Origin of the sequence: Limnothrix sp. PR1529 (genome assembly GCF_002742025.1) — a bacterium.
Taxonomy (GTDB): domain Bacteria; phylum Cyanobacteriota; class Cyanobacteriia; order CACIAM-69d; family CACIAM-69d; genus CACIAM-69d.
Map to the genome: position 1 here is coordinate 1 of NZ_LIRO01000062.1, position 57,671 is coordinate 57,671.

48 protein-coding genes, 1 other RNA gene and 1 pseudogene (1 of these 50 running past the window's edge) are annotated in these 57,671 nt (G+C 54.9%); 23 read left to right on the top strand and 27 right to left on the bottom strand.

Features of this window, described 5'->3' with window-relative positions:
• The 3 genes from AMR42_RS09470 to AMR42_RS09480 all read left to right on the top strand — a co-directional run.
• Positions 1–379 (top strand): transposase (locus AMR42_RS09470; RefSeq protein ID WP_234406922.1); only part of this gene is annotated, 379 nt, incomplete at its 5' end.
• Between the two features lie 888 nt (positions 380–1,267).
• Positions 1,268–2,065 (top strand): S-layer family protein, encoded by a 798-nt coding sequence (locus AMR42_RS09475; RefSeq protein ID WP_143473011.1) that lies wholly within the window; start codon positions 1,268–1,270, stop codon positions 2,063–2,065.
• A complete protein-coding gene (locus AMR42_RS09480) occupies positions 2,062–4,665 on the top strand; it encodes a CHAT domain-containing protein (RefSeq protein WP_099533210.1) in 2,604 nt (867 codons plus the stop codon). The genes AMR42_RS09475 and AMR42_RS09480 overlap by 4 nt, the downstream gene beginning before the upstream one ends.
• Here the strand turns inward: AMR42_RS09480 and AMR42_RS09485 are convergent.
• The 4 genes from AMR42_RS09485 to menA form a co-directional block, all read right to left on the bottom strand.
• Entirely contained in the window at positions 4,645–5,424 is a 780-nt protein-coding gene (locus AMR42_RS09485; protein ID WP_099533211.1) for a DUF928 domain-containing protein, read from the bottom strand. The two genes, AMR42_RS09480 and AMR42_RS09485, sit on opposite strands and share 21 nt — an antisense overlap.
• Before the next feature lie 76 nt (positions 5,425–5,500).
• Positions 5,501–6,976: an AMP-binding protein gene (locus tag AMR42_RS09490; protein ID WP_099533212.1), complete on the bottom strand. Its 1,476-nt coding sequence runs from the start codon at positions 6,974–6,976 to the stop codon at positions 5,501–5,503.
• Positions 6,958–7,935, bottom strand: coding sequence for an o-succinylbenzoate synthase (locus tag AMR42_RS09495; protein ID WP_234406923.1), 978 nt, complete (start codon positions 7,933–7,935; stop codon positions 6,958–6,960). Before AMR42_RS09495 ends, AMR42_RS09490 begins: the two co-directional genes overlap by 19 nt.
• A 36-nt stretch (positions 7,936–7,971) precedes the next feature.
• Complete coding sequence (gene menA, locus AMR42_RS09500) at positions 7,972–8,910, bottom strand: 2-carboxy-1,4-naphthoquinone phytyltransferase (protein ID WP_099533213.1); 939 nt, start codon at positions 8,908–8,910, stop codon at positions 7,972–7,974.
• Positions 8,911–9,199: 289 nt separating this feature from the next.
• Here menA and AMR42_RS09505 point away from each other — a divergent pair, with 289 nt between their 5' ends.
• The gene (locus tag AMR42_RS09505; RefSeq protein WP_099533214.1) at positions 9,200–10,669 is read left to right on the top strand and encodes an isochorismate synthase MenF; all 1,470 of its coding nucleotides are present in this window, start codon (positions 9,200–9,202) and stop codon (positions 10,667–10,669) included.
• 517 nt (positions 10,670–11,186) lie between these two features.
• Positions 11,187–11,471, top strand: a complete 285-nt coding sequence (locus AMR42_RS09515; RefSeq protein ID WP_099533216.1) for a DUF1816 domain-containing protein — start codon at positions 11,187–11,189, stop codon at positions 11,469–11,471.
• A 422-nt stretch (positions 11,472–11,893) separates the two neighbouring features.
• Here AMR42_RS09515 and AMR42_RS09520 read toward each other — a convergent pair whose 3' ends face one another.
• On the bottom strand, positions 11,894–14,503 hold the full coding sequence (locus tag AMR42_RS09520) for a CHAT domain-containing protein (RefSeq protein WP_099533217.1): 2,610 nt from the start codon (positions 14,501–14,503) through the stop codon (positions 11,894–11,896).
• A gap of 215 nt (positions 14,504–14,718) precedes the next feature.
• Here AMR42_RS09520 and AMR42_RS09525 point away from each other — a divergent pair, with 215 nt between their 5' ends.
• Together AMR42_RS09525 and AMR42_RS09530 are read left to right on the top strand one after the other, a co-directional pair.
• Positions 14,719–15,309, top strand: coding sequence for a thioredoxin family protein (locus tag AMR42_RS09525; protein WP_099533218.1), 591 nt, complete (start codon positions 14,719–14,721; stop codon positions 15,307–15,309).
• Between the two features lie 275 nt (positions 15,310–15,584).
• Positions 15,585–16,436, top strand: coding sequence for a DUF2927 domain-containing protein (locus tag AMR42_RS09530; protein ID WP_158234429.1), 852 nt, complete (start codon positions 15,585–15,587; stop codon positions 16,434–16,436).
• 46 nt (positions 16,437–16,482) lie between these two features.
• Here AMR42_RS09530 and AMR42_RS09535 read toward each other — a convergent pair whose 3' ends face one another.
• On the bottom strand, positions 16,483–20,166 hold the full coding sequence (locus AMR42_RS09535; protein WP_099533220.1) for an AAA-like domain-containing protein: 3,684 nt from the start codon (positions 20,164–20,166) through the stop codon (positions 16,483–16,485).
• Position 20,167: 1 nt separating this feature from the next.
• A complete protein-coding gene (locus AMR42_RS09540; RefSeq protein ID WP_234406924.1) occupies positions 20,168–21,469 on the bottom strand; it encodes an AAA-like domain-containing protein in 1,302 nt (433 codons plus the stop codon).
• A gap of 829 nt (positions 21,470–22,298) precedes the next feature.
• On the opposite strand from AMR42_RS09540, the gene AMR42_RS09545 reads away from it, so the two are divergent.
• Positions 22,299–24,506 (top strand): ATP-binding protein, encoded by a 2,208-nt coding sequence (locus AMR42_RS09545; RefSeq protein ID WP_099533222.1) that lies wholly within the window; start codon positions 22,299–22,301, stop codon positions 24,504–24,506.
• A 95-nt stretch (positions 24,507–24,601) separates the two neighbouring features.
• Here the strand turns inward: AMR42_RS09545 and AMR42_RS09550 are convergent, their stop codons facing one another.
• The 6 genes from AMR42_RS09550 to AMR42_RS09570 all read right to left on the bottom strand — a co-directional run bounded on the left by AMR42_RS09550 (position 24,602) and on the right by AMR42_RS09570 (position 31,403).
• On the bottom strand, positions 24,602–26,218 hold the full coding sequence (locus AMR42_RS09550; RefSeq protein WP_199858137.1) for an ATP-binding protein: 1,617 nt from the start codon (positions 26,216–26,218) through the stop codon (positions 24,602–24,604).
• Positions 26,219–26,251: 33 nt separating this feature from the next.
• Positions 26,252–26,383, bottom strand: coding sequence for a hypothetical protein (locus AMR42_RS21395; RefSeq protein WP_255407541.1), 132 nt, complete (start codon positions 26,381–26,383; stop codon positions 26,252–26,254).
• Between the two features lie 441 nt (positions 26,384–26,824).
• A complete protein-coding gene (gene dnaG, locus AMR42_RS09555; RefSeq protein ID WP_234406925.1) occupies positions 26,825–28,933 on the bottom strand; it encodes a DNA primase in 2,109 nt (702 codons plus the stop codon).
• A gap of 186 nt (positions 28,934–29,119) precedes the next feature.
• Positions 29,120–29,620 (bottom strand): GNAT family N-acetyltransferase, encoded by a 501-nt coding sequence (locus tag AMR42_RS09560; RefSeq protein ID WP_099533280.1) that lies wholly within the window; start codon positions 29,618–29,620, stop codon positions 29,120–29,122.
• A 75-nt stretch (positions 29,621–29,695) separates the two neighbouring features.
• Positions 29,696–29,947: a UPF0175 family protein gene (locus tag AMR42_RS09565; RefSeq protein WP_099533223.1), complete on the bottom strand. Its 252-nt coding sequence runs from the start codon at positions 29,945–29,947 to the stop codon at positions 29,696–29,698.
• Between the two features lie 223 nt (positions 29,948–30,170).
• On the bottom strand, positions 30,171–31,403 hold the full coding sequence (locus AMR42_RS09570; protein WP_234406926.1) for an NYN domain-containing protein: 1,233 nt from the start codon (positions 31,401–31,403) through the stop codon (positions 30,171–30,173).
• A gap of 513 nt (positions 31,404–31,916) precedes the next feature.
• On the opposite strand from AMR42_RS09570, the gene AMR42_RS09575 reads away from it, so the two are divergent.
• Positions 31,917–32,951, top strand: coding sequence for an Npun_R2821/Npun_R2822 family protein (locus AMR42_RS09575; protein ID WP_099533224.1), 1,035 nt, complete (start codon positions 31,917–31,919; stop codon positions 32,949–32,951).
• Between the two features lie 9 nt (positions 32,952–32,960).
• Here AMR42_RS09575 and rnc read toward each other — a convergent pair whose 3' ends face one another.
• Positions 32,961–33,809, bottom strand: coding sequence for a ribonuclease III (rnc, locus tag AMR42_RS09580; protein WP_099533225.1), 849 nt, complete (start codon positions 33,807–33,809; stop codon positions 32,961–32,963).
• A 24-nt stretch (positions 33,810–33,833) separates the two neighbouring features.
• Positions 33,834–34,358: RNase P RNA component class A (gene rnpB, locus AMR42_RS09585), an RNA gene on the bottom strand.
• 261 nt (positions 34,359–34,619) lie between these two features.
• Between rnpB and AMR42_RS09590 the strand changes: the two are divergent.
• The 4 genes and pseudogenes from AMR42_RS09590 to AMR42_RS09605 form a co-directional block, all read left to right on the top strand.
• Positions 34,620–35,444, top strand: a pseudogene (locus tag AMR42_RS09590) (Npun_R2479 family HD domain-containing metalloprotein); the annotation flags it as partial.
• A 394-nt stretch (positions 35,445–35,838) separates the two neighbouring features.
• Positions 35,839–36,084, top strand: coding sequence for a hypothetical protein (locus tag AMR42_RS09595; RefSeq protein ID WP_143473012.1), 246 nt, complete (start codon positions 35,839–35,841; stop codon positions 36,082–36,084).
• 17 nt (positions 36,085–36,101) lie between these two features.
• A complete protein-coding gene (gene ruvA / locus AMR42_RS09600; protein ID WP_099533227.1) occupies positions 36,102–36,731 on the top strand; it encodes a Holliday junction branch migration protein RuvA in 630 nt (209 codons plus the stop codon).
• A gap of 170 nt (positions 36,732–36,901) precedes the next feature.
• Positions 36,902–38,329, top strand: a complete 1,428-nt coding sequence (locus AMR42_RS09605) for a WGR domain-containing protein (protein ID WP_099533228.1) — start codon at positions 36,902–36,904, stop codon at positions 38,327–38,329.
• 206 nt (positions 38,330–38,535) lie between these two features.
• Here AMR42_RS09605 and rpmA read toward each other — a convergent pair whose 3' ends face one another.
• Positions 38,536–38,808, bottom strand: a complete 273-nt coding sequence (rpmA, locus tag AMR42_RS09610) for a 50S ribosomal protein L27 (protein WP_099533229.1) — start codon at positions 38,806–38,808, stop codon at positions 38,536–38,538.
• A gap of 124 nt (positions 38,809–38,932) precedes the next feature.
• Positions 38,933–39,271, bottom strand: a complete 339-nt coding sequence (gene rplU / locus AMR42_RS09615; protein ID WP_099533282.1) for a 50S ribosomal protein L21 — start codon at positions 39,269–39,271, stop codon at positions 38,933–38,935.
• Between the two features lie 561 nt (positions 39,272–39,832).
• On the opposite strand from rplU, the gene AMR42_RS21120 reads away from it, so the two are divergent.
• Entirely contained in the window at positions 39,833–41,545 is a 1,713-nt protein-coding gene (locus AMR42_RS21120) for an adenylate/guanylate cyclase domain-containing protein (protein ID WP_099533230.1), read from the top strand.
• Positions 41,542–43,095, top strand: a complete 1,554-nt coding sequence (locus AMR42_RS09625) for a serine/threonine-protein kinase (protein WP_099533231.1) — start codon at positions 41,542–41,544, stop codon at positions 43,093–43,095. Before AMR42_RS21120 ends, AMR42_RS09625 begins: the two co-directional genes overlap by 4 nt.
• Positions 43,096–43,240: 145 nt before the next feature.
• On the opposite strand, the gene AMR42_RS09630 is transcribed toward AMR42_RS09625, so the two are convergent.
• Both AMR42_RS09630 and AMR42_RS09635 read right to left on the bottom strand, forming a co-directional pair.
• Entirely contained in the window at positions 43,241–43,702 is a 462-nt protein-coding gene (locus AMR42_RS09630; RefSeq protein WP_099533232.1) for a DM13 domain-containing protein, read from the bottom strand.
• 293 nt (positions 43,703–43,995) lie between these two features.
• On the bottom strand, positions 43,996–45,174 hold the full coding sequence (locus AMR42_RS09635) for an acyltransferase family protein (RefSeq protein ID WP_099533233.1): 1,179 nt from the start codon (positions 45,172–45,174) through the stop codon (positions 43,996–43,998).
• A 315-nt stretch (positions 45,175–45,489) separates the two neighbouring features.
• On the opposite strand from AMR42_RS09635, the gene sipA reads away from it, so the two are divergent.
• The 3 genes from sipA (at position 45,490) to AMR42_RS09650 (ending at position 46,977) form a co-directional block, all read left to right on the top strand.
• Positions 45,490–45,735, top strand: coding sequence for a regulatory protein SipA (gene sipA, locus AMR42_RS09640; protein ID WP_099533234.1), 246 nt, complete (start codon positions 45,490–45,492; stop codon positions 45,733–45,735).
• Between the two features lie 79 nt (positions 45,736–45,814).
• Positions 45,815–46,324: a pantetheine-phosphate adenylyltransferase gene (gene coaD, locus AMR42_RS09645; RefSeq protein WP_099533235.1), complete on the top strand. Its 510-nt coding sequence runs from the start codon at positions 45,815–45,817 to the stop codon at positions 46,322–46,324.
• Entirely contained in the window at positions 46,282–46,977 is a 696-nt protein-coding gene (locus tag AMR42_RS09650; protein WP_234406927.1) for a hypothetical protein, read from the top strand. Before coaD ends, AMR42_RS09650 begins: the two co-directional genes overlap by 43 nt.
• Before the next feature lie 62 nt (positions 46,978–47,039).
• On the opposite strand, the gene AMR42_RS09655 is transcribed toward AMR42_RS09650, so the two are convergent.
• Both AMR42_RS09655 and AMR42_RS09660 read right to left on the bottom strand, forming a co-directional pair.
• Positions 47,040–47,681, bottom strand: coding sequence for an ABC transporter ATP-binding protein (locus AMR42_RS09655; protein WP_368670732.1), 642 nt, complete (start codon positions 47,679–47,681; stop codon positions 47,040–47,042).
• A gap of 965 nt (positions 47,682–48,646) precedes the next feature.
• The gene (locus tag AMR42_RS09660; RefSeq protein ID WP_099533237.1) at positions 48,647–49,888 is read right to left on the bottom strand and encodes an FtsX-like permease family protein; all 1,242 of its coding nucleotides are present in this window, start codon (positions 49,886–49,888) and stop codon (positions 48,647–48,649) included.
• 151 nt (positions 49,889–50,039) lie between these two features.
• Here AMR42_RS09660 and AMR42_RS09665 point away from each other — a divergent pair, with 151 nt between their 5' ends.
• Positions 50,040–50,555, top strand: a complete 516-nt coding sequence (locus AMR42_RS09665; protein WP_099533238.1) for a hypothetical protein — start codon at positions 50,040–50,042, stop codon at positions 50,553–50,555.
• 69 nt (positions 50,556–50,624) lie between these two features.
• On the opposite strand, the gene AMR42_RS09670 is transcribed toward AMR42_RS09665, so the two are convergent.
• Positions 50,625–50,996: a hypothetical protein gene (locus AMR42_RS09670; protein ID WP_099533239.1), complete on the bottom strand. Its 372-nt coding sequence runs from the start codon at positions 50,994–50,996 to the stop codon at positions 50,625–50,627.
• 438 nt (positions 50,997–51,434) lie between these two features.
• Here AMR42_RS09670 and AMR42_RS09675 point away from each other — a divergent pair, with 438 nt between their 5' ends.
• Together AMR42_RS09675 and ruvX are read left to right on the top strand one after the other, a co-directional pair.
• Positions 51,435–52,211: a hypothetical protein gene (locus AMR42_RS09675; protein WP_099533240.1), complete on the top strand. Its 777-nt coding sequence runs from the start codon at positions 51,435–51,437 to the stop codon at positions 52,209–52,211.
• Between the two features lie 42 nt (positions 52,212–52,253).
• Positions 52,254–52,727 carry a Holliday junction resolvase RuvX gene (ruvX, locus tag AMR42_RS09680; protein WP_099533241.1) on the top strand — a complete coding sequence of 158 codons (474 nt, stop codon included), beginning with the start codon at positions 52,254–52,256 and terminating at the stop codon, positions 52,725–52,727.
• 78 nt (positions 52,728–52,805) lie between these two features.
• Here the strand turns inward: ruvX and AMR42_RS09685 are convergent, their stop codons facing one another.
• The 3 genes from AMR42_RS09685 to AMR42_RS09695 all read right to left on the bottom strand — a co-directional run bounded on the left by AMR42_RS09685 (position 52,806) and on the right by AMR42_RS09695 (position 55,666).
• Complete coding sequence (locus AMR42_RS09685; RefSeq protein ID WP_099533242.1) at positions 52,806–53,852, bottom strand: hypothetical protein; 1,047 nt, start codon at positions 53,850–53,852, stop codon at positions 52,806–52,808.
• Complete coding sequence (locus AMR42_RS09690; protein WP_199858138.1) at positions 53,830–54,801, bottom strand: 2OG-Fe(II) oxygenase; 972 nt, start codon at positions 54,799–54,801, stop codon at positions 53,830–53,832. Before AMR42_RS09690 ends, AMR42_RS09685 begins: the two co-directional genes overlap by 23 nt.
• A 220-nt stretch (positions 54,802–55,021) precedes the next feature.
• Positions 55,022–55,666 carry a histidine phosphatase family protein gene (locus AMR42_RS09695; protein ID WP_099533244.1) on the bottom strand — a complete coding sequence of 215 codons (645 nt, stop codon included), beginning with the start codon at positions 55,664–55,666 and terminating at the stop codon, positions 55,022–55,024.
• Positions 55,667–55,844: 178 nt separating this feature from the next.
• On the opposite strand from AMR42_RS09695, the gene AMR42_RS09700 reads away from it, so the two are divergent.
• Positions 55,845–56,216 (top strand): DUF1818 family protein, encoded by a 372-nt coding sequence (locus AMR42_RS09700; RefSeq protein WP_099533245.1) that lies wholly within the window; start codon positions 55,845–55,847, stop codon positions 56,214–56,216.
• A 79-nt stretch (positions 56,217–56,295) separates the two neighbouring features.
• Here AMR42_RS09700 and AMR42_RS09705 read toward each other — a convergent pair whose 3' ends face one another.
• Together AMR42_RS09705 and AMR42_RS09710 are read right to left on the bottom strand one after the other, a co-directional pair.
• On the bottom strand, positions 56,296–56,751 hold the full coding sequence (locus AMR42_RS09705; RefSeq protein WP_099533246.1) for a VOC family protein: 456 nt from the start codon (positions 56,749–56,751) through the stop codon (positions 56,296–56,298).
• Between the two features lie 25 nt (positions 56,752–56,776).
• A complete protein-coding gene (locus tag AMR42_RS09710; RefSeq protein ID WP_099533247.1) occupies positions 56,777–57,283 on the bottom strand; it encodes a TIGR02652 family protein in 507 nt (168 codons plus the stop codon).
• Between the two features lie 139 nt (positions 57,284–57,422).
• Between AMR42_RS09710 and AMR42_RS09715 the strand changes: the two genes are divergently transcribed.
• Positions 57,423–57,671: the 5' portion of a gamma carbonic anhydrase family protein gene (locus AMR42_RS09715; protein WP_099533284.1), read on the top strand. Its footprint extends 306 nt past the window's final position; only the first 249 of its 555 coding nucleotides appear in the window; it begins with the start codon at positions 57,423–57,425; the stop codon falls past the right edge of the window.

Genomic DNA, 57,671 nt, shown 5'->3' on the forward strand with positions numbered 1-57,671 from the left:
GAATCATGACCGCTATCGAGTAGTCACCTTTTGCGATCTAGAAAGTCGATGTGAATTTCGTTTAGCAACGAATTTAGTAGACTTTTCAAATGAAGAGATTGGAGAACTGTATCGAAAGCGCTGGCAGATTGAGTTGCTATGGAAGTTCTTAAAGATGCATTTAAAATTAGATCAGCTCATTACGAAAAATCAAAATGGCGTAGCAATACAGATCTACATGGTCTTAATTGCTTATGCCATCTTGCAGTTAATAGAATTGCCGCAGTTCTATAGTCAGACGCTACTAGATAAATTGCGATATTTGCAAGTTGTACTCGGTCGCTATGGCTCAATCAGTCATTGGAGCTATGATTTACTGCCAGAAACTCTTGTTGCCTAGAATATGAAGTTTTGTGTTTAGATTCAACACTTCTGCTCAGGGGTAATTGCTTCGTTAGCTCTATCCAGCGGTTCAGCGGGGGATATTGACCTCAGTGCAACAGACTCAATCACAATGATCGGTGGTGAGACAATTCCATTAAAGATAGGCAATTATCCAACCAAAATCGATTCTGGCATTGTTGCATCCTCTTACTTCAACATAGCTGACGCAGGTAATATTGAGCTGAAAAGTTCTTCAATCATGCTAAATAATGGTGCTGGAGTTATCTCAAGCAATTTGTTTTCTGACACTCAATTTGGCAATCCTGGACAAATTGTGATCAGAGCGAATCAACTATTTGTGAGAAATGGGACATCGATTGAAACCGGTCGAATAGTCCAACCATTAATTCCTGATCTCAACAACTCTGCCAGAAATGGAAGAATTATCATTGAAGTCACGAATCTAGTTGAAGTAGACGGAAATTACACTAATCCACCGTCTAGGATAGCTTCCAGTATAGATTCTTTTCTATTGGATGATATTAATCAAAGTCAGGAAATTAATCCTGATACCTTCTTTGAGGCTGGCACAATTGAAGTCTATACAAAAGTGTTTCGAGTGATTAGAGGAGCACAAATTCAAAGTGCTGCCTTTAGCTTAATTGATCTCGAAACTGGTCAAATAGTGGTCTCTGGCAATGGTAATGATATGACTGTTATTGCCAGTGAGAGAATTGAAATAGACCATCTATCTCCTTATCAACTCACTGATTCACAAGGATCAACAGGACTTTTTACTAGTACAAATCTTTTTACGGTCGATAATGTATCAATTGCTGATCCTGTTACTCCTTTTCCATCAGGGCGTGCGGGAAATATTCGCATCGTCACTCCCGAGCTGATTGTGCGAAATGGAGCGCGAATTACTGCTACTAGCTTGGGCACAGGTGGCGCAGGCAATATTGATATTCAGGCGAACCGAATTCGGGTGATTGGTGAAAACAGCGTGATTCGATCGCTCTCTGGTGCGGGTGATGCAGGAAACATTCGCATTCAAGCCAATGAAATCGAACTGCGTGATGGCGGCGCAATCACTACTGATGCTCGATTTACCTCAACCGGCGGCAACATCGATATCGATACCGACACCCTGGTGGCCCTTGGCAATAGCGACATTTCCGCCAATGCCGTCACCAACTTTGGCGGGCGGGTGAACTTGCGGGCCCAAGGGGTGTTTGGGACGGCTTTTCGGGAAGCGTTGACCGATCGCAGTGATATTACGGCTAGCTCGGCGCGGGGGCCAGAATTTAGCGGCACGGTGCAACTGGAGGTGCTGAATCCCGACCCGGCCCGAGGGGCGATCGCCCTGCCGACGGCGGTTGGTGTGCCCCCCAAACCCACCAGCCCCTGTGGCCCCCGATCGGATCCGAGGGCGATCGAGTTTTTTGCCTTGGGACGAGCCGGCCAAGCACCAAACCCGATCGAGGCGGCCACCCTGGAAGCCATGCCCTTTACGGCGGATTTGCGCCCGATCGCCCCAACGACCACCGCCAGAGCCGAAGCCACCCCTCCGCTGCGGGAGCCGATCTTGGAAGCCACCCATTGGCAAAGGACAGAAGCCGGACAAATTCAGTTGATGGCCGGTGCTCCGGTGCAATGGGCGGGGGGTGAATCGAGTTGCCGTTGGGGAGCTGAACCATGAATCGATCCTGGTCTCGGCGATCGCTGTTGGGTTTGTTGGGTTGGGGCGGGGCGATCGCCCTGTCGGGTCTCGGAGAACGGGCCCAAGCTCAAGCGCTGGATGATTTGCTCGAAGCGGGCCGGCAAGCCTATCACGAGGGGCGCTACCGGGAAGCGATCGCCCTTTGGCAATCGGTACTGGAGCCAGCAACACAACGGAGCGATCGGGAAACCCTGGGGCTGGTGGCGAGCTATCTGGCTTGGGCCCACTTGCAATTCAGTGAAACCACGGCGGCCCAAGCTTGGATCGATCGGGGGCGATCGGCCCTTGCGGGGGGTCTGTCGGCGGCCGTGGCCGCTCGGCTGTGGGGAGCGGCCGGAGCCACCGCCGCCCTCCAACAGCAGTGGAGTGTGGCGGAACAGGCTTTTCAAATGGCCGCCCAGCAATACCAAGCGGCCGGCGACCCCGTGGGAACCCTGAACAGCCAAATTGACGAGGCCGCCGTTTGGCAGGGGGCTGGCAACCAGCGCCGGGCCTTGGTGCGGCTGTGGGATTTGCAGCACCACTGGCAACAGGAGCCACCCCGGGAACCGGAGGCGATCGCCGTTCGGGCCCGGGGGCTACATCGTTTGGCCCTGGCGTTGCTGTTGGCGGAGGATTTTGAACAGGCTTGGCAGGCGGCGATCGAGGCGAAACCGGTTTTGGGCGCGGCGGCGGAATTGACTTTGGCCCAAATCGCTAGTCGGCGGGCGACCATGGGCGAATCCGCCACCGAGCAGGCCACTTGGGCTGAAACCGCGATCGAGCACTATCACGCGGTGATTTTGGGGCCCGATCCAACCCTGTGGCGATCGGCTATGGTTGGGCGATTGGAATTGGCCACAGAACGCGGGCGGCCAGAGTCGTCGGAGTGGGCGGAACAATTGCGACTGGCGGCCCAGCGCTGGACAGGGGGACGATCGGCGGTGGCATTGCAGTTGGCAGCGGCCCGGGCCTTAAGCCAATTAAACCAACCGATGCCCATGGCGCAGGTGTTGTCCCTGGTGCAACGGGCCCAACAACAGGCGACATTCTTGGGCGATCGGGCCCTGTTGGGCTGGGCTTGGCAATTGCGCGGTCAGGTGTTGGCGCAAGGGGGCGATCGGGCAGGGGCAGCCCAAGCGGCCCGATCGGCCCTTGAGCAATGGGAACCGCTCGATCGGCCCGAATGGAACTATGAGGCCCTGTGGCTGTTGGGGCGGATGGCTCACCATTTGGGCCAAGCCCGCGAGGCCTTGGCTGCTTACCGCTTGGCCGCTGAAGCTGCCCAAGCGGCCCGCTCCAGTTTGGCGGGCCTGAGTGTGCGGCTGCCGGGACTGCATACGGAAGGGGTGCAAGGCTGGCTCGATCGCGCCGAGCCGCTCTATCGCCAAAAAATGGGACTGCTGTTTGCTTCGGCTGAAACCAGCGATCGGATTGAAGCCAGCCAACAGCTCCAAAATCTGCAACTGCAACGGATTGAGAATTTTCTGCAATGTCGCCTCGACAATCCCGCCCCATCGGACTTGCTCCAGTTGGCTGACTCAACTACCGATGAACGGGCGGCGGTGGTGGTGGTGGCCATCACGGAATTGCCGCCGGATTTGGCCTCGGGATCGGCCAACCGGTCGATCGATACCCTGGTGCGTTGGAAGGATCCCCAAACGGGCCAAGAACGCCAAAACCTGCACCGCCAGCCAATCAACCAATCTGACTTGGACAAGCTCCTTCAGCGCCTCAACCGCAACTTCAGAAAAATGGGCAGGGGCCGCGCCTTACAACCGGATAGCCAACAGCTCTATCGCTGGATTTTGGAACCCCATCGCCCTATCCTGACGGCGGCGGGCATTAACCTGTTGGTTTGTGTGTTGGATCCTTCCCTGCGGAACTTGCCGATCGATGCCTTGTTTGATGGGGAGCGCTATTTGGTGGAATCCTTTGCCTTGTCGATCGCCCCTGATGTGAAGCTGGATCCAGCCTCCGATCGGGGACGACGCGGCCCGGCCCTGTGGGCTGGCTTGTCCGAATCTCGCGAGGACTTGCCGGCCCTGGCTCCCGTGCCCCAACAGCTTGCCCAGTTGGGAAAACTGCTGAAGGGGCAAATTTTGCTCAATCAGGAATTTACGCCCACGGCCTTGACCCAAGCCTTGGTCAGCCAACCGATCACCGTGTTGCACTTGGCCACCCATGGGCGATTCAGTTCCCAGCGCGATAACACTTTCTTGCTGACCTGGGAAGGCAAGCTCAACATGGAGGATTTGGATCAGTTACTGAAAGAGCGCCGGGCCAAACGGTCGGAACCACTGGATTTGCTCACCCTGTCCGCTTGCCAAACGGCCACGGGCGATCGCTACGAAACCTTGGGTTTAGCAGGATTGGCAGTGCGATCGGGTGCGCGCAGTCTGGTGTCTTCCCTGTGGAATATTCCCGCCGATGATGCGGCCAATCGGCTTTTTAGCGAGTTTTACAGGGGGTGGCTGGCTGGACTGTCCAAAGCCCGCGCCCTCCAGCAAGCCAAGTTGAAGCTGCTGAATAATCAAGGCGACCTCGCCGCCGATCCCCACTATTGGGCTGCCTTTGTCCTAATTGGTGACTGGCGCTAGCTGGGGCGGCGCGGCCAAGGGGGCCTCGCGTAAATCGCTAAAGCCCTCCTGATCCAAGAGTTCTATCAATTGGGGCGATCGCCCTTGGCCGCCGGGACTCAAGAGCCGATCGAGCTGATCCAACCAATATTCCGTTTTGGCATTGGCCGCATGGATGATCGTGCCCGCCACAAAGTCCACCGATTCCTCGGGCCGATTGGCACAGTTCACCCGCAAATACCAAGAATAGAAACGATTAGGCGCAAGGCCCGGGCCGTTGGGCGATCGGGGCAATCGCAACAGCCCCGCTTGGGAACCCATCACCAGGCGCTGCTGATCCAGGGCATAACCGTCTGCATCTTGCAATTCCCATTCCAACACCGTGCCCGCTGGATAGCCCACATAAAACCACAACCCAGGCTGAGCATGGCGGGTTTCGCCCAAAACCACTGTTTCCCCATTTTCCCAAACAACCTGTGGAACCAGCGCCACCAGCAGCTTGGCCGGATCCGCCGCCCCCTCCATGGTGCAACCGCTATAGCTCCCGGCCCCACGCCCGCGGCCATTGATCGGTCGATCGCCCCGCACGGGGGGTCTGGTTTGTTTGGGTTGCCGCTGGGTTTGGTTCAGGGTGGGATTGGCCCGGCGGGCGATCGGCTGAAGCGGCTCGATCGCCCAGCCCGGCAAAGCTCCGAGCGTCACCCCTGCCAACAAACCACCCAAAACAAGACCCATGTGGGTTAGGCCAAACCCAGCACAACGAGACTGAACATGAATCATGACCAGGAGAAGGGGAAGATTAAGTGCTCATTAATCATCTTCCTCGAAATTTCTCTGATTCGCCTGAATCCCGTGGTTATCCTTGGCTGTGGCGAGCAGGCGAGTCCACCGGCTTGGTTGAACCGAATGGGCGAAACTGTGCGGCTAAGGCCAGCCGATCGACCTTGCCTTGGGCGTTGCGGGGAATTTGGGTTAGGGGTAGCCAGCGTTTGGGAATTTTGTAGCGACTGAGCCGATCGCCCAAGGCCGATCGCAGTTGGTCGGGCGTGATCATGGCGCTCACCGGCACATAGGCCGCCCCGATCGCCTGTCCCCATTCCCGATCGGGCAACCCCAACACCACCACATCAACCACCCATCCCGTCTCCCAAAGGGCCGCTTCCACCTCGGCGGGATAGACATTTTCGCCCCCGGTGATAATTTTGTGGCTGGCGCGGCCCACCAAATGCAGCCGTTGGGCCCCGTCAAAATAGCCCAGATCATCCGTCAGGAATTGCCCCGTGGCAGTGGTGTCCAGAGGGGTAAACCCTGGGGCGCTCAGATAGCCGGCCGCCAAGGAATTCCCCGCGATCGCCACTCGGCCAAGGGTTGAGCTGTTCCCAAGGGAATCGTGGGCCCAGTCTGACTCGATCGCCACCGTCGCGTGGGGCAACACCTGTCCCGCCCCTCGGGCCCCGGCCAGAAATTCAGCGGGCCGCAGGGTGGCCACCTGGGAGGCGGTTTCCGTGGAGCCATAGGTGGGAGCCAGCCGCACCCCCACCGCTTGGGCTTGATCCAACAGGGCCGGCCAGGCGGGCGCGCCCCCCAACAGAATCACGCGAAATTGCTGGAGCCACGGGGTTTCTGGCCCCAGCAGCCGCAGGAGCTGGGTGGGAACCAGGGACAAAAACCCGATCGACCCCAAGCGCAATCCTTGGGCGATCGGGGCCAGGGCTAACCGGCCGCCGCCCCAAAAGCAACGCAAGACCTGCATTAACCCGCTGGCATGGCACAGGGGCAAGGTGCAAAGGGTGCTGTGGGTTTGGGGGCCGGGCCAATCTTCCGCAAAATAAGTGCAAAAGCCAGCCACGGAAGCGGCCAGCGATCGGGGTTGGTGCAGTGCAAAGCGGATTTGGCCCGATGTGCCGCCCGTGGGTAGCCCAATCCAAGGTTCCGCCGTCGGGGGCAAGGAAGCACGATCGCCCGGGGGCTGATCTAGGATGGTTTCGCCCTGGTTTTCCCAGAGTCGATCGGGCTGCAACCAAGTCAGCACTTGGGTTCGTTCAGCGGCGCTCCATTGGGCATTACCTAAAAAAACGGAGCAGCCTTGGGCAACGGCCGCGAAAAATCCCGCCAAAAAGGGCAATGGCTCCGATTCCAACAGCAAAATTCGCCGTTGGGTTCCCCCGCAGCCCGATCGCGCCAGGGCCGCCGCTCGTTCCTCCGTGGCCCGCAGCAGCGCCTCGGCCTCAATGCCCCACAGCCAGCCGGCCGCTGTTCGATCGCGCAATGTGGCCAACCAGAGATCGGGCGCGGCCCAGGCCAAATCGGGCGTTAGGATCGCCGGTTCCATAGGCCTTCCAACCAGCGAGGGGGCAAGGGATCAAGCCAACTGCCCACCCCAAAGCCCAAGGCCCTTGCGCCCCCAGGCCGCGCCCCCACTTCCGCCAACCGCAGCGCAGCCCCTTGGCCCACAAAACTTTCAAACACCGAAGAAAACACGCAATCGAGGCCGCGGGTTTGAATGGTGGCCTGGAGGCGGCTGGGAAATCCGGCAATGCTGGGTTTCAGAACAAACAAACCGCGCCAGCCCCCTTGGACGGCGGCTTGCAGGTGTTTGAACTGGGTCACCGATTCATCAAGGGCGATCGGGGTGCGGAAATGGGGAGCGATCGCCTGCATGGGAGCCACCTGGGCCAGGGGCTGTTCTAAAAATTCCACCCGATCGCCCGCTCCGTCGCACCGTTCCAGCCAGCCGCGACAGGCGGCCTCCGTGAGTGCCCCGTTGGCATCCAGTCGCAACCGGCCCTCCGGCGGCAGGTTTCCCAACAATTGCGCAAACCAGCCCCATTCCAATTCACTGGCAAAAACGCCAATTTTCCACTTGAAGGTGCGATGGCCGGCTGTCCAGGGAGTTTGCCAACTGCTCAACACCCGTTCACCGGCCGGTAACAGGGCCGCCAAGCGATCGGGCGGGAGGGTAAAGGGGGCCAGTTCCCGATCGTTGGCCAGGCTTTTGAAGGCCGATTCCAGGGCAAATTGACAACAGGGCAAAGTGTCTGGAATTTGCCACAGTTGAGCCGGTGAAATTTCCCCATCCAGCGATCGTAAAAAGGCGATCGCCTGCTCCAGGGTTTCAGTGCCAAACCAAGGCAAGGGTGCGATTTCTCCCCAACCGAATCGATCGGCTTCATCTCGCAGCCGCACCACAATTCCTTCGCGCTTGGCCCAACTGCCATAGCTGGTTTGTAACGGACGCACAAAGTTGCGTTCGTAATATCGAAATTGCACATTCAAGCGATTCGATCGCACCAGTTTCCTCCTGATTTTAGGCCGGGGGGTTGGCCACTACTGTAACCAAGCCCCCAACAGAAAACCGCCACTGAGGGCTAAACCGCTCCAAAAATGAAATTTGACGGCGATGAATTTGCTGTTGCTGACCCGATCGGGCTGGTCGTGGTGTTGCCCCACATGCCGACACAAATGCAGGGCGATCGGCAGGCTCAAACCCGTGAGCAACGTCCAAAGGGGGAAAGCCCCCCACAGGACTCCCGCCACCACTACTCCAAAGGCTGTGCCACAAAACCAGGGCAGCAGGGCGGCCGATCGAGCCGTGCCCAACCGGGCCACGGGCGATCGTTTGCCCGCCCGCAAATCATCCGCCACCTGATGGAAATGGGAACAGAACAAAATGAGGCTGGTGGTGATGCCCATAAAGACGGACGCGCCCCAATTCAACAGCGACCAACTTTGGGTTTGGCTATAGTAAGCAGCGGCCAGGGCCATGGGCCCAAAGGTGACAAAACAGATGGGTTCTCCCAACCCTAAATAGCCAAAGCGAAAGGGTGGCCCTTGATAGCTATAGCCCAAAACACAACTGGCTAAAATGATTGCCAAAACCGTCCAATCCTGTTGGAGCCAAGCGATCGCCCCAATGGATGCAATTCCAGCCACTAAAAATAGATTAGCGATCGCAAAAACCAGCGATCGGTTACCGGTTAAATTCACCACGGAATGGGCTTTATTCACATCAATGCCCGTATCAGAATCAAACACATCATTGGTTAGATTCAACCAAGCAATAATGGCAATGGCCGCCCCTAAAAACAGGGCCAAAATTCCCCCATTCAGCCGTTTGGTTTCAAAGGCGGCGATGGCGGATCCCAACAGAATCGGCATCACTGCCACGGTATACATGGGCAGTTTAATCGCCGCCTTCCAAAGTTGACGGCGGGAGGGCGCTTCGGGTGGGCTGTTGGGTGGGGCAGAAAGACTGGGAGCAGTCATAGGGCGATCACGACAGTCAACGGTGGTAGATGGTGGCTTGGGCAGCCGACAGGCCCAGAGCGGCCTCACCAATGCCCAAGGGGGTTCAGGCAGGATTCAGGCGTGGTTCAGGCAGGGCGATCGGGCAGAGCGATCGGGTGACTGCTGAATCATGCCAAATTTACCAGATGCGCCTTAGGGGGCGGGTATTATTGAGGAAACTCGATTAAGATAACCAGTAGTCGAAGCATTGCGGCAGTTCGGACGATAATTAATTTTTTTTACAGCCTTTAATCAAATCTGAATTCTAATGTTAAGCGCACTGGGTCAGCAAACAGATTTGCTCTCACCAACGCGCCTCTATTGCATACTTGAGGCAGCTCGGGACGAGTTCTTGCGATCGTTTCGATCGCAAATTGTGCGTTTAACTTTTGAAATTCCGGCGCTCGATCCCCTGGAAGTTTTTGCTGAGTTTTCCCAGGCGGATTGCCTCAGTTTTTATTTTGAAAAACCCGATCGTCGATCGGCAATTGCTGCCTTTGATCGCACGGTGGCCTTGGCGGTGGCCGGGAGCGATCGGTTCACAAAAACCAAGGCCTTTGCTCGAAAGATTCACGGCCTGTTGCGTGCGAGCGAACGGGCCTATGGCATGGCCGAGGGCGATCGCCCGGCCTCGACCCGATCGATTCCCTCGCTGCTTTGTGCATTTCCCTTCCTTGACGAACCGCGCGACCTGGGCAGTCCCTTTGGGGAGGCGTTGATTTTTTTACCCCGCTGGCAAGTGGTTCGCCGCACCACCGCCCAGGGCCCCATCACCACATTCACGGCCAATGCCTGGGTGGATGGTTGCACCGATTTGGATCAGCTCTGTGGGGAACTGTGGCAACCGCTCGATCGACTGTTGCAGTGGCGCAGCAGCAGCACCAGCTTGACTGCCAGGACAGCCCGTTACCAGTCCGGTGGGTGGGAGCTGGCCGCGCCGGATGATCCGGCCTTTTTGGCGGCGGCTCGATCGGCCCTGAAAGATATTGCCGATCGGCAGTTTTGCAAGGTGGTGTTGGCCCGGGCGATCGACTGGCAAGCCCCGGAACCCTTGGATCCGGCCCTGTTGCTCCATAATCTGCGCCACCGTCACCCCGGTTGCTACACCTTTGCGGTGGGGAACGATCGGGGGCAAACTTTCTTGGGAGCCAGCCCTGAATGCTTGGTGGCCATTGATCACGGCCGGATTGCCACGGAAGCCCTGGCCGGGTCGGCTCCGCGCGGCACCACGCCGGAACTCGATCGAGCCTGGGGCGATCGCCTGCTCAACAACCCCAAGGAACTGCACGAACACCGGTTGGTGGCGGACTTCATTGCTGATCGCCTCGCCCAGTTGGGGGCCCATCCCAAGGTGGCCGTCAAGCCTGGCCTGCGCAAATTGAGCAATATTCAACACCTGCAAACGCCAATCTGTGGCCGGCTGCCGCGCAATGTGGATCCATTGGATGTGGTGGCGGCCTTGCACCCCACCCCGGCCGTGGCGGGTTTGTCCCGATCGGCCGCCATTGCCGCCATCGATCGCTACGAACCCTTTGAGCGATCGCTCTATACCGGGGCGATCGGTTGGCTCGATCCAATGGGGAATGCGGAATTTGCGGTGGGGATTCGATCGGCCCTAATCCAGGGCGATCGGGCCCGGCTGTTTGCGGGCGCGGGCATCGTGGCCGGATCCGACCCCGAGCGCGAGCTAGCCGAAATTCAACTCAAGCTCCAAGCCCTCTGGGCCGCCTTAATTTAACCATTGGCCAAGCTAAGAGGTTGCAAGTTTGTGGATCCAATTACCCAGCGCCACCGGACATCCGGGCGATCGCCCCCCATGGATCCCACTTCAACCCAGCCTCTAACTCAGCCTTTAACCCAATCAAGAAGGACGAAGCGCCAAACCCAGTTTTTGATCAGTACCAAAAATCTTTGCTACGCTGCAGGGACTCAACAACCGGAGTCATCACCGGATCAGCCGGGATCGCCCTCCAGTCTTTACTGATCCCCATTTCCTTGACGAATCGCCATAACTTTCCTTCGGACAGTGCTTGGAAAAATGGGCTAAGCAGAGTATAACGAAGTGTAAAGATCTCGATCGAGAGACCAACCGTTTCGATGTGACTGCCCCCATCGAGCGTGATTCTGTATCCTATTGCGCTTTCCTCAAAGCCACATTCCTCCACACTGACCGGAGTGTCGTCTGTTGCAGTCCGCGTCTTTCCCGTATATCCATAGCAATTGACTTTGAATAGCGCCCGCAAGCCACAGCGCCTATGAAAGACTTCTCTGCCCGTTTAATGAATGCCCTGGGCCTGGCCTATTGGGTCGAAATCACGACCCAGGTTCCTCGGTGTACCTACTACTTTGGTCCCTTTAGCTTGGAGTCCACAGCCAAAGCATCGGTGGCCGGTTATGTGGAAGATTTGGAAATCGAAGGAGCACAGGGCATTGCGGTGAAGGTAGCCCGCTGCAAACCCACGGATTTGACCATTTTCGATGAAGCAGAGGAGGCGGCCCCGAGCGATCGCCCTTTCTCGATGGTCAGTAGCCAGGCTTAGGGCCCCTGCGATTCTCGGAAAACTCCTCGCGCGATCGCCCGGCAGCCCTCGGTGATGGGGATGATCCCAACGGGCGATCGGGAGGTGAAGAATCGAGCGACCTGGCTACTCAATTTGACTCTGAATTGAGGGATGACGTTAACATCCTTCCCGCCATCAATGGGCGGAATTTCGGCTCTAGGCAAACAGCTTCGGTTGTTTGCCTGGGCCATGGGTTAGGAGTTCATTTTCAATTTCAATCCCCTTCAATTTCAATCCCCAGCAACCTGGATCCATAGACTAGTGCGATGACGAGTTTTTGCCCAGAAGACCGTTAAGCCCGTCAGCTTGCTGCTCCGTTAACTTGCCTTGTGGTCTGCCTTGCAGCCCTAAGTTTCAGCCCTAAGTTTCTCGTTCCATTCAGTTTGTTTTGCCAATCTGGCTTACCAAGGACTGCCGATCGCCACGAAGGCAGCCCAGTAGTAGGGATGGGCCAGGGATCCGGAATTGTCGGGCAGCGACGGCAACGGGATCGGCCCCCGGGCGCTGGATGTGAGGCCGCTCCCTTCAACGCGGACTCGTCCTTCAATCATGGCCATTTGGGCCTGGCGCAGGGCTTGGGACTTCGTGGGGGCGATCGAGAGTTGCCGATAAAACTCGCTCATGAGGGCCAGGGTTCCTTCATCGCTCACATACCAAAGACTGGCGAGGGCAGATTTTACCCCCGCCTGTACGGCTAGCCCTGCAAACCCCAACTCCGCATTCGCATCACCCACAGCCGTGCGACAGGCACTCAGCACCAGCAACTCCACGGGGGGATTGTTCAAACTCAGTTCCCGCAGTCGATCGAGCGTCAGACGCTCCTGATTCCAGAACTGAATGTAGGAATTCACCGGTTGGCCGGGTTTGAATTCGCCGTGGGTGGCCAGGTGCAAAATGGGGGCCGGTTGCCGTTGGCGCTGGGTTTGCAGGTTGGCGATCGTGAAGGCTTCGTTCAAGAAGGTGGTGGTTTGGGCCCGTTCCTGGGCAATGGTTTGCAGTTCCATGGGGACGGCAGGCAGGGGATTTAACCCCGCTGGAAATTCAGAAGCTCCCATGGCCAAAATGGGCGCATTTCGAAGGCTGACGTAGCGGGCATCGGTTAGGTTAACGCTGGGGGTCATGCCCAAGGCAAACCGCTGCACCAAAAATTGCTGACCATCATGCAGGGCGGCCCAGGGGAGCGATCGCAGGCCCACATCGGGAGAGATCAGCAGGGTATCGATCTTTTGGGCGGCCAGTTCTGGGGCGATTGGGGCGATCAGCCAGCGATCGAGCTGTTCTGCTGCCGTGCGGTAGGCGTTGCCCCGGCGCAACACAGGATTGGTGATCGCTTGGCGCAGGCGATCGGCGGCAGCCAACACTTCGGCCCGGCCCACGCCCGATCGTCGGTAGATCGGTTCCCCGCTGCTGGTAATCACCACCAGATCCGTTTGTTGTTCCTGCAACATCACGTAGATCAAGGCAGTTTGGCTGTTGGTCTGTTGTCGAATGTCGCTCAACAGTTCCCGTAAAGAGGCACTGCTGACGGGGTTATTGGAAATTGAACTACCCAAATAGGTCTCAATTTGCTGCGTCCAGGTGTTTTCCAGTTGATCCAAGCCCAGGTCAAAATTTCCCTGAACGAAGGTGTCGCCTAGGCTGGCATCCAGGGCTAAATCACTGGCCTCAATGTCAGCCAGCATGGCGAGACTTTCGGGGCCCAGTTTGCTGGGGTCAAATTTGCCATCGGGCCCCAACTCTCCAGGTTCTGGGCCAAATTCTCCATCGGGTCCCAGAGGGAAATCGGGGCCGAATTCCCCCGGATCAAAGGCTAGATTCCCCTCTCCCCAAGGGCCACCGGGGCCAAAGTCAGGATCGCCAAACTCCCCTCTCAGGCCGGGCGGGTCAAACTTTCCGGCTTCAAAGGCGTTGTCAAGAAAGGTGATAAAGGCGTTGGCAATATCTTGGGCGTTGTTAGGGGGTAGCCGATCGCCCAGTTCATCGAGAGATCCGGGACGATTGGGAACGCTTGGCAGCACAGAGAACGGTGATTGATCGCGCAACACTTGCAAACCCGCGCCCCCCTCTTGGCCATTAACCGGCCCCGTCACCAAGGCCGCGCCCGGCTCCAGAGTCACCGTTGCGCCAGTGCGGGTGAGTTGCACGGTTCCATCGTCCCCCACAGCAATGCTGGTGGCGACGTTTTCAGCGGGGCCGCTCAGCAGCTCTGGTAGGGTGAGGGGCGCAAAGAATCCCGTATCAGCGGGCCGAATGGGGCTGTTGTTGGGGCTGCTGAGGCCAGGGATGCCAGTGTCGAAGCTGAGGATGTTGCCGATCGCTTGGATGCGCACCACCCGATCGCCCTCTACGGCGGCCACCGTGACGGCGTTGGCCCCTGAGGCGATCGATCCCGTAGAAAGCACGGTTCCCCCCAGGAGGGCCACCTGTTGATTCGCTTGAATGGTTCCATCATGAACGATCGACCCGGCCAGGAACGGCGAAAAGGCAAAGGCCGTGGGCGTGCCGTTCAATCCCCGCAAGTCATTGCTCTCAAAGACATTGAACCACTGGAGACCAAATTGCATAGCGTTGGCGCTGGTGGCATAAAAGCTGCCGGGTACGTTCACTTGGGCCGTGCTGCCAAAGACGATGCCCGCCGGGTTCAAAAGATAAAGATTGGCGGAACCGCCGCTCATTTGCACCAGACCATCAATCACCGAGGGATCGCCACTGGTAATGCGGCCAAAGATGTTCTGGATGCTGGGATCGATGATGAAGGTGGCTCTGTCGCCCGGTTCCAGGTCAAATTGCTCAAACCCATGGAAGAGGTTGGTTCCACTGCTCGATCGACTGCCACCCGTGATGTTGAACTGTTGATCATTGGGGCGATCCACAAGGGTTCCCAATCCGTCATCAGCCGGAACCACGTCGGCCAGCGCTGGGCCGCTGATCCAGACTGAGCCGAGGGCAATCGTGAATCCCAACCAAACTCTCAACCAGGGCCAAACTTGCGAGAGCACGCGAAAGGACATGAGGCGATCCTGAGGTAGGGGAGTGGAAATGATGGTTGGCGATCGGGCAATTTCTCGGGACTGGATGAAGCGCCTATTATTCTAGGCTTCGTCCCCTCTTCGTTCGCTGGTTGACCAAAGCCGGTTAACCCAAGCCGGTTAACTCAAGCTGGTTAACCCAAGCTGGTTAGCCCAAGCTGGTTAATCAATTGCCTATTTCAGGAGACTAAGCCGTTATGGTGCTAACCGCTTCAATGATGTTGGAATTGGGTACTCTGGCTCCAGATTTTGCCCTGCCGGAGGTGACCACGGGCGAGACCATTTCCCTGGCAACGGTGGCCGATCGCCCGTTGCTGTTGGTGATGTTTCTTTGCCGCCATTGTCCCTATGTCAAGCATATTCAGGCGGAGTTGGCCCGGTTGGGTCAAGATTGGGGCGATCGCGCCGGGATCATTGCCATCAGCGCTAACGATGCGGTGGCCTATCCCGATGATGCGCCCGATCGGCTGGCGGACTGGGCCCGGGACTGCGGATTCAACTTCCCCCTGTGCTATGACGAAACTCAGGCGGTGGCCCAGGCCTACTCGGCCGCCTGCACCCCAGATTTCTTTGTGTTTAATCGCGATCGCGCTTTGGTCTATCGTGGCCAGCTCGATCGCAGCCGTCCCGGCAACCCAGAACCCAATGATGGGGCAGATTTGCGGGCTGCGTTGGCGGCCGTTTGGGCGGGGGAACCGGTTCCGGAACCCCAAATTCCCAGCTTGGGTTGCAACATCAAGTGGAAACCCGGCAATGAGCCGACCTATTTTGGTCTCAGTGTAGTCTAGGGGGCAGTTTTGGGGGCGGTTTAGGGGATTGCCGGTTGGTCGGATGCTGCCGCCGCCATGCGTTTGGGTCTCGGTCTGGGTTTCGGCCTGGGTTTCAATCTAGGTCTCAATAAATGGGCACAAGAAGTTAGCCAACAGCTATGAGCGATCGTCCCCGTTCTCGAAAGAGTCAATCCAAGAGTGGATCCAAGAGTGGATCCAAGATTCAACTCAAGCGTCGATCAACGAGTCGATCAATCCCCCGAAATACCCTATGGGGGGCGATCGGGTTGGCGATGTTGCTGTGGGGGGTGGGTTCTTGGGGCCGCACAACCGTTGATCCGGTTTCGGGGCGATCGGCCTTGGCGAGTAATCAGCTCATTGGTAATCCGCTTGATGACCAGTTTGCTGATCAGTTTGTTGGCCGATTTATTGGCCGATTGGGCGATCAAATTAATGATCAACCCAATCATCAACCCAACAATCAGCAATATCTCAAGAATCAACCCCATCAACCGCTTGCTCAGTGGCTGATGAGCACGCGCCGATCGAGCGATCGGCGCTATTCTCGGGCCGCTTTGGACTACTTCATGGAAGTGGCGTTTGGAAACGAATTTTCCAATAATCCTGATACAAACTACATTCGCAAGTGGGCGAGCGATTTGCGGTTGGCGGTGCGAGGTGGGCCGACGGCGGCCGATCGGGAAACGCTCGATCGAATTGTGGGTGATCTCAATCAATTATTGGGTGGCGCAATTCGGATTCGCTTCACCACCCAAAATCCCAATGTCGTCATTTACTTTGTGCCGGAAGCGGATTTTCCGAAATATGACCCCCACTATGTGCCCCGAAATTTGGGATTTTTTCGAGTTTGGTGGACGGGCAATTTAGAAATTCAACGGGCCCAAATTTTAATTAGCACCACGGGGGTGACTCAACGGGAGCGATCGCACCTGATTCGCGAAGAACTGACCCAATCTTTGGGTTTGATGAACGATGCGGAAACCTATCGCGACAGTACGTTTTATCAAGGTTGGACGGAAACACAGGATTTTTCACCGCTCGATCGGGATTTAATTCAAATGCTTTATGATCGCCGGGTGCGCAGTGGTCAAACCCGTGAACAAATTCGCCAACTTTTCCGCTAGAGGCGATCTAGTTGATTTTTTGTGTTTGCTTTCTTGTGTTTGCTTCTCATTTTTCTATGTCGAGATAAGGCCGACATAGGGGTAAATCAAAATCCTGTGCCCCATGTTGCAAGCGATCGGCAACCCATCGACAGCCATATTCCACAAAATTGAGCGATCGCACTTGGGACAAATTCCAAAGAGCCGCCGTTCGATCTTCGCTGCCGGAAGCGAGCTGTTGCCCATCGGGACTAAAAGACACACTGCTGACGATCGAGCTATGGCCGCTGAGGGTGGTGATCAGCTTGCCTTCGGGCGATCGCAGTTCGATCGCGCTGTTGTTTTTCGCGATCGCCAGCAACTGCCCATCGGGACTCCAAGCAACCCGCGTCAGACCACTATCACCTTGGGTGGGAATTTGGCGCAGCAGCTCGCCCCGTCGGTTCCAAATCCGCACCTCTTGGTTGCGGCTGGCGGCGGCGATTTGTTCACTGTCGGCCCGAATCGCCAAGCCCCAAATGCCGCTGCCCGTGCCCTTCAGCACTTGGGCCGGTTGTTCCTGAAGTCGGCTGCGAGCGCGATCAGCCCAAGTCCAAAGCTTCACGGTGCTATCGGTGCTGGAGGTGGCCACATAGGAACCATCGGGACTGAAAGCCACATCCCAAATGCGGGCTTTGTGGGCCGGGAACCGTTGCAACTGCACATAGCGCCCATTGTTCTCATGCCGCCAAAGGTTGAAGTGCAAATCGTCGCCCACCGCTGCCAAATAGCGCCCATCGGGACTGAAGGCCACGCCATGGATCGGCGACTGGCTGCCGGTCATGGATTGGCGGCGATCGGTGGTCACATCCACCCAGGTCAGCTTGCCGTTGGCATCCCCCGCCACAAACTGCGGCTGAGTGGGGTGCAGGGCCAGGCTGTATAGCTCTCCCTCGCTGAGATTGGTGAACTCCCGCACCGGCCGCCCGTTCCGTTGCCAAAAACGCACATCGCTGGCGGTGATGGTGGTCATTTGTGGCCACAGGGGAGAAGACTTGGCGGCATAATTCACCCGCCAAACGGTGGTGGGGTGATCTTGCAATTGCTCAAAAAAGGCGTTTTCGGTGGCCCAAAACCGCAAAAAGCCATCTTCGCTGACGGAGGCCAGGGTTTTGCCGTCCCTGTTGAAGGAAAGGCCGCGGATGGTGGCCGCATGGCCCGGATAGATCCGCAGCAAGCGACCGGTGGCCGTTTCCCACAGGCGCACGGTGCGATCGGCCGAAGCGGAGGCAAACCGTTGACCATCGGCGCTGAATGCCACATTAATCACCGCTGCCTCATGGCGCAAAATGGTGCGTACCGGTGTGCCATCGGCCCGCCACAGCCGTAATTGATTGTCTGCGTGGGCCGAGAGGATCAAGTTGCCATCGGGGCTGAAAATGGCATCCCAAACGGCGCTGGCTCCGGCGTTGAATTGGCGTTGGCGTTGCCCTGCGATCGACCAAAGGATCATTTGCCCATCAATGCCGGTGGAGATTACCCGTTGGCTGTTGGGGTGAAAGGCCACGGACCAAACGGTGGATTTGTGGCCCCGCAAGGTGGTTTTCAGGTTGCCTGTGGTGGCTGACCAAATTTTGGCGGTCAGGTCGCTGCTGCCGGAAACGATCCATTGCCCATCTTGGCTCCAGTCCACGGACCAGATTCCCCCTTGATGGGCGGTGAATTTCTTGAGCAACCGGCCGGAGTTGCGATCCCAAATGTGCAAATTGCCGTCAAGGGAGGCGGTCAGCAGCTTTTGATTGTCGGGGCTGAAGGTGGCATCGTAAACCAAGGAACTGTGCTCCAAGGTATGAACCAACGAGCCGTTTGAGCGCCACACCTTGGCGGTGCGATCGGTGCCAGTGGTCACGATCGATTGGCCATCGGGGCTAAATTCCGCGGCCAATGCGCCGCCGGGGTGAGCAAAGCGCTGATTTTTCTCGTTTTCGCCATAAACCGCCTGCTCCAAAACGCTTTGGGTGCGTTGCTTCAGTTCTTGGCGAGTTGGGGCCGGCACAAGGCGCAATTGTTGGAAGCGATCGCGTGCTTGCAAAGCTTGCAACAGGGCATCTAGTCGTTGATCGGAGGCAAAACTCCCTCGGGAGGCGGCAATGGTCGATCGCACGTCGCTGATGGCGGCCTGCTGGTAGGCGTACAGGGTAATGCCACCGGAAACCAAGGAAGCGGCGAGGGTAATGCTCAGGGCCACGAGCAGTTGGCGTTGGCGCTGGACGCTGCGTTGCTCAATTTCCAAACGGGCTTCGGCCTCCCGCAGGCGATCAAGTTCCAGTTGTCGCTGAATTTCCAGTTGCTCCAGTTCCTGGCTAGCGGCCAAGTAGCGATAGTCCAAATCATCAAGACTGCGCTTTTGCATCCAATCCAAGGCTTCCCGCAACGGATTGCCCCGCAACAGATAGGACACATCGCGGTAGTTGGATTCCACCCAAGCATTCAGCCAAATGGCATAGGGGCGCAGGTCGTCTAACTGTCGATCGACCCAGGCCAGGTTAAAGACTTCCCGGTAAATGCGACATTTAACCCGCAGGTAGCCATCCCGTTTTTCCACAATTCCCGCCAACAGCAATTCCGTTTGGGCCGCGGACCCATCCGACTGCACCAGGGGCACGGTGGCTTGGCCCGGTGGGTGGGGCGGTGGATCGGCGCTCAGTTCGGCGCGGCAAATTTGGCGATAGAGCATCAGCCGTCGCCCGGCCGATCGCTCGTCATACAGCAGTCGATCGCGGATGGTTTTCAAGTGCTCCGGTTCATCGGAGGCTTCCCAATGGTTCAGGATTTGGCTTTGAATCAGCCGATCGACAAAGGCCCTGGGCGAAAACTGGGCAGACGGATTGGCTTCGGCGGATGGGTCAGCCACGCGATCATCCGTGCGATCGGCCGCGCGATCGGTAGTTTGGTCAACCGCTGCGGTGGGCATGGCCGCTGATAATTGGCGCGATCGCAACACCAACGCACAAATTTTTTGCACCAGAAATGGTTGCCCATTGGTCCAACGCAGAATTTCCCAAAGTACCCGCTCTGGCTGCGGAACCACATTCACCAACCCCGCCGCCAAACTGCTAACTTCTGAGTGCTGAAACCCTGTTAATTGAATTGCTTGGCCAATGTTGAAGGGTGTTCGACTTTTATCAGAAATTAGCTCGCCGGGGGTGGTGACTCCAAACAGGGCAAAGGTTAATCCTTGATAAAGATCCAACTCCGCACGACGGTTGTAGCAGGTGCGAATTAGGGCAAAAAAATCATCCGTGGGAAATTTTAAATTCAGAATCGTATCAATTTCATCAATTAAAATAACTAGGCGGTTTGTAATGCCCGATCGCAAAATTGCGTCAATAAATTCCCCCAAACGAGCCGCCGGAGGTAAATAGGCATATTCCTTCCACCAAGACCGCAAATCAAAGGGCAACGGCAGGGGTTTACTCAGCATGGCTGCGATCGCCGCGTACCACTGTTCAATTTCAATTTTTTGCGACCCGATCGCCGTCAGGTCGATCGCCGCGCAGCTAATGCCCTGTTGTTGCAGTTGCATCATGGTGCGCAACCGCAGGCTCGACTTGCCCATCTGCCGCGCATTGAACACATAGCAAAACTCGCCCGCCAGCAGGGCTTGCAAGAGGTAGTCGTCCGCTTGGCGCTTCACGTAAGCCTGCGATCGGGGCGGTACACTGCCCCCCACCTGATAGACAAAATCCGAAGGAGAGGCAGGGTTGATCATGTCATGAAAGAGTTAGGAAAAACTGTCGAAACAGTTCACAACTGGGAAACGCCAAGCGCTGATCAAAAGTAACCAACCCTAATCCCTGGAGTCGAAAGGCCTGCGTGTGGGGCAGTTCTAACCCCTTGGGCGATCGCACCACCTGCTGCATGGTTGCTAGGAGTTCCTGTTGTTCAAGGAGCTTCAGCAAGCGGCGTAAGTAACTACTAAAAACGCTATCGGGATTCGTTGCCTGTTGCGGCAAATCCGCCAGGGAAAGTTTTTGATGCGCCAAATAAAATAAGCCAATTTGAGATAGGAAAGGATTCCCCCCTAAAAACGTGAAAATGGCATGGCCATATTCTTTGGCCGCTGTTAGTTGATATTGTTGGGCAAGGGTCACCACCTGTTCACAAGTAAATGCGGGCAGTTCCAACAACAGTCCCACATTAAACGGCGATTGATTGAGACTTAAGGGCAACCAAACTTCCGTAGAATGAATAATAGCAATGTGTAATTTATGCCAAATAGTTCGATTTTCCAAACCATAGCGCCCCTGCTCATACCAAGATCGCAATAAACCGAAAAAATCCGTCGCTAATTCGGGATACCCAAAGAGCCGATCTAGCTCGTCTAAAACTAGGAGTAATGGCGCATCCGATTCCGCCAATAGATAGTTTTCAAAATATTCTGAGCAAGCATAACTCACCCCAAACATCGGATCCCACTGATCCGCCAGGCGATCGGCTAGCCCCAAGCTTTTGGCTGCACTGGCGCAAAACCACTTTAAAAACCAGTCTAAGTCTCCTAAAACTTGCCGATCGGCTCCCTGTAAATTCACAACTGCTGTCCGAAATCCTCGCTGCTGAACTTCGCTCAGGGTACGTGCTATTAGGGATGTTTTGCCATATTGCCGAGGAGCCTTGATTCGCACCAGTGATCCCGGCTGAACCACCTCTTCAATACAAAGACTTTCGAGGGGGGGTCGATGAATATAAAACGGAGAGTCGATCGGTAACTGCCCCCGGGGTGGAGCCACTTGCATTGCCCAATCAGTTGATTTTTTGGTGCGTTCAAGATTGCGAACTTGCATAGAAGTTAAATAGTCTCCCTCGCTGAGATCTAAACCAAAAGCCTGAAAATAGAGAAGGAGTGATTGAAAATCCACTAATTTTTCGCGACGGCGCACCTTCGTTAAGGTATTAGGACTCAATTGAGTGAAGCAACTGAGCTGTTCTAAGGTGTAGGGCTTTCCCTGATTTTGTTGGGTTGCAGAAATTTGCTCTGCGGACTGCAAGCGTTGCCAACCTTGAGGACTTAACATAACGCCGCGATATCGTTTACAGACTTTTGGAATTTCGGCCATTCAGCCCCCAAACCTTACAACTAACTTCGGGGAATTCTGCTGCGATCGCTGCCTTAAAACAGAGCGATCGCCTGTGAAAATAGATGATCTCAATGGATACTTAAGTCGAAAATACTATAGAATTTGTCCATTTCAGCTCTTTCGAGCTTAAGTTGTGACCTTAAGTTGCGATGTTTAGATGTCAAGCAAGCTGAACTTGTCTAGAATTAATTCTGATCACAAATATCCAATCTTGCAAATGATTGAATTTGTTTTTGAACAGTTCTCATTTGTTTTAATCACTTGATTTTAACGAACGACGATGCACAAAATTGTGTTTTTAGAGGATGTCTGAGCAGTGAATTGAAGCGCTAACTAAGCAGTAACAGGCATGGGATCAAGAAACTTAGACTCCTGATCTTTGCTGCTTGGGAAGACCCACAATGTATCAATTTTGACTTCCCAGACATCCTCTTAAAATCATGAAGACGCTTTGCAGGATTCACCATAACAAATCACCATGGCAAAGGCCAACCTAGGTTTTGGCTGCCCATGATTTTGACGCTTTGCATATTTTGATACAGCATGGGTTTTTGGTAATCTTGACCTTGCTCCCGTTATTCCTCTCATTTTCTGAGGATTGAGCTAAGATGGGGGGCTAACAAGCAATGAGCTAATAATTATTTAAACTTCATTTTTTGTTAGGATGCTTAAATGGATCAAGCAGCTCAAGTGTTGCTAATTCTCGAAACCAGAAACTTCATCTCCTGCTCATAGTGACCATCTCCCGCTACAGCGAGTACCTTCAATGGATTTGCAAAAAATCAAGGAAATTTTTGAAGCGATCGTTTTGGGCAGCCAATCTTATATGCCCCATGGTCATTGTTATTTGTGGCAAACGCCCTTAGTGGGGCTGCATGTGGTTAGTGATTCACTAATTGCGATCGCCTATTTCTCGATTCCCGCCATGCTGATGTACTTTGCCTATCAGCGTCGGAAATTTTTGCCTATCAGTATTTTTCTGATGTTCGGGGCATTTATTATCCTATGTGGCTTAGGTCATTTGCTGGAAGTTTGGACCCTGTGGTATGGGGCCTATTGGCTAGCGGGAATTGAAAAAGCTTTAACAGCTTTAATTTCTTGTTACACGGCCGTTTCCCTGGTGAATTTATTGCCTCAGTTTTTGTCATTGCGCAGTCCGGACGAACTGGAGCGAATTAATCAACAATTGCAGCAGGAGGTTAGCAGTCGGGAGCTTATTGCCCAAGAATTAGCCCAAATTAATCAGAATTTGGAGGCCCGAATTGCCGATCGCACCGTGGAGTTACAAACCAAAAATACTCAACTGATGCGAGAGATTCAGGAACGTCAATCGATTGAGCAGTCCTTGGCGCGGCGGTTGGCCTGTGAACAAATTTTTTCTAAAACCTTGCAGCGTGTTTGGACAACGGCGGATTTTGAACCCCTGTTTCAAACCCTAGTGCAAGATGTTCGCGAATTTTTGCAGGTCGATCGGGTGCTGATTTTTCAGCTCAATGGGGACTTCAGCGGTGCAATTTCAACGGAATCTGTTTCGGATCCCAGCTTGAGCCTGTTGGGACAATCCTTCACAGATCCTTGTTTTCAAGAAAAACATGCTCCTCTGTACCAAGCAGGACGCATTTGCATGATTGAAGACATTGAAGCCAGTCCCTTGCAAGAATGTCATCGAGAATTTTTGCGTAGTTTGCGAGTGCGCAGCAACTTAGTAATTCCAATTTTATGGAAATCAGAATCTAGTGATTTAGATTGGCAGGAAAACCTTGATGATCAAGCAATTACTCCGGCTCATTTTTATCTTTGGGGATTATTGATTGCCCAATCCTGTCAGGGGGCACGATCTTGGGACAATTTGGAAGTGGAAGCATTGCAACAGTTGAGTTTGCAATTGGGAATTGCCCTGCGTCAAAGTAAGTTGATGAACCGCTTGCAGGAAGAATTACAAGAAAAACAACAAACTGCTTTGGCCCTGCAAGCTTCTGAACAAGAAGCACGACAGCAGGCCGCATCATTAGCCACAACATTAAATCAACTGCAAGCAACCCAAGCTCAGTTGGTGCAGTCCGAAAAGTTGGCTTCTTTGGGCAAAATGGTTGGCGGCATTGCCCATGAAATTAATAATCCCTTGAGCTTTATTTATGGTAACTTAACCCACGCCCGAGAATATAGTCATCAAGTATTTCAAGGACTTGACCTCTATCAACAGCATTATCCTAATCCAGTAGACCCGATCACCCAGTGGCTCTCGGAAGTGGAATTTGAATTTCTAAAAACTGATTTTCCTAAGCTTCTGACCTCTATGAAAAACGGAGCCGATCGAATTCGTGAAATTGTGTTGTTGTTGCGCAATTTTTCGCGATTGGATGAATCGGAACTCAAATCCGTTGACATTCACGACGGAATTAATAGCACACTCAGCATTTTAACTGAGCGATTTCTAGAGTCCACTTGTGGTCAAGTGATCCAGTCCCATTGCGCCTACGATCGCGATATTCCCACGGTGGAATGCTATCCCGGTTTGCTGAATCAAGCGCTGTTTAATCTGTTTAGCAATGCGCTGGATGCCATTGAGGAACGCTGTCGATTGCAAGAAATGTTTGTGCCCATGGTGAAGGTGGAAACACGCCTGATTTGTCAGCAACATGCCAATGGTTTGACCTTGCAACGGTTTGCACAAATTCAAATTACTGACAATGGTTCAGGGATTGACCCAGCGTTGGCAGATAAGATTTTTGATCCCTTTTTCACCACCAAACCGATCGGGCAGGGAACTGGAATGGGCTTGGCGAATGCCTACCAAATCATTGTGAAACGACATCACGGGGAACTTTGGTATCAGGTGAATGAGCAGGGACAAACCCAATTTGTGGTGAAAATCCCGATCGAGCAATATTTTTCCAGTCCTGCTGCCACCGAGCGATCGGTTTCACCGGCCATGACGATCGACTCCTTGAGCAATTTTGCACCCCGGATCTAGGAGTTAAGGCTCAAGCACTCGAACCCCAGAATATTTCTAGAAAAATTTGTCTAAAATGATCAAATGATTGGCAAAAAAGCAGCTAGCTTGAAGTTTTAGGACTCTGATTCACGAGCCGGAAACGATCGATAAATTTCCATAATGAAGGCTGTTCCCTTGCCTGGCTCCGACAAGCAGGACAACATTCCTCCGTGCAAGTTCACAATAATTTGATGGCTAATGGCTAGCCCCATACCGATTCCTTTACCCACTGATTTTGTGGTGTAAAACGGGTCAAAAGCTTGGCGGCGTAATTCGTCACTCATCCCCAAGCCATTGTCTGAAATCGCAATTCGCACGCGGTCTGGCTCAACGGTTTCAGTGCGCACGGTGATGGTTGGCAGGGTATCCGGTGGGTAGCTGTCGCCCACACCCTGATCCAACGCTTCGATCGCGTTTAAAAGCACTTGCATGAAGCATTGGTTTAACTGCCCGATCGCACAATCAACCAAGGGCAAATCCCCATAATCGCGCACCACTTGAATGGATGGGCGTTTGCCATTTCCGGCTAAGTGAACCCCCATCAGACTAATAGTCGCGTCAAGGTTTTCATGCAAATCAGTAAACTTAATCGTTGACTCATCCAAGCGCGAAAACATGCGCAAGAGATTCACGACAGTTTTAATGCGGTTAGCTCCCACGAACATAGAGCTAAAAAGGGGCGAAAAATCTTCAGTAATATATTCCAAATCCAACTCCGCAAGGACTGTGGTAATGTCCTCGTGGGGATTGGGATAATGTTTTTTATAGAGGCTCACTAAGTTTAATAGTTCCTCTAGATAGGTTTGGCAGTGATGAAGATTGCCGTGAATAAAGTTAATGGGATTATTAATTTCATGGGCCACGCCCGCCACTAAACGCCCTAAGGCTGACATTTTTTCTGCATGAACTAAGGTAATTTGCGCCTTTTGTAAATTCTCAAGGGCTTGGGCTAGTTTTTTACTTTTTTCAGTGGCGACTTGGGCAATTTCCTGGCGACGCTTCACCTCCGCTTCCAGTTGAATTGCTTTTCGCCGCAGCTCCAATTGGGCAATGACCTGACGACCCAGCGCATCTAGGGCTTCCATTTGCTGGGTTGTTAGCTGTCGGGGCATTTTGTCAATCACGCACAATGTCCCGATCGCATGGCCATTGGTCGTAACCAAAGGTGTACCGGCATAGAATCGAATTTTTGGCTCGTTCAGCACTAGGGGATTATTGGCAAAACGTCCATCCTCCAGGGCATCTTCCACAATCAAAACTTCATCGGGCTGGCAAATCGCATGGGCACAAAAAGCCTGGCTGCGTGGAGTTTGTGTGGCATCAATTCCATGACGAGACTTAAACCATTGCCGCTCGCCATCCAGCAAGCTAATGAGCGAAATGGGAGTGCCGCAAATTTGGGCTGCAATCTTGGTCAAATCATCGTATTGACGCTCGGGAACCGTGTCCAAAATTTGATAGTCGAGCAGGTCTTGTAATCGTTCCTCTTCATCAGTGGGAAGGGGAAACAGCCCATGACCATCATGGGCTACGTCACTGGCTGGCAAATCCATATCCAACTCCGGGGATGGAACGCGATCGGGATTGAGATTGTGATCAGCGTGATCAGATGAATTCAGCTTCAAAGTTGGTTGCTTAGGAGTGGTGTGGATCAGGTCAGGATAGCTGGCAAAGGCGGAGTTTTCTGACAAAGGAGAACCCAACAGAGCGGTCGATCGCGCGGCCTAGGTTTCTGGAGCCATGGAGGTTGAATCATAGCCCAAAACTGCCTTAGCCTGGGCGATCACGCCCGATTGACGCTTAAAGAGCAAGCGGCGCTGAAGCCACTGAAACCACGCTTTGAAGATGCGCATCATCGGGCGTTTGATTGACCTGCTGATTGGCCTGCTAGGTTCACTGACCTACTGACTGTCGATCGCGGAGGTGTCTTCCCAGGTTACTCTAACGTCGCAAGATGGTAAAACTCGGGAAGAGATGATGTACTGACATCACAATTTAGCAGAGCCAGGAACACAACTTAACCCCCTGAAATGTTTCCTGAATTCATTGAATATTCAATCAATGTTCATGCCAGAGGGGCTGGTTTCAGGAAACCCAATCGGTCAGGATCTTTAAGCAGCAGCTTGAGAAGATTACCAAAGCGCCAATTGTTATAGGGTCAAGGGTCTGAATTCCCTTATTTTTACTCGCTTGTCTCTGTTGATCGCTTGGGCTAGCCGTGCATTGGTTTTGGCGATTCAGACATTTTTTAGGATATAGCTTTCACTCGGGATTTTCTAAAATTGCTTGATTTCCACTCAAAACAATTGATTAAGTGGCGAAATTGACCCATCACTAGGATTTTGCGCCAAATCTTCAAAGGTGGTGAATCGTTCCTGTTGCAATTGTTGTAAGTAGCGGCGTTCTTGATAGTAAAGATCGTGGAAGGTTTGTTGCTGTTCGTAGGCGCGATTGAGGTTTTCTTCAAGGCGTTCCAGGTCGATCGGGTCGGGAGCCAGGGCCAAATTGCCGGCCACGCCACCGCCGCCGCCGCCACCGCCGCCACTCCGCAGACTAATCACCTTATCGTTTCCGGAGCCGATCGGGGGCTCACCGGCAAAGACCCGCCGCAACGCTTCGGCAGCCACTTCCGCTTGCAGGTAATGGGAGAGCCAAGCATCCAGCAAGTGGCGGCAACGCTTGGCACATTGCAGGCTTTCGAGGGTGGCGATCGCGGCGCGGATGGTCAGGCCGGGGCGATCGAGATCCAAAAGGGTACGTTCATCTAAACTCAAAAGCCGATCGACCATGGCCAAATCCTCATGGGAAAGGTCTGGATTCGATCGCAACTCGATCGCCAATTCAGTCGCCTCCTGACCCCATTGATCCTGGAGCTGCAAAATCTGCCGCCACAAAAAACGATGGTGTGACAGGCCAAACTCCAACTCCCGCTCCTCCAAAATGGCCAAGATTTGCTGGCGACGATCGGGACGGTGCAAATAAATCCGCAAGAGTTGTCCCTCCGCCGACTCCCGCAGGCTGCTATCGCCCAATCGTTGCCACTTGGCCGATCGCCCGTGCCAGCGCTGGCCCTGCACCTGCGATCGCAAGTCCTGCTCCAATTGCAGCGTGAAGTAGCTGTCCTTTTGGCCCAGCAGGTCGGCACAGCGGCGGATGTAGTGGCTGCGGGTGGCGGGATTGGGCAGTTGGCTCAGGAGCTTCACCGCATCGCCCACGGCCGCCTGGAATTGGTCGGCTAAGCGCAAATCCCGGGAACCGATCGCCCGATCGAGCTGCCAATCCAGCCAGAGGGGCGCATCGGCGATCAGGGTGCGGTAATGATCCGGGCTGTAGGTTTTCAGGAACTCATCGGCATCCTTGCCCCCCGGCAAATTCAACACCCGCAGTTGAATTTCGCCCCGGTAAGCCAGCCCTTCCACCTCCCCGATCGCCCGCTCCGTGGCCTTTTGGCCCGCCGAGTCCGCATCGAAGTTCAGGATAATTTGCTTCGATTCCGTGAACCGCGTCAGCAGCTTCACCTGGGCCAAGCTCAGGGCCGTGCCCAAAGCTGCCACAGCGTTTTCAATGCCCGCCGCATGGAGCGCAATCACATCGAAATAGCCTTCCACGACGATCGCCGCGTCGGTTTTGGCGATCGTCGTTTTGGCCTGGTCTAGCCCAAAAAGCGTCTTGCCCTTGTCAAATAGCTCCGTTTCCGGCGAGTTCAGATACTTTGGCTCATCGCCGTTCAGCGTCCGCCCCCCAAAGCCGATCGTCCGGCCCTGGGGATCGCGAATGGGCACCATCAGCCGATCGCGGAATCGATCGTAATAGCCACCGCCCGCCTTCCGGGGCACAATCAACCCCGCCTTTTCCACCAGCGAAACGGCATAGCGTTTTTGATCCACCAAGTACCGATACAGGGCATCCCAGCCGGCCGGCGAATAGCCCAAATTAAACGCCTGAATCGTGTCCTGGCGCAGTTGCCGTTCTTCCAGCAAGTAATCCATGGCCCGCGCCCCCACAGGTTGGGTCAGGGCATGGGCATAGAACCCGGCCGCCACGGCCAGGACTTCATAGAGCTGTTCGCGCTCGGTGATTTGCCGCTGAATTTCCTGGCGTTGTTCCGGTTCTAGGGTTTGCACGGGCACTTGGTAGCGCCGCGCCAAATCCAACACCACGTCACCAAACGATCGCTTGTCCAGCTCCATCAAAAACTTGATGGCGTTGCCCCCAGCCCCACAGGAGAAGCAGTAATAGAACCCTTTGGTGGCGCTGACGGTGAAGCTGGGGGATTTGTCGTCGTGGAAGGGACAGAGGCCTTTGAAGTCTTTGCCGTTTTTTTTCAGCACGACCCGTTCCGAGACCACATCTACGATGTCGGCTCGTTGTTTGACGGTTTCTACGGTGTCGGGATGAAGACGCACGATCGGGCGGGGCAAGTCGAACGGCTATTGTCCTATTATCGCGACCCGATCGGGCGATGGACATGGCCAAGGGCGATCGCGAAAGCTGAATTTTTGTGGATCTCACCTATAGTCGATCAGGTTAACGACCAGTAGTTGCGAGGCGATCAGCCAAGGGTTCAATACAGCAGTCAGGGAAGGTTTGAATTAGGCTGCATAGCCCCTGTGAAACACTAAGTCTCCGAAGTCATAGCTATACAGCGGGTTGCTGGGCAGCTCGACAAGGATATAGCCACACCGTTGCAGCAGTCTTTGTGAGCGCACATTGGCTTCGGTGGTTGTCGCCCAAAATTCTGCGACCCCGTATGACTGATACAACTCTTGATGTAGCCATTGAAGTCCAGCAGTCGCAAACCCACGGCCCCAATGAGCCGAGGACAATAAGAATGCAACTTCGGCAAAGCCGTGATGAATCGTTGCCTCCAACCTTCCAACCATGGCCCCTGATGAATCGCGAATGAGATAGTTCAGCCAACGCTCATCAGTTGCCCCAGACCCAGCGATCGCCCGCTCCAAACCAAGCTTGAAGTCTTGAACCGAAGGAAGTGAATCTTCAATGTGTTCGTAGACTGCTGGGTGGAGCAAAACCTTAGCAAGCTCATCGAGGTGTCTGGACTCTAATGGTTCAAAGTAAAGAGAGTCATGCATGTGTCGCTCTAGCAACCAGAAATCATTGATGAGGGCAAGATTGGACAGGAAGGGTCAAAGTATCGCTAACAATAATCATAACCAGCCCCGATCGCGCAGGCGCTGAACATCTTGCTCAAGGTCTTCTACGTCGTAATGAACGCAAATGCCGCGATTTGCCAGCAGCTTTTGAAAGCTCATGATTTCTATTCCGGCAATTTTGCTGGCGCGGCCGAGGGAAATGCGCTCTTGTTGAAACAGAGCAATGGCAATTTCTCGAAGCCAGTCGCTCTGGTTAAAGGTTTCTGCCTGACTAAGGCTATCAGGTAGATTCAGGGTAATTTGCATCGAATTCTCCTCATGGATCATCTATGATCTGATTTACTTTTGTATGCTAGCCTAAGCCGTCTTTAGTCTGTAGAGTAAGTATTGTTTACCTACACCTAATAGTCAATCACCAAAGCAATTTGATCGCATTGTGACAAGCCGAGATCATTGTCTTGAGCATGGATACTACTTGTCTAGATAGTGGTAATTATTGCCAACCTTACTTGCTTTATTGCAAAGTATTTTAATAGCTTTGGGCATTATCAATCAGAGTCTTAAGTTGTTCCTTGCTGTATGAGGTGCTTAAAAGTGGAATTAGACGATCAGGATCAAAGTATACATTGTGGGATTTGCATACATGAACGAGGCGATTAACCATTACAGCGTCTACCTTCTCTGACATTACTTGCTCAGATTCGGGTAAAACAGCAATTAGTATAGGCTCATCGTCTTGTTGCTGTAGTTGTTTCTGGCACACAAAACCCGCCTTATAAAGGATGTAGGTAACTGCTCGTAACTCTCCACGAGTCCTATTATGACCAAACAACTCAATTAAATATTCAAACTCTTCACTCCTTGTAAAACCATCTGGAAAGCGTATTTTTAGCTGATTTAAAGAGTTCCACAAGAAAGATGGCTCACACGGTCTCCAACCACTTTTACGTAGGAAGCGTCTATAAAGGTCAGTTGAAGGCTCTGCTAGAGTAGATTCTTTTCTATTATGATCAGATGGGTTTTCGCTTTGCTCTTTTCCTGCTTCTACTGCTTTTGCATACCAAACTTGTTTGACTTGATCTTGATACACTGTAACTATTTCAGGCGTACTCTGGAGGAATTTCATAAATCCAGAAAATCCTAGATTTTGCTCATCGAATGCTGAATCAAGTTCAAGCATTTCATTCTTTAATGCTGAGAGGCTAACACCATCTGGAAATTTATCAAGGACACGCTCTAGCAAGTCTAGTGCATCCTCACGTAGTTGGGTGGTTTTTAAGAAATTGGATGAACTGTCGAGTGTAGATTCTTCATCAATATAAATAAATCGATTACAAGACTTTTTGACAGCTTCACTGAGAGCCGATCTTGGCCCAACACCTACTACAGATTTACCTAATTCTCTTAAGCGTCTAAATAGAGGTGAAAAATCAGAATCTCCCGTAGCAAGAACAACCCACTCTAAATCAGGGACACGGGCTAAATACTCCATGACATCAACGACAATTTGGATGTCAGCAGAGTTTTTACCTTTCACTGGATGATAAACATGGACAAATTCAAATCCGAGCAAATTTAGCTCTGGCTGGCGTACACTGACTGATTGAATACTAAAATCTCCGTAAGCTCGACGCACTACAACACGTCCTAACTCGTTGGCGCGCTCCAGAAGTGTTTCTCCTCCGTCTGCTTTCAACCAGCCTGATAAGTTCTCAACATCCAAGAAAATGGCAACTTTATCTGCTATTGCTTTATCCGTCATTGGTTGTTCTGTCAGAGTACTAGTAATCTAATTGCATAACATCAACAAACATACTAGTCGTGCTCACAGGAATTCTCTAAGATTTTCGCTGGTTACAGCCTAGATGTTGATCACCGTCTCCAAAGATAGATTAAGGAAATAGAACCATGCCTTAAACAAAATCTTCTTATCTAAGATCAATTTGAATGGAACTCAACAAGGACTGGACTAAGCGCCAGCGATCGCTAATCGGCAACTGTAACGCCTGATTTTGCAATTCTAGTAGCGTCATCAGCGCCCTCCCAACAACTCTCTATCAATTGTAATCAATTCTAGAGTGCTGCTGCCCTTGGTCTCAGTCGATCGACCAATTATCACCTCACATTACCTTGTGGGGCCACAGCCCCCCGAATGGCCAGCGCGGTGATCCCAGGGGCGATCGGTTAAACCTGAAGGAGGCGCGATCGGGTGGCTTCCACAGAGTAGCGATCCCAACCGCGATCAAATTCACAAAGACCCGGGGGGGGAATTTTTATGGATGGTCTCTACACATTAGCCAACGATGTGGTTCTGGATCAGCTCATTGCCTTTTTGAACAGCGTTGAAGCCAACGGCGGCCGCTTGGCCGATGGCAGTCCTTATCCGGTGCTGGTTTGTCCCTATGACCATCGGATCGATCGCCTGAAAACCGTCTTGGCCGACTGGCCCCACGTGCAAATTTTGGAAGATTGGGACTTAATTGCCCGCTGGGATCAATTTTCCAAATCCGTCATTGAAGCCACCCCCCTGGCCTTGCAGCTTTATGAGCAAGAACCGAATCTTTATGGGCGCACCATGGGCGGGCGACGGCGGTTAGCGGCCTTCGATGGCCCGTTCGATCGATTCATTTATCTGGACGCGGATACCTTAGTGCTCCAGCCCCTCGCGCCCCTGTTTGCGGCCTTGGAAACCGCCGATTGGGTCACCTACGATTTTCAGTACAAAGACCCCGCCCATGTGTATCGGGTGGCGAGTCCTCTGTTGCAATCGCTGTTTTCCACGGAGCAAATGCAGCAATCGCTGTTTTGCTCGGGGCTGTATGCCACCAAGCGAGGCGTGCTGACCCTCGATCGCTGCGATGAATTGTTGAAACAGCTTCAGGCCGGCGAGTCAGATGTGCTCTATCCCCGATCGGCCGATCAGGCACTGTTGAACTATTTGGTGATGCGATCGAACCTCAAGGTTCATAACTGTGCGCATCATTGGCCCAAGGAACAGGTCACGGGCAATAGCGTCACTTCAAAACATTTTGTGGAGCGATCGGGGCAAGTGTTCGATCGCGATCGCCCCCTGCTTTATTTGCACTACATCGGTCTATCGTCGTCCCTATTTTCCAGGGTTTGCGCGGGCGAAAACATCACCTTTCCCTATCGCGACACCTTCTTGCACTACCGCTACCTCAAGCATCCGCAGCAGCGCCCCCGCTTGGTCGGTCGCCCCCGGGCCCATAATGCGCCTCCGAGTTTATGGGAGCGGGCCCAACGGAAATTCAAGCAGAAATTTAAACAATGGATGCGCAAGTCAGCCTAATGTTCGCGATCATTCGCGATCGCCGGGCGCATCACCAGGTGAATTGCTTGATTGATCGCCCGGTAAAGGGCCTGGCAAATTGCTGGGCAAATCACCGGGCAAATTGCTGGGTAAATCATTGGGCAAATCATCCCGATCGCACAGCCATAAAAAGGCTTCTTGGGCCGCGGCCTGTTCCGCCAACTTGCGCGATCGACCGCGGCCTTGGCCCAAACAACGGCCATGGAACCAAACCTGGGCCTCAAAGCGCTGCACATCCCCATGGACGGCGCTCAGTTCCCGCACTCGATATTCCGGCAAAGATTTGTAGCGCCCTTGGGTCCATTCCTGAAGGGCTGCTTTGTAGTTTTGGCGGGCCGGGTCGTTGCGCACCTGGTGGGCGATCGCTCGAAAATGGTCATCGAGCCAAGGCCGCACCAAATCCAGCGATCGCACCGAAAGATATAAGGCTCCGATGGTTGCTTCCAGGGCATCGGCCAAGCGCGATTGCCGCCCTTCCAAATCCCGAGCCGCGCTGCCACCCATGATCAGGTAGCGCTCCAGATTATAGGTGTCGGCAATTCGCGCCAACATCCGATCGCTCACCAAAATGGCCCGCGCCGCCGCCATTTCGCCCACGGGCCAATCGGGATAGGTTTCCCACAGCAATTCGGCCGCCGCCGTCCGCACGATCGCATCCCCCACGAATTCCAACTGTTCGTAGTTGGTTTGGGAATCCGCCGTGGGGTGAGTCAGGGCCCGATCGAGCAACACCCAATCGACAGTTGCCCCCTCATCCAACCCCATGCGCGATAACAGGGCTTCGAGATCCCGTTGTCGGCGGGGATAGCTTAATACGGTTGATGCCAACGAACCCATGAACGCTTCTGGACAACAAATTAAAAGGAGAGGCAGGACGTAAGCCGGGTTCTGTCCTCAATTGGCCTCGGAGCACAGCAAGCCGCACGCCAAGGGCCAATCAATGGGCGGTTATCTATCTGGGACGATCGTTACCGATCGCCTCAAGCGGTTCTCAAAGCGGGACAGGAAAAAGACCAACCCTTGCCCCTCACCTTGCTTCCGGCCGGGGTTTACCGAGCCAGCACCTCTCGATGCTGCTGGTGCGCTCTTACCGCACCTTTGCACCCTTACCGAGCCAGAGCCGTTAACAATTCAGTCACCGAAAACAATCTTCTGCCGCAGCAAAGTGGGACAGTTTGGGTGGGGAATTTTTAAGCGGCTCGGTGGCTCGGCGGTATTTTTCTGTGGCACTATCCTCACGATCGCTCGCACTGGGCGTTACCCAGCAAGCCTGGTCTTTCGGAAGCCCGGACTTTCCTCAGATGACGACCGATCGCCCCTTGAACCGGCCACAGCCAGCCCAAGCAAGCACAGGCTCATCATCCGCAACCGCCTCGCCTACACTCTCCGTCCATCCAGTTTATCGCTTGGTTGCAAAACTGACTCGTGACCCTGACTCGTGGCCCCGGATGAATGCCCGTCCCCCATGGATCTCGCACCCCCCAGGGCGATCGCCGTTGCCCCCAAACCGGTTCCCAAAGCCTTAGGCTAGGGCCGCGCTGATGGGCAAACCGTTACTCAACAACGGCAAGCCACTCTCAGACTCAGTTACAATCGACTCGGATTCCAACGGATGCGCTGCGATCGCCTCCCGCGACCCCCTCGCCTATGTTGTTTAACGCCACGGAAATTCTGATTGATGCATTTGTCGATCGCCTCAAAGAGGGCTATCGGCGTACCTACGGCGGCTGGAAACCGGAGTACGAAGACATCATTGGCTGGGCCGGCAACATGGCCCTCGAAAATATTGCCAACAGTGACGCGCTTTACCACGACGTGGAACACACCATCCTGGTCACCCTGGTGGGCCAGGAAGTGATCCGGGGCAAACATATTCGCGAAGGGGGCGTGTCGCCAGAAGATTGGCTGCATTTCATCATCTCCCTGCTCTGTCACGACATTGGCTATGTCAAAGGGGTTTGTCGTCTAGACAATGGCCGCTACTATGCCACCGGCCGCGGAGATGAGTTGGTGAAGCTGCGGCCGGGGGCCTCCGATGCCAGCCTCACACCCTACCATGTCGATCGCGCCAAAATGTTTATAAAGGAACGCTTTGGGGGTCACAAATTAATTGACTCCGAGGCGATCGAGCGCAACATTGAACTCACCCGCTTCCCGGTTCCCAAGGAAGAAGATCACCAAGACACCCTGAACTATCCAGGCATGGTGCGGGCTTCAGATTTAATTGGTCAATTGTCCGATCCGCGCTATTTGAATAAAATCAGCGCACTTTATTACGAATTTGAAGAAACTGGCACCAATCAATATTTAGGCTATGCCCACCCGGGTGATCTGCGCAAAAACTATCCCAAATTCTATTGGAATGGTGTTTTTCCCTATGTGAAAGATGCATTGGAATATTTGCGCCTGACTCAGCAGGGCAAGCAAGTGATTGCAAATCTTTATTCCAATGTGTTTGTGGTGGAGCATGAACCGGAAGATTCGGTGGTTCCGCCCGATGCCGGCGATCGCAAAGAGGATCCAAGCAGTCAGCGCAGTGGCGATCGAACCCCTGACCGCAATTCTGACTGCAACCCTGACCGCAATGATGATTTAAATCAGAATTTAGATCATGCCCTGAATGGCGATCTCACCGAGCTGACACGAGAAGAACGCACTGAAGAAGCCCTAGAGGCGTTGAATAGTGCAGCAAAAATTCCGGTGATTCAAACCTAAGCTTAAGCCTACCTAAGCTCAAGCCTGAAACCATCCGGGAGTTCTGGCCCCAATGGGTGGCGAAACTCCCTCGAACCCGCTAGGACGATTAGAGTAGGATGGCCCCAATCGATCGCCCTAGCAATAGCCCTAACAGAGGAGGTGAATTGCAATGTTTGTCGGTACGCGCATATTCATGGGTGTGGTGTCCTATCTAATCGTGTTGCAGTTGTTGTCACCGGCTTTGCAGGAATGCCCAGATGGCTCCTGCCTGTGGCGGCCGTTGCTGTGGGCTTCTGAATGCTGGCGGCCCAACAATTGCTATGCGCCCTGCGATGCCTATGAATACCGGAGCTGCGGCCCCACGACGGTGACGGAGCGGCCCCGACCGGTGCGGCCGGTGATGGTGGGTAAATAGGCGCGAATGAGGCGCGAATGATTGGATCATTGCGTGGTCAGGTTTTAGCCCTTCAGGTGCAGGGCAATCGGGCGATCGGGCTGTTGGATGTGGCTCAGGTGGGCTATGAAGTGCAACTGTTGCCCCGATCGACCATGGAATGGATGATTGGCGAAACGGTACAGGTTTTCACCCATTTGCAACTGCGAGACGATCGATGGTTGCTGTTTGGGTTTGCCACGGTGGCGGAGCGGGATTTGTTTCGTCAACTGATTGCCGTGAATGGTGTGGGGCCACAGTTGGCGATCGCCCTGCTCGATCGCCTGGAATTACCGGTGCTGATCCAAGCGATTGTCAGCGGCAACGCCAACCTGCTGGCAAAAACCCCCGGCATTGGCCCCAAAACCGCCGGCCGAATCGCCCTAGAACTAAAGACCAAGTTGGCGGAATGGCGCGATCAGTCGGGTCTGTCCACCACGCCCGCGGCCGGGCCGGTGGGGCTGGTGCGGGAAGATGTGGAAATGACCCTTCTGGCTTTGGGCTACAGCGATCGGGAAGTGACCCAAGCCCTGGAGGCCGTGGGCCAGCAAACCGCCCTCAGCAAGGAAGGCGATCCAGAGCGGTGGATTCGCGAGGCGATCGCCTGGCTGAGTCAATCGGCCCTTTGAGGTATTTGAGGCGATCGGGTAGCGCGATCGGGTGGCGCGATCGGGGAATTCAGTCATCCTGCCGTCCAAATTGCCCCCCATTGGCAACCAGTTGATCAACCCATCCACAGAAGCTAGGTTGGAGCAAGTCTCCCCGATCGGGCAGATTTTCACTCTCCCTCAGCCCCCCCATGAGCCATTCCGTCACCTACCTGGAGCTGTCAGAAGCCGACGGCGGATCCCATAAGTTCTATGAAGTCACGGTGCAAGACACCACCGTCAGCATCCGCTACGGCCGAATCGGGGATTCTGGACGGCTGCAAACCCAGGACTATCCCACCCCCGAAAAAGCCCAGGCCGCTGCCCAAAAAAAGATTCAAGAAAAACTGCGCAAGGGCTATGAACCCGCCGTGCAGGGGGGCCGGCCCAAACGTTCCGTCACGCGCCGCCAGGTCACCAGCAGCCGTTCCACCGCCCGATCGGCCCCCGTGCTGTGGCAATTCAACTCCGGAGCCGCCGCCTTTGGCATTTTCATCGGCCCCACCGCCTGTTGGGTGGGCAATCAATCGGGCCAAGTGTTTGCCCTTGACCTGGCAGGCCAAGTTCTCAATCAATTTCAGCTACCCGACGGCGTGAAATGTTTGGTAGCTGATGATTTATGGTTCTATGCCGGTTGCGATGACGGCAATGTCTATGACTTGTCGGGAAAACTGCCACGACTGGCCTATGAAATTGAAGAAAACATCGACATTTATTGGCTCGATATCTATGACGGATGGCTAGGCGTTTCCGATCAAAATGGTCAGGTGGCGCTGTTTCACCCGGAAGATGAAGAGCGCAATTGGACTAGGCTTTCCACAGGCCAAGCCGGTTGGATGGTGCGTTGTGATGACCAAGGCATCTACCACGGCCACAGCAATGGCATCACCTGCTATGACTTTTTGGAAGGGCGCGTGCAATGGCAACAACCCACCAAAGGCTCTGTGCTATTTGGTTGGCAAGGGCGCTCCACGGTTTATGCAGGCACGAGCAGTAAATTGGTTTATGAATTCAGCAAGCAGGGCGAATTATTAACCCAATGCCAGTGCGATTCAGCGGTTTATTCTTGTGCGGCTGATGCGGCGGGGCAATATATTTTTGCGGGGGATAATTGCTCGTCAATTTATTGTTTCGATCGCACCGGAACGCGGCTTTGGAAGTTAGCGAGCGGCTGCGGATCGGCCCTGTCCATGCAATGGCACGATCACCGGTTATATTTGGTGACGACCAATGGCTATTTGGCTTGTTTGGATGTGAGTCCCGAGGCGATCGAGGCGGCCCAGCAGGGGCAAATCCCCGCGCCGGCTGAAATTCTTGCACCCCAAGGGGAAGGCACGGCGGTTTCGGATGTGGTGGAACGGGTCAGCAGTCCCGGCGAAGGCATCGTGGTGCAATGTGTGCGCGATCGGGACAAGTTGCGAGTGCGAGTTTTGTCCCCTGGTTACCATGCCGATTGGAATGTGCAGTTTCCCCGCAATGTGCGCGAAGAGGGCGCTAAGTATGTGGTGAGCGAGTTGCGGGAATCGGCCCGGGGACAGTTTTATCGCGTTTGCGGGGAAATTAAGCGGCTGGTGGACTAGGATCCGTAGCCTCATGCCCCAAGTTCCTGCTCTGTCGCTGCAAATGGGAGCCGCAATCGAGCCAGCCATAACTTAAGGGACGATCGAGCCTTGGATCCAGAGTTCAAAAAATTCGCCCAATGATGGCCGCATGTTCTGATCTTGGATCGCTCGATCGCCCCTCAAAGGTCAATCTAATTAGCAATGCTGAGAGACGGAGAAAGTCCCTAGGCTTCGACAGCAGCAGCAGCGGGATAAACGCTGACCTTTTTGCCGCTCTTGCCGCGACGCTCGAAGGTCACCACACCATCCACCAAGGCGAACAGGGTGTCATCGTTGCCGCGACCCACATTGTTGCCGGGGTGGAACTGAGTGCCCCGTTGACGCACCAGGATGTTTCCAGCGCGGACGATTTGACCGCCGTAGCGCTTCACACCCAAGCGCTTGGAATTAGAGTCGCGACCGTTACGAGTACTACCTGTCCCTTTTTTATGAGCCATGACGAGCTACCTCTAAAAACTTCGGTTGAATTTCGCTACTGTGGGGGCTGCCACTCGATCGCGCCTTGGCCCATGCAACCACCAGCGGGCTGATGGAGATGAACCAAAGCAATTCCCGATCGATTTATTCCGCCGCAACGGTCTTGCCACCGTAGGTGATCGACTCAATCACCAAACGGGTCAATTCTTGGCGATGACCTTGCTTTTTGCGGGTTTTCTTTTTGGGGCGCATCTTATAAACAATAATCTTCCGGCCGCGGAAGTGGCGCAGCACTTTGGCGGTGACGGTGGCCCCTTCGAGGGTGGGTGCGCCGATGTCGATCGTTTCGCCGTCGCGAACCAACAGAACGCGATCGAGCGTAACGGTTTCGTCTACTTCTGCGAACACGCGGTTCACGTCATAGAAACGACCCGGTTCGACACAAAGTTGTGTGCCGCTGGTTTCAACAATTGCGTAGGCCATGGAAGTTCCGAAAATGAGGGTTGCCGTACGGGTAGCTGGCGCGGAGGCTGGCTTTTGCTCGACCCGATCCGAGCAAGATTGCAACGCGACGCGATCGCAGCCGTTTCAAACAAGCGGGGCGATCGGGGGTCGCTAGGTCGTCGTTGGCTGACTAAGCGCCGACTTACCATCATCCCCAAGGCTTGGTGTTCTGTCAACTGCCATTGAATCTGATAGCCATCTTGATTGTGGCCGTTTGGTGATGGCCATTTTGGGCGATCGGCCAATCTCAATTACCCAACCCAATTACCCAACCCAATTACCCAACCCAATTACCCAATCCAATTACCCAACTCGTGACCCAACTCATGAGACCTAATTCATGATCTGACTAATTCATGATTGAAAATGCCCCGCTCATGAACTAATCCAGGAACTCATCGTCCTTATCCCGATTTTCCAGCGCCGGCCTTGATCGATGCTTCAGCGTTTCTCGCATTAGGATCTCCATTAGCATTGCGTCCGATCCACCCTCGATCGCTCCCTCCCCACTAGGCTCCCCAAGCAAGCGCCCAACGGATTTTGAATCATCGCTGGCTGGTTAAATTTGGGAAACTTGCGCAACCCGGCTCCCGAGGAGAACTGGTCGGGTCAATTATTGTGGTGGCGATCGCCTACGGACTCGCGGCCTATGTGGCCGTGTCCCTGCCGGGGTTGCACCAAATTGGCACGGCGGTTTGGCCCTCGGCCGGCATTGCCCAAGCGGCCCTGATGTTGGGCGGCTTTCGGCTGTGGCCGGCGATCGCCCTCGGCATCAATTTCTATGACCTGATCCACTCAGGAATCACCATTCCCCTGTTGGGACTGTTTGGCTGCACGGGCGCAACGGTTCAGGCTGTCCTTGGGGTGTGGCTGTTTCGGCGGCTGGGGGGCAGCAATGTGTTCGATCGCGTGTCGAATGTGCTGAAGTTTTTGGTCAGCGGCGTGCTGATTGCCCCCCAAATTAATTGCACCTGCGGTGTGCTGGCCCTGTGCTTAACCGGCAACTTGCCTTGGTCGGAGTTTGCGACGGTGCGTTGGGGCTGGTTTTTGGGCGATGCCATGGGGATATTGGTCTTTGTGCCGCTGATTTTGATGGTGGCCCAACTCCAGCAACAAGATTGGCAACGGATCACCCGCCTGCGCCGACACAAAAGCACGCGCCGATCGCTCCTGCGCACCCTTTGGCTCGGGCTATTACTCGGCAGTAGCGGCATTGTCTTTTGGGCCCAAACGGAGGCGGATATTGCTCGCTATCCTTTGGAATATTTGCCCTTTCCCCTGGTGGTGTGGGCGGGGATGCAGTTTGGGCCAAGGGCCGCAGCGGTGGGGTCATTTCTGATTTCAGCGATCGCGATCGGGGGCACGGCCTTTGGGATGGGCCCCTTTGTGGCCAAAGCCAGCAGCACCCAACAGGCGGTGCTGTTTTTGCAGGCCTTTTTGGGCGTAATCACGATTACTTCGATGGTGCTGTCGGCGGCGGAATCCGAGCGCTCCCGATCGGCGCGATCGCTCGCGGCCCTCAACCGTGAACTAGAGCAGCGCGTGGCCCGCCGCACGGCTGAACTGGCGGCCCAGACCGATCGCATCAACGACCTGTTGCACAACATCTTGCCCGCTGGCGTGGCGGAACAACTGGCCAGCGGCTCCCAAACCGTGGCGGAAACCTTCAACGATGTGACCGTTTTGTTTGCGGATCTCGTGGATTTCACCAGCTTTGCCGCCCAGCACCCGCCTACGGTGGTGGTGCAATTCCTGAATGATGTGTTTTGCACCTTTGATGATCTGGTGGAGCAATACGGCCTGGAAAAAATCAAGACGATCGGGGATGCCTACATGGTGGTGGGCGGTGTGCCCAAGCCCCGATCGAACAGCGCCTTTGCGATCGCCCATTTAGCCCTGGCCATGCAACAGGCGATCGGGCAATATCGCAAGCCCGATGGAAGTCCCTTTCGGTTGCGAATTGGCATCCACAGCGGCAGCGCCGTAGCCGGGGTGATTGGGATGAAAAAGCTGGTCTATGACCTCTGGGGCGACACGGTGAATGTGGCCAGCCGGATGGAAACCCTGGGGCAGCCGGGGCGAATTCAAGTGAGCCAAGCGGCCTTCGATCGCCTGCACAGCTATTTCCACTTGGAGCAACGGGGCACAATTGCTGTGAAGGGCAAAGGCGAAATGATCACCTATTGGTTAATCGGTGAACTCAGCAGCCACCAAGATTCAGATCCTGGTTTGCATCTACATCCCCCGTCATGAGCTACTGCTTAAACTCCCGTTGCACGGCCCCCGAAAATGACGATCATGCAGCGAACTGTGCTGCCTGTGGCCGACCGCTGCGGCTGGGCGATCGCTACTTGCCCCAATCCCCGATCGGACGCGGTGGATTTGGCTACACCTTTCTGGCCAAAGACCTAACCCAGCCCGATCGCCCGCCCTGCGTGATCAAACAGTTGGTGGGTTCCTTTGCGCAAGATCCCAAGGCCCGTCGCCTGTTCACCAGCGAGGCCCGACTGCTGGCCGACTTGGGATCCCATCCCCAAATTCCTCAGTTTTTGGACTTTGTGGAAGCCGACCAAACCATTTATTTAATGCAGGAATGGATCGAAGGGCCCACCCTAAATCGCGAAGCCCTGGGCGGGCCTTGGTCAGCCAGCAAAGTCGAAGCCCTGCTGCGGGATGTGTTGCCAATTTTGCAATTCGTGCACGATCGCGGCGTGGTACACCGGGACATCAAGCCCAGCAACTTCATTCGCCGCCTGAGCGATCAGCGGATGGTGCTGATCGACTTCGGCATCGCCAAGGTGATTGATCCCTATTGGTGGGACAAAACCGGCACGGTGATTGGCTCCCCGGAATATATCGCCCCGGAGCAACTGGCCGGCAAAGCTCTGCCCGCCAGCGATCTCTATAGCTTGGGTGTTACCTGCTTGCGGTTGCTAACGGGGGTGTCGCCCTTCATGCTGCGCGACAGCACCAGCGATGCTTGGGTTTGGCGAGATTTTTTGCCCCCAAGGGTCACGATCCCGCCCCGATTGGGGACGGTGCTCGATCGCGCCGTTACCCGAGCCACCGGCCAGCGCTACGCCACCGCCGCCGACATGTTGGCCGCCTTGGATCGATCGCCCCAACCAGCGCCAACCCCCGAAAAGCAACGAGCACGAGTCGATCGCCCCGCCGCATCCCCCAACGACCAACCCACCATCACCACCTTTCCCCTACGACGGCCTAGCAACGAAGTGCCCACCCAAACCGGCTTGGGCAGCAGCAACCAGCCGCCCTTTCGCCCCTTGCCCAGCCTGTCCGCGCCCCAACCCCCTTGGCTAAATCGGTTGTTGCCATCCCGACTGATCAAAACTCCCCTGTGCGATCGGGGCGTGGTGGTGTCCGTGGCGGGCCTCGATTACCACCCCCTAGAGCGGCTCTTAGCCACCGGGGAATGGCAACAGGCCGACGAACTAACCCGCCAACTGCTCTGTCAGCAACTGGACGGGCGACGGCGTTTTGTGCAAGTGGGTGACATTCCCCGCCTCAGCCGGCCCGATTTGCTGGCGATCGACCTGCTGTGGATGCACTACAGCCACGGCCGCTTTGGGCTGATGATCCAAAGCCGCCTGATCCTTCAAAGCCGGGACTATAACCAGTTTTGCCAGACAGTGGGTTGGCCCGGCAGCCGCTCCGACACCCGAGACGAAACCTTTCAGTTTCGAGCCGATGCCCCGATCGGGCATTTGCCTTCCCGCAACTGGGTGGGCGGCCCCCGATGGTGGAACCATGCCCAAACCCTGGCCGATTACTTAATCCGTTGACGATCCATTGGCACTGGCCGCTCATCACTTGGCCACTAATCACTTGGCCATTAGCTACTTAGCCATGAGCAACATTGTGCTAAATCGCTGGATGTCAATTGGGTTGGGTATGGCTCTGATTCACAACTTCAAAATCAACGAAATCCTAGTTCAGCGTTGCGGCCCCAAAGGTGGCATTGAACTGTTGGCACCAAATGGCCACGGATTGGTATTGCGCCAAATTGAGATTGTTGGGGATCACGTAACGTTGGGAACCGGAGGTTTTTTGCAACGCACTCAACACCACGTATTGGCCTTCCGTTAGTTGCATTCCCGGTCGGGCAGATCGATGCAACACCACCCTCAGAGCTGGGCCGCTGTCACTGCGGAAGTTATTGCCAAATTCCAGAATTTTCTGAGAGCCTTCCATCACGATTCGGGCTGTGCCTTGGGTGGGATGCTCCAGGGCCATGAAGTTGCCGGACTTGAGCACCCTGGTTGACTGTTTGGGCAGGGTGACGCGGCTTTGCTGGGCTAGGGTGGCAGAGGGGGTTTGTGCAACGGCCATGGCAGCAACCGGGGCGATCGCGCTCATAGCCAAAACCAACGCTACAACAGTCCGTTTCATAACCATTCAGTCCTTGGAACCTAAAGATTGGGTGACACTGAGAAACCTGGCGTGGCGACAGCAAGGCAGCACCCCTGAGGAATCCACAGGGTCTCTACACAACAAGGTTTGAGGCGATCGCGCTGGTTGGAGTTGCTGGGTTGCCTGTCCACATTTACCAAGGTAGGCGGGCAAGATGAGTCCCAGATGAGTGGGAAATGAGGCGCGACGATCGGGTCGATCGGGTTGCTAATTGCTCTGCAAATTCCCCAATTCTCAACGTTGCCAGCCCATACCCATCGCGGTCTCAAGCCTCAAACCTTCAGAAACCAGCCCCGGCGATAGAACCCATACATGGCCAACCACCACAGCAGCACCATCGCGATCGCAAACAACAGCGAGCCGCTCATGGGGCCCGCCCAGGAAGCGAACAGGGTTTGATAGAGCCATTGGTAGGTGCTGGGGGCATCGGGGCCGCTGCCAATGTGGGTGCGATTCAGCAGCCGACCCACCAACCCGGAACCCACAAAAGCCGTGATTGCGTTCATCCCAAAAATTTCAAAGGGGCGGCTAATGCCGTGGGCGCGCCGGATTTCCGTGAGGGCATAGCACCCTGCGAGCAAGACGATCGACCAACCGGCGGCATAGAGCGCATAGGAACTGGTCCAAAGTTGCTTATTCAGCGGTAGCGCCAAATCCCAGAGCCGACCCAGGGCGATCGCCCCTACGCCGGCCCCCGTCAAGCGCCAGGCGGTGAGGGCTTTGATGGGCTGGGTTTTCAGCCACTGCACCGCCCAATAGCCCGCTAGGGTAGACCCGATCGCGGGGAGGGTGCTCAACAGTCCTTCCGGGTCAAAGGCCACGGTTTGTTGATTCAGGGTGAGTTGGTAAAGATGACTTGCGCCGAGCAGGGTTCGATCGACCCAACCGACGATCGAACCATCGGGCGTGAGCGGCGTGGTGCTCAACAGGGCCCAATAGCCCAACCACAGGCCCGCCACGGCGATCGCTTGGGCCCGTCGAGAGCAGTGCAAAACCAGGAGCGCCGAAGCACCATAGGCCAAGGCAATTCGCTGCAAAACACCCAAAATTCGCCATTTTTCCCAGAGGAGCGGGGCCCCTTCAAACCAAGTCCGCATCAACAGTGTGGAGGCATTCAGGGCTAAGCCTAAGCCAAATAAAATCAGCACCCGTTGCAGCAATTTGCGATGGATTTGCTGCTGTTGGGGGCGATCGAGTGGGGCCTTTTCCGCCACGCGCCCCAAGGAGAAGGCCATGGCTCCCCCAACCACGAACAAAAACAGCGGAAAGACCAAATCTGTGGGCGTGAAGCCGTGCCACTCGGCGTGGAGCAGGGGGGGATAAACCTGGGCCCAACTGCCCGGATTGTTCACCAAGATCATGGCTGCGATCGCCAGGCCCCGCAGCAGGTCTAAGCACCGAAACCTTGGGGGTTTGGTAGGTTCGGCGGGCAAAGGGCGATCGACCGTCATGGCAAAACCGGTGGGCAATCAACCGGCGCAAACAACTGAAAGCAAGAATACAAATTTGCGATGCCAGCTTGCGATACTGGCTTGCGATACTGGCTTGCGATAGGCGCTAGGGGCGATTCGTCTGCAACGGGTCAGCCACTGAAAGCCGGGTGCTAGTCTGGACGGGGGGAAGGGGCGATCGGGTTCGGTTGAGTTTTCATTCCGCCATCCCAATTTGCCAGCTCTCGATTCCAATCCCGATTTACATCCCGATTCAGACCTCAACTCCAGTCCCGACCCGCGTGCAAACCCGTGTCCTAACCTGATTCCTGACCTATGAGCGAATTGCAAGACTCTGACCGTTTCACCCTGGCCGCGGGCGATCGGGTGCGGCTTGTGGCCCTGCCGCCCTACGTCAAAACGGCGGAACCCATGCCCATGTTGCGGCCGCCGTCGGTTTTGACGATCGGGGACTTGGGAACGGTGTTGGGTTGCCGGCCCGGAAACTGTTGGGCCATTCGGTTTGCCAATGGGGCTTATCTGCTGACGGCGCAATATCTAGAACGGGTGCAGACTCCGTGAATGCTGAACCCCAATTCCTGAAGTCAATTTGCTAAGTCCTCTGAATTTTCTGATCCAATTGAGCTAGAGCAGAGACCATATGGGTGTCAGGGCGATCTATCCGGGGAGTTTTGACCCCATCACCTTGGGGCATTTGGATATCATTGAGCGAGGCTGCCAACTGTTCGATCAGGTGATTGTGGCGGTGTTGCGCAATCCCAATAAACAACCCCTGTTCGAGGTGGCCCAACGGATTGAACTGATTGAGCGATCGACCAGCCATTTAAGCAATGTTAAGGTCGATACCTTCAATGGTTTGACGGTGGAGTACGCTCGACAACAAAAGGCAACCGTATTATTACGGGGATTGCGCGTGTTGTCGGATTTTGAGTACGAGCTGCAAATGGCCCATACCAACAAGACGCTCTCCGAGGCGATCGAGACCGTCTTTTTGGCAACGCGCAATGAGTATAGTTTTTTGAGTAGTAGCTTGGTGAAAGAGATCGCCCGCTTTGGTGGCCCGGTCGATCGCCTCGTTCCCGATCCTGTTGTTGCGGAGATTCAGCGATGTTTTCCTCAGATGCCTCTGGTTTCGCCCCCCAGCCCGTAGCGGATTCGGCAGCTTCGGCGGCGGAACCAGCAGCGAATGAGACGCAATCGGCGGCGAATTCCCAGGGACGATCGAGCGGTTTTGATGTGCAACGGGCCCTCGATCGGCTCGAAGAAATTGTGCTGGACAGTCCCCGCATTCCCTTCGGGCGACGCACCTTGGTGGATGAGGAAGTGTTGCTGGACCAACTGGATTCGGTGCGGCTGAATTTGCCCGCCGCCTTCCGGGAGGCCGAGGCGATCGTGCGGCAACGGGAGCAAATTCTCTTTGAAGCCCAGCAGCAGGCCAAAGACATCATCGAAGGGGCCAAACAGCAGGCCGCCCGCGCCATTTCTGAAACGGAGTTGGTGCGCCATGCCCAACTGGAGGCGGACTCCATTCGGCAGCAAGTGGAAGAAGAATGCCAGGCCGCACGCGATCGGCTGCTGAATGAATTAGACCAAACGCGCCAGGCCGCCGCCGCTGAGTTGGAAGAAATGCGGCGGGCCGCCATTTCGGAATGCGAAGCCATCCAAGATGGGGCCGATGATTATGCCGATCGGGTCTTGGGCAGCATTGAGCGGCAACTGGGCGACATGCTGCGGGTCATTCGCAACGGTCGCCAACAGTTACAGCAAGAAGCCGATCGCGCCATGGGCAAGTTGGGCAAATAGCCAAAACCTGTGCGGAGTTGCCCCTAATTGCTCAGTTCAATTACTTAGCTCAATTACTCAGCTTAATTGCTCAATTCGCCATCTTCCAAGTGGGCCACCCGATCGGCAATATCCATAATTCGGGGATCGTGGGTCACAATCACGATCGTGCTGCCATCTTCCTTGGCCAAACTCCGCAACAGTTCCATCACCCCATGACCATTGCGGGAGTCCAACGCGGCCGTTGGTTCATCGGCCAAAATCAGCGGCGGATGGCCCGCCAAGGCCCGGGCGATCGCCACCCGTTGTTTTTCCCCACCCGACATCACCTTGGGCAGATGATCCGCTCGATGGCTCAAGGCCACGCGATCGAGCAACTTTCGCGCCATCTTCTTGGCCTGGGGGCCGCGAATGCCCTTTAAATTCAGGGCCACTTCCACGTTTTCCGCCGCCGACAGAGCCGGAAACAGATTGAACCCCTGAAACACAAATCCAATATTTTGGAGCCGGAAATGAGCCAACTGCTTTGGAGCCAACTGGGTAATTGCCTGGCCCAGCAGATCCACATGGCCGCTGGTGGGGGTCAAAATGCCCGCCAAAATTGACAGCAGCGTGGTTTTGCCCGACCCCGACGGCCCCATCAGCAATTGAATGTCCCCCCGCTTCACCCGCAGGCTCACATCCTTCAGCACATGGATGGCTTCATCGCCACCGCTGTAGCGCATGTCAACATGCCGCGCGTCGATCGCCCAAGTACAATCGCCTTTGCCCTCATGGCAGCGATCGCGACGGATCAGGGGTGGCGACACCGGAGCGGTTAAAGCGGGCGCAGTCGTGAAATTGGTAGACGCGGTCATGGGGGAAACGGCTGGTTTAAGGATGGGAGATGATACCGATTCGATCGAGGTGGGTGGTGGGGGTAGAGCTTAGTGTAAGCGGTTAACCGACCTGGCCGAGGTGACTAATCGATCAGTTCTTGGCGATCGGGAACAGGAGGCCCGTTAACCACTTCATTAATTGTCTATAGCTCTCCATTTTAGAATTGTCTATTTTCAAGGTTGCCCAGGATTGGGGGAAATTTTGGGAATTCGCGACTCCAGGCGATCGATATTCCCAGTTTCGGCCAAGGGGATCCGTTTATTTCCGTCCATGACAGACAATTTCAGAAGCGGCTACAAAAATAGCCCAATGGGAAAAGCAAGCCGAAAACAGGTCAAAAATCACTCACAGGCGACTCAAAAGCAACGTTAATCAAAACATAGAGTGATCCTCAATTGCCGGAAGATATGAAATAAATGACTAAGATGATGATCAACAAAACAATCAGAGAAAGCATTTTATTGCAAGAAAGAAACGAGAAAATATAGAAGTAATATTAAAGCAATCTTAAGCTGATTTTCAAGAAATGAGAAAACGATAATGAAGCAAAGATTGGGTAATGGGGCGATCGATTAGTTTCTAATTGACTTTTTAATTTTTTAATTGATCTGTCTTGATTGACTCAAGAATGCTGATTGATATGAATTGCAAATCATTAAAACCACAAACAACCACGAATGACCGAGTAGCAACCCATGCAAAACCGATTCATGATTAATGAATCACTCATGAATGGCTAAGGATGGGGCACACTGGGGCGCACACTGATTGATCGCATCTTAGCGCAATCGCCGGGTCATGATGGCTCTTTCTAGGCCTTGAAAACCACGGCGGGGTCAATGCGATTAACCTTTTGAATGGCAAACAGGGCCGAACTGACACACATCACCACCGTCACACCAAAGGTCAAAAAGGCGCTGAGGGGCGTAATGGCGATGACGACACCGGCTGTGGTGGCAAATTGCGCCACGCCCAAACAAAGGCCCATGCCGGGTAAATATCCCAAGACGGCCATCCAAAGGGACTGCTCAACAATAATGCCGCGCAAAACCCAACTGGAAGCGCCCATGGCCTTAAGGGTGGCGAATTCGCGGACGCGCTCGCTGGCGGAGGCGTAAAGAATTTGGCCCACGATCGCGATGCCCACGATCGCCCCGACGATCGCCCCAAGGGTCAAGATAAACCCCACGCCCGTTCGATCGCGCCAGTAGGTTTGCGAGAGGCGGGACAATTCCGCGCGGGTGAAGGCTCGGGAGTCTGGCAAGGCCGCTTCAATGCGGCGCTGGAGGTCTGGGATCGAGCTGCCCGGCTTGGCCCGCACCAAAATAAAGTTCACCGGGTCGGATGCATTGAGCGATCGAGGTGGCACGGGGCGATCGGCTCCGGTGGGCTTGGGGCTGATCCGATTCACACAATCCAGTCCCCCATCGGGCTGCACACTACAGGTCAGCCGCGATTCTCGCCCAGCACTCAGCAGGCTGTTGGCCGAAACGGCAGACATAAACAAAAACGGGCTGAACACGATCGATTGCAGCCCCTGGCCCACCGCGCCCACTTGCAATGGGGTGGAACCCACCATGCCCCGATCGCCCACCCGCGACAGCCCCAACTTCCGAAGATTCGTTACGTCGGTGATCGCTCGGTAGGGTTGTTGAACTTCGGTTGCTCGGCCTTGGGTCAGGTTCCAAGGTTGAAATAACACCCCATCCGGCTGATAGCCCAAGGTAATCACTGACTCAATCCGATTGCTGGGGGCGCGCCACAGCACTTTGCCAAAAATCAGCGGCTCCGCCCGTTCCACCCCCGCCAACCGCTGGACACGGCTCAGATGGTCAAAGGACAGGGGCAGGGTCAGTTCCAAATGCACCAAGTCCTTGGACGTGACCCAAATATCGGCCTTGGAGCGATCGACCAGCAGCGATGTGGATTCTGTGAAGCCGCGAAACACGCCCGTTTGGATCGTCACCAGGCTCACGGCAAACAGAATTCCCGCTTGGGCCACCAACAGGCGCGGAATATCTTCAAATAGGTTTTTACGGGCGATCGAGGGCATAGACCACCTAAAAAAGAATCGCCAAGCAGTTCATCAGACCGAGCAATCAGTGCCGTCAGAATCGAGAGATGCACGCCAATGACCAGAGCGGATAAGCTAGGTGTTCTAGTCAGTTTTTTGTATTGCAGTTTTGACGGTTCATCGACAGCAGATGCGTCCCAAATTAACAGATTTAAACGATTGGTATCGGGCTGAGTTACTGATGCAGCCAGCCTTCCTGCGAACGATCGACAACATTCGCAAGCAACTGGAATCTTCCGGCTGGAAAGGAACCTACGAAGAATTTCCCGTCTTTCCCTACGGCACGTCTGAAGAAATCCAAACCCGTGTCACCCTCTTGCAGCAGGAACTAACCACCGCCAGCGGCGAACGGGCGGCGGAAATTACGGCGGCGTTGGATGACTTGCCGCAACCCTATCCGGGCTATTGGTTCACCCTGGAGCACGATGGCCAGTCCACGCGCGTTGACGTGTGGGAACTGTGCTACAGCATTTGCTTCCGCGACTACCAAGCCCTCAGCACCCTCAGTGCGGGCGATGAGGTGATGGTCACCATTGATTTGGATTTGATTGGGGAGGATGGGGATGTGGACTGGCATCGGCTGGATGAAAAAGCCCAGCGGGTGGTAGCGCAAGTGTTCGATCGCCTAGCAAACATCATCAACTAGCGCTCTCCACTAGCACCCTCCGCTAGTACCTTGTTCGTGGGCTGAATGGGGTGGCAGGTTCCGCTGGCCCTAGCGCAACGAATTGAGGTCGATCGCCCCCACGCCGCCCCGTTGAATTTGGCGCAAAATAATTCCAAACTGCCACCAAACCGTCAGCGCTCCGCCCACCGCCACCGGCACGGAAAGTTTATAGGACAGGTCGATCGGGAACGCGAAGCACTGCAACGTGGCCGCCAAAAAAAAGCCAGCCCCGCCGGCCATCCCCACAAACGGGAGCCACAACTCAGGCCCTTTCATGGCCGCCGGATCCCGATCGGGTGACTTGAGCCAAACTCGCCCCTGTTCGCGCAAACTTTTCGCAAAGGCCAACCCCGACAGCGCTCCCGCCGCAACCCCGGCCGCCAACAACACGTAGGGCGATCCGCCGCTGGTGTAATCCATTGTTTCTATTAATGACGTTCAAAGCTTATATTCCAAGGCGTTTATTCTATCGTCTCTATTGCCAATGTAGACTAGATGTGAACGATGGGTGTTATCTCCAACCGAATGGGTTCAGGCTCACGGAACCCAACCCAACCAGCATGGCCCCACAGACCACAATTCTCGCAATTCTCAACGTTGCCAGTGGTCGCGGTGGGGGGTAACTTTGTGCTTGTCTGCGTCTAGGAAGTTTTGGCCCCCAGCCGATCGCACCGCAGCTACGGTGATTGGCTCCAGGGGGTTAATCAAAAGAAAGTTACCGTTGACTAACAGGGGGGAAACGGGAAATTTTCTAAATTCATCGAAAAATTCATCGAATTCAACAAATTCACCGATCGCCCGTGAGGATTCGTATCTGTGAGTTGCCCAATGAGTCATTCAATGACAACATTGCCTGTCATGACGACCTCCATTATTCCGGTCATTAGCTTGCCCGCCGGGCCCCTGGCCCAGGCCCCAACCACCCCGGCTCCTGCTAATAATTTGTGGCTCATGAGCAGTGGCGCTTTGGCAGTGTTGCTGGTCGCTGGTGGTGTTTATTTCAAGCTAGAAACAGACAAGCTCCACAAGAGAATTCGTGCAGAAGAATTCCGAGTTCGTGAACTCAAAAAACGCCTTGACTTAGCCCTCAAAAGCATTCACAAGATGGAAGCAAATCCCGATCTTGTGAATTCTCGTGAGTTCAACTTGGATTACTTGCGAATGCGGATGCAGGAGGAGATCTTCCACTTCGCGATCGTGAATCAGATCAAGATGAAGATCAAAACCATGGTGTCCGTGGCCCTGCGGCCGACCCAACAACAGGCCGGCACTCAAAACAACGCACAGACCAACCAAGGCCGCCAAGTGGATCAGCTCTTTGATGTGGAGTATGAAACTTGCACCGATGGCGTGAAGCGGGTGAAGCGGGTGTTGTTTCGAGTGCAGGTGCGCATCACCAAATTGCCCACCCAGCCCACTTCCCGGACGATCGAGGAAATCATCAACTGCCTGGAGCGCTACCTCAGTTTGGCGGATGATGATGACGATCGGTGGCAACCGACGATCCAGGGGCGCATCGTCACCATCAGTTGGGATCAAAAGGCCAAACCCACGCCGCTGCTGGTGTTGGAGCAGTCCGGTGAGGGCATGAATGTTACCCTCAAGACGCGGCGTGCGGCCGGTGCGGCTAAGTAGGCGGGTTGCTGTGTTTTGGTTCTGCGCAACCGATGAGAGTCTATGGCGGTTGATTTAGGGGCGGCTGATTTGAGGGCGGCTGATTTGAGGGCGGTTGAATCGGGAGCGGTTTATTTGGGGTTTGATCCGGGCAGCGCCAAATGTGGATTGGCGGTGCTGCGATCGAGTGGCGAGATTTTGGCCCATGAAGTGGTGCGATCGGACGGGGCGATCGAGCAATTGCGCCAATGGCAGCAACAATACCAAGCCACGGCCATCATTATGGGTGACCAAACCACTTCCAAGGCCTGGGTCAGCCGTCTGGAACAGGGTTGGCCCGATGCCCCCCCGATCCAACGGGTTGATGAACGCTACAGCACCCTAGCCGCGCGCGATCGCTACTGGGAACTCTATCCGCCTCGGGGTTGGCGAAAGTTGCTGCCTCGGGGCCTGCGCCAGCCGCCCCGCCCGGTGGATGATATTGCGGCGATCGTTTTGGTGGAGCGGTTTTTAGCGAATAGCTCTCCCAAGAACTGAATTTCCCAGAGAAATTTCACAGAGAAAATTCCACAGAGAAATTCCGCCGGGTGCATTCAGCCTGCTCAAAGCTCTGGGCTAAATCCCGCGCGGCAGATGTTGGACGGCACGCTTGGCGCGATCGGACACGGGCCAACGCCACACATCTTCAAAGAGCCAAACCAAATTGTGCTGGGTGGTTTCGCTGAGGGCAATGATCCAGTTGTCCACGGCTGCTTGGGTGCTGGTGGCATCGGGGCGATCGCGCACGGCGGCCCACAACCGCTTAGCAAAGGTGGGATCGTTGGGACTGTAGCGATCGCGCACTTCCAGCAGCATGGCCGCCCACAATTCCGGCGCACCAATGCAAATTCCCCGCTCGGAACAGAGGGGGTTTTTGGGAGCTTGACCCGATCGCAGGGTGTTGTGCCAATTCAAAGTGCGATCGGCTTGATAGCGCCATAGGAGCGATCGCAAATCCTGACGATAGATTTCAAACGGCGTGCCATACACCGATCCCGGCTCAATTTGCAGCACGTCCAACACTTCCAAACGCATAAAAGCCGCAAACCCGGTGCGTACCGTAACGCTAGCATCAGCTCCCTGATATTCCAGTTTTTTGGCATAGGATTTCAGCCAAAAATTACGCCCCAATTCATAAATGGGCAGGGTCTCAAACTCACCGGTTTTCTGATAGTTGCTGTAAAGATCTTGGAAATAAGGAGCTTTTACCTCAATGCCGGTGCTGGAGATATAACCACAGCCACCGCCACAGGTTTTAGGAACAATGGCCACCGTTCCCAATTGATCGCGAATGGTGGGGCCGTAGGGGGTGGGTTTGCCGGCCACGGCTTCGGCATAGAAATCATAGGCGCGATCGACCAGTTCAATCAGGGGTTGCAATCGTTCCGGCTCCCAAGTTCCCTCCGGCAACAGCCACACCAAATTGCGGCCACGATAGGGATATAACTGCAACTCGGTTCGATCGAACGCCACGTAGGGAATGGGAGCCGGCCGGGCCGGTTGGGATGGCTCGATCGCCCCGGCCGCCCCGGCCGCCAACCACAGCAACCCCGCCCCCAGACAACCCAACCAAACCCGCCGGACTGATCCCCGCCGAGGACTAAGCCCGCCGAATCCAGCCATTGAGCGTGAACCGGCCATGGTCAAATTGGCGCGACGGACAAACAACGGGCAGCACTTCATGTTTACAGCGACTATCAAAAAAGACAATCCGATTATTCAGCGGTTCAATGGTCTCGAAGCGATCGGACGCGGTTACCATGGGCCCGCTGATATCCGTTTCATACATTCGCAATTCACCACCCGAAAACCGCTTCGGTTCCTGATAGAAATAGTAAACATAGGTCAGGACGCGCGTGGCCGTTTCCGGACTGCCTGAATCGTTGTGAATTTTATAAAAACAGCCATCATTGTGGGCCGTTAGCTGCATCTCCACTTGTCCCGGCTCAAAGCCAGGCATTCCCAATTGCTGCACAACCGTTGGTAATAGACCAATTAACCGTTGGCGCAAGAGTTCGTAGAGATCTGGATAGAGCGTGGCATACAAAATACTGGAGCGACGGTAATCGCTGGCATTGGTTGTGGTTTTGGAACCAACGAATTGATCGGCCTTATTCAAGGCCGTGCTGAGGGCAAATTGATGCTCTTCATGGCTCAGAAAGTTGTCAATTTCTAAAACCGTTGGCTCCAAAATTTGGTCATTGCGAGCCGCTGAAGGAGCAGTTGCAACGGGGTAGGCCAGAGACTGACGTTGGGTGGTGGCGGCACTGTCTGAATGGGGTCGATCGAGGCCGATGGCGGGCTGGCCCTTGGAAGCGGATCGCAATCTTGCGTCCAGTGGCGATGCTGACCGCGATTCCGGGCCCGGGTTCGTCAGACGTTGGGTCAGTTGCGGCAATTCCCAACCATCGGTGTTGAGACCTTCGATCGGGTCGGTTCCATGGGCCAATTCCAAAACTCGCAGGGCCACCAAGGTTCGATCGCGCAATGACAGTTCAGGAGAGTCCAGCGCTTCATTGAGGGTGCTCACTGCTCGATCGAGCAGGCCCTGCATTTCGTCTGATTGAGTCACCGTTTATGGGGGGCGTTAGGTTGCCAGAGGTTTATCCAGGAATCAACCATCGGCGTTGATTCCTGTGGATTCCTTCCGTCTTATCAGATCGATCGGGAATCTGAGAACTGATTGCGGCGGCCATCTTAATTCCCTGGAGGAAAAGCCATGGCGATCAATCTTGTCCAGACTTCTAGCCAGATTTCTAGCCAGATTTCTAACCAAATTTCTGGCCATGCTCCTAAGTGGAAGGAAGGGCCCGCAACCGTTCATCTAAATAACTACGATCGGCCACACTGTGAAACAGGGGCCCCCGATCGCTCATTTCCACCACATTCAACCCCGCCACTGGCAACGAGAAGCGATCGCGATAGCGACCCACATCAATGCCCATCAGCACACAAAGCAAAATCCGAATCGTTGCCTTATGGGACACCAACAGCACTGAACCCGTGGGGTGACGACGCTCAATTTCGTCCAAAACCAATGAAGCTCGGCGGGCAATGTCCACACCCCGCTCGCCTCCCGTGGGCGCATTCCAAGCCGGATCCGTCAGCCACCGCACATAGTCATCGTGATAGATTCGATCGACCTCGCGGGGGTGCAACCCTTCCCACTTCCCGTAGGCAATTTCCCTTAGCCCATCTCGCAACTGCATATTCAGCCCCGTCATTTCGCACAGAGGCGTTGCAGTCTGGATCGCGCGGCGCAGCGGACTGGTGTAGATGGCTGTCCACTCAAGGGAGGCATAGGCGATCGCGAACTTCTCAGCCATTTCATGCCCCTCGGGCGTGAGGCCGGGATCATTTTCAGGCGTGCCGCAATAACCACCGGATGCACTGTAGGCCGTCTGAGCATGACGCAAGAAGAAGAGCTTAAGAGCCATGGTGGAGTTCGATCGACATGGAGCTTCAATGGTTCAATCCTAGATTCAATCCTAGGACTGAAAAGGAGTAGTGGAAAAATTAGACGGTCTCCATGAAGGCACTTGTCAGACATCTGCTCGGATCAGTTCAATCCGGAGATAAGCTAAATCCGGCAATTTAGGGCCAATCAACAGCGCTATGGCTAACGATCGAATCTTGAAGTCTGGCCCAGGATGGCGATTGGGCTGGCAGCCTTCGGCCACGAAATTTTCGGGATTGGTGGGCAGTGATGATTGGGCTGTGGAGCTGACGGAGCCGGAGTTAACCGACTTTTGCCGACTGCTCGATCGCCTGGTGGATTCAGTGCGGGCGATCGCCGATGAGTTGATGCCCGAGGAAAAAATTGCTTGCGAGGTGGAGAGCGATCGGCTCTGGCTGGGGGCCGAGGGCTACGCAGATGCTTTTGGGGTGCGGTTTGTGTTGCTGTCGGGGCGGGGCGCTGAAGGGGGATGGCCGCCGGAAGCGGTGGATGGGTTGGTGCAGGCTGCCCGCACGATCGGGCTGTTTTAGCGCCCTTTCTCAACGCCATCTCTCAACGCGATTCCCGAACATCATGCCTCACCAGAACGCCACGACGCTGAACGGTAGCTCAATGTTCAGCGTCGATCGCGCCCTTGGGTGGCGGGAGTTGAGATTGAAGGCGCAACAGTTCGATCGGCATTCCATCCGGATCTGCAATGAATGCCACCTCATAGACCCGATCGCCAATCATTTGCTGGCAAGGGGCCAACAACAGGGGCAGGGGTTGCGGAGCCAAGCGATCGCCCATCAGACGCAACCAATCCGGCAGCGTTTCTGGGCGATCGGGCGATTGGGCCAAATCTAGCGACAAATGGTAGTAGCCCACATAATGCTCATTGCCAAAGGGATCGGGCGGCGATTGGGGTTCCGGCACTTGCAGCAGCTCAATCCGTCCCCCCCAACCTTCCATCCAACAGGCCAGAGTCATGCCCGCCGTGAACCGTTCGGCCATCCCAAACCCGATCGCCTCATAAAACGCGATCGCCCGGTGAATATCCGCCGTTTTTAAGGAAACATGGTGCATTGCGCCGCTACCGACCCCCCTTGGGCTACTCAAACAGCCGGAAATAGGGATAGCGCACCGGCACACCCGGTTCCTTGTCCAACACAAAATTAATCACATCCCAACAGGGATCCGCCGCTTCCGTGGCGCTGAATTCCACCGGCAAGCCATAAAGCCGCGGCCGACCGTCGGAACTGGGATTGCGCGGGTTTGCCCGATCGAGATAGGACGCAATGAGGGTTTGGTAACGATGGGCAACGGTTACCTTCGTGGCCCGGAAGCCTTGGGTATAGAGCCGATCGAGCGCTTCATGAATTTCAAAGCGAATGCCGTCGGGGTGCGTGTGCTGGCGATACCATTCACCTTCCCACTGCCGCCAATGGCGACTGGATTGCAAATGCACCAGTTCTTTGGTGTTGGGGTCGGCTTCAAAGGCCCCATGCCGGGGGCAAAGGTACGTGTCCGTAAGGGTCAGGGCCGGGATCGGCTGCCGACAATGGGGACACAAAATTTCTGGGCCAAAGATGGGATATTGCAACGTCGGATTCAGCATGGGTTCGATCGAAACCTCGTGCAGGACGGCGGTGGGAGCGGGGGTTCGATCGCGGGCCGTCGCCTCGCTACCCTATTATAGCGATGGCATTTTGGCGGTCTGGGCAAAACCAACGCTTCTTGAAATATTTGTCACGTTTATGTCACGTCTAGAGGCAACAGGGGCGATCGCCCATCCTATTTTGGGCACACCGGACATCGCGGCTGCGGCCTTTATCGCTCCCAACGCCACCATTATCGGCCGGGTCACCCTGGCCGCCGGAGCCAACATTTGGTATGGCGCGGTGCTGCGGGGGGATGTGGAGCGAATTGACATTGGCGAAAACACCAATGTCCAAGATGGCGCAGTGATCCATGGCGACCCGGGCCAGCCCACAATTCTTGAGGCC

Coding starts and splice junctions, on each gene's coding strand:
- AMR42_RS09480 (WP_099533210.1), top strand. CDS start 2,062: ATGAATCGATCCTGGTCTCGGCGATCGCTGTTGGGTTTGTTGGGTTGG.
- AMR42_RS09485 (WP_099533211.1), bottom strand. CDS start 5,424: ATGATTCATGTTCAGTCTCGTTGTGCTGGGTTTGGCCTAACCCACATG.
- AMR42_RS09490 (WP_099533212.1), bottom strand. CDS start 6,976: ATGGAACCGGCGATCCTAACGCCCGATTTGGCCTGGGCCGCGCCCGAT.
- menA (WP_099533213.1), bottom strand. CDS start 8,910: ATGACTGCTCCCAGTCTTTCTGCCCCACCCAACAGCCCACCCGAAGCG.
- AMR42_RS09505 (WP_099533214.1), top strand. CDS start 9,200: ATGTTAAGCGCACTGGGTCAGCAAACAGATTTGCTCTCACCAACGCGC.
- AMR42_RS09515 (WP_099533216.1), top strand. CDS start 11,187: ATGAAAGACTTCTCTGCCCGTTTAATGAATGCCCTGGGCCTGGCCTAT.
- AMR42_RS09520 (WP_099533217.1), bottom strand. CDS start 14,503: ATGTCCTTTCGCGTGCTCTCGCAAGTTTGGCCCTGGTTGAGAGTTTGG.
- AMR42_RS09525 (WP_099533218.1), top strand. CDS start 14,719: ATGGTGCTAACCGCTTCAATGATGTTGGAATTGGGTACTCTGGCTCCA.
- AMR42_RS09530 (WP_158234429.1), top strand. CDS start 15,585: ATGTTGCTGTGGGGGGTGGGTTCTTGGGGCCGCACAACCGTTGATCCG.
- AMR42_RS09535 (WP_099533220.1), bottom strand. CDS start 20,166: ATGATCAACCCTGCCTCTCCTTCGGATTTTGTCTATCAGGTGGGGGGC.
- AMR42_RS09540 (WP_234406924.1), bottom strand. CDS start 21,469: ATGTTAAGTCCTCAAGGTTGGCAACGCTTGCAGTCCGCAGAGCAAATT.
- AMR42_RS09545 (WP_099533222.1), top strand. CDS start 22,299: ATGGATTTGCAAAAAATCAAGGAAATTTTTGAAGCGATCGTTTTGGGC.
- AMR42_RS21395 (WP_255407541.1), bottom strand. CDS start 26,383: ATGATGCGCATCTTCAAAGCGTGGTTTCAGTGGCTTCAGCGCCGCTTG.
- AMR42_RS09560 (WP_099533280.1), bottom strand. CDS start 29,620: ATGCATGACTCTCTTTACTTTGAACCATTAGAGTCCAGACACCTCGAT.
- AMR42_RS09565 (WP_099533223.1), bottom strand. CDS start 29,947: ATGCAAATTACCCTGAATCTACCTGATAGCCTTAGTCAGGCAGAAACC.
- AMR42_RS09570 (WP_234406926.1), bottom strand. CDS start 31,403: ATGACGGATAAAGCAATAGCAGATAAAGTTGCCATTTTCTTGGATGTT.
- AMR42_RS09575 (WP_099533224.1), top strand. CDS start 31,917: ATGGATGGTCTCTACACATTAGCCAACGATGTGGTTCTGGATCAGCTC.
- rnc (WP_099533225.1), bottom strand. CDS start 33,809: ATGGGTTCGTTGGCATCAACCGTATTAAGCTATCCCCGCCGACAACGG.
- AMR42_RS09595 (WP_143473012.1), top strand. CDS start 35,839: ATGTTTGTCGGTACGCGCATATTCATGGGTGTGGTGTCCTATCTAATC.
- ruvA (WP_099533227.1), top strand. CDS start 36,102: ATGATTGGATCATTGCGTGGTCAGGTTTTAGCCCTTCAGGTGCAGGGC.
- AMR42_RS09605 (WP_099533228.1), top strand. CDS start 36,902: ATGAGCCATTCCGTCACCTACCTGGAGCTGTCAGAAGCCGACGGCGGA.
- rpmA (WP_099533229.1), bottom strand. CDS start 38,808: ATGGCTCATAAAAAAGGGACAGGTAGTACTCGTAACGGTCGCGACTCT.
- rplU (WP_099533282.1), bottom strand. CDS start 39,271: ATGGCCTACGCAATTGTTGAAACCAGCGGCACACAACTTTGTGTCGAA.
- AMR42_RS09625 (WP_099533231.1), top strand. CDS start 41,542: ATGAGCTACTGCTTAAACTCCCGTTGCACGGCCCCCGAAAATGACGAT.
- AMR42_RS09630 (WP_099533232.1), bottom strand. CDS start 43,702: ATGAAACGGACTGTTGTAGCGTTGGTTTTGGCTATGAGCGCGATCGCC.
- AMR42_RS09635 (WP_099533233.1), bottom strand. CDS start 45,174: ATGACGGTCGATCGCCCTTTGCCCGCCGAACCTACCAAACCCCCAAGG.
- sipA (WP_099533234.1), top strand. CDS start 45,490: ATGAGCGAATTGCAAGACTCTGACCGTTTCACCCTGGCCGCGGGCGAT.
- coaD (WP_099533235.1), top strand. CDS start 45,815: ATGGGTGTCAGGGCGATCTATCCGGGGAGTTTTGACCCCATCACCTTG.
- AMR42_RS09650 (WP_234406927.1), top strand. CDS start 46,282: ATGTTTTCCTCAGATGCCTCTGGTTTCGCCCCCCAGCCCGTAGCGGAT.
- AMR42_RS09655 (WP_368670732.1), bottom strand. CDS start 47,681: ATGCGCTACAGCGGTGGCGATGAAGCCATCCATGTGCTGAAGGATGTG.
- AMR42_RS09660 (WP_099533237.1), bottom strand. CDS start 49,888: ATGCCCTCGATCGCCCGTAAAAACCTATTTGAAGATATTCCGCGCCTG.
- AMR42_RS09665 (WP_099533238.1), top strand. CDS start 50,040: ATGCGTCCCAAATTAACAGATTTAAACGATTGGTATCGGGCTGAGTTA.
- AMR42_RS09670 (WP_099533239.1), bottom strand. CDS start 50,996: ATGGATTACACCAGCGGCGGATCGCCCTACGTGTTGTTGGCGGCCGGG.
- AMR42_RS09675 (WP_099533240.1), top strand. CDS start 51,435: ATGACGACCTCCATTATTCCGGTCATTAGCTTGCCCGCCGGGCCCCTG.
- ruvX (WP_099533241.1), top strand. CDS start 52,254: ATGGCGGTTGATTTAGGGGCGGCTGATTTGAGGGCGGCTGATTTGAGG.
- AMR42_RS09685 (WP_099533242.1), bottom strand. CDS start 53,852: ATGGCTGGATTCGGCGGGCTTAGTCCTCGGCGGGGATCAGTCCGGCGG.
- AMR42_RS09695 (WP_099533244.1), bottom strand. CDS start 55,666: ATGGCTCTTAAGCTCTTCTTCTTGCGTCATGCTCAGACGGCCTACAGT.
- AMR42_RS09700 (WP_099533245.1), top strand. CDS start 55,845: ATGGCTAACGATCGAATCTTGAAGTCTGGCCCAGGATGGCGATTGGGC.
- AMR42_RS09705 (WP_099533246.1), bottom strand. CDS start 56,751: ATGCACCATGTTTCCTTAAAAACGGCGGATATTCACCGGGCGATCGCG.
- AMR42_RS09710 (WP_099533247.1), bottom strand. CDS start 57,283: ATGCTGAATCCGACGTTGCAATATCCCATCTTTGGCCCAGAAATTTTG.